Annotated in this window: 58 protein-coding genes (2 of these 58 cut by a window edge); 22 read left to right on the forward strand and 36 right to left on the reverse strand. The window is 64.2% G+C overall.

Annotated features, from left to right (window positions below; genetic code table 11):
* The 4 genes in view from C7435_RS11065 to C7435_RS11080 are tightly spaced (each overlapping or abutting the next) and all read left to right on the forward strand, a layout consistent with a single transcriptional unit that may run on beyond the window.
* Positions 1-692, forward strand: the 3' portion of a protein-coding gene (locus tag C7435_RS11065) for an NAD(P)H-dependent glycerol-3-phosphate dehydrogenase (protein WP_121211535.1). Its footprint begins 310 nt before the window's first position; the window shows 692 of its 1,002 coding nt (coding positions 311-1,002); its start codon lies beyond the left edge, outside the window; its stop codon occupies positions 690-692.
* Positions 692-985, forward strand: coding sequence for a YciI family protein (locus C7435_RS11070; RefSeq protein WP_121211537.1), 294 nt, complete (start codon positions 692-694; stop codon positions 983-985). Before C7435_RS11065 ends, C7435_RS11070 begins: the two co-directional genes overlap by 1 nt.
* Complete coding sequence (locus tag C7435_RS11075) at positions 985-1,320, forward strand: Rieske (2Fe-2S) protein (RefSeq protein WP_121211539.1); 336 nt, start codon at positions 985-987, stop codon at positions 1,318-1,320. The genes C7435_RS11070 and C7435_RS11075 overlap by 1 nt, the downstream gene beginning before the upstream one ends.
* Positions 1,317-1,643 (forward strand): cupin domain-containing protein, encoded by a 327-nt coding sequence (locus C7435_RS11080; RefSeq protein ID WP_121211540.1) that lies wholly within the window; start codon positions 1,317-1,319, stop codon positions 1,641-1,643. The genes C7435_RS11075 and C7435_RS11080 overlap by 4 nt, the downstream gene beginning before the upstream one ends.
* On the opposite strand, the gene C7435_RS11085 is transcribed toward C7435_RS11080, so the two are convergent.
* The 3 genes from C7435_RS11085 to C7435_RS11095 form a co-directional block, all read right to left on the reverse strand.
* On the reverse strand, positions 1,628-2,083 hold the full coding sequence (locus C7435_RS11085; RefSeq protein WP_121211542.1) for a hypothetical protein: 456 nt from the start codon (positions 2,081-2,083) through the stop codon (positions 1,628-1,630). The genes C7435_RS11080 and C7435_RS11085 overlap by 16 nt on opposite strands.
* A 136-nt stretch (positions 2,084-2,219) precedes the next feature.
* Positions 2,220-2,780, reverse strand: a complete 561-nt coding sequence (locus C7435_RS11090) for a hypothetical protein (protein ID WP_121211544.1) — start codon at positions 2,778-2,780, stop codon at positions 2,220-2,222.
* A 6-nt stretch (positions 2,781-2,786) separates the two neighbouring features.
* Positions 2,787-3,545 carry a creatininase family protein gene (locus C7435_RS11095; RefSeq protein ID WP_121211546.1) on the reverse strand — a complete coding sequence of 253 codons (759 nt, stop codon included), beginning with the start codon at positions 3,543-3,545 and terminating at the stop codon, positions 2,787-2,789.
* Between the two features lie 348 nt (positions 3,546-3,893).
* Between C7435_RS11095 and C7435_RS11100 the strand changes: the two genes are divergently transcribed.
* Positions 3,894-4,646 carry a class I SAM-dependent methyltransferase gene (locus C7435_RS11100; protein ID WP_121211548.1) on the forward strand — a complete coding sequence of 251 codons (753 nt, stop codon included), beginning with the start codon at positions 3,894-3,896 and terminating at the stop codon, positions 4,644-4,646.
* Here C7435_RS11100 and C7435_RS11105 read toward each other — a convergent pair whose 3' ends face one another.
* The 8 genes from C7435_RS11105 to C7435_RS11140 form a co-directional block, all read right to left on the reverse strand.
* Entirely contained in the window at positions 4,647-6,104 is a 1,458-nt protein-coding gene (locus C7435_RS11105; RefSeq protein WP_075189129.1) for a methyl-accepting chemotaxis protein, read from the reverse strand.
* The gene (locus C7435_RS11110) at positions 6,101-6,403 is read right to left on the reverse strand and encodes a hypothetical protein (protein WP_143742903.1); all 303 of its coding nucleotides are present in this window, start codon (positions 6,401-6,403) and stop codon (positions 6,101-6,103) included. Before C7435_RS11110 ends, C7435_RS11105 begins: the two co-directional genes overlap by 4 nt.
* Before the next feature lie 130 nt (positions 6,404-6,533).
* On the reverse strand, positions 6,534-7,064 hold the full coding sequence (locus tag C7435_RS11115; RefSeq protein ID WP_233350755.1) for a GNAT family N-acetyltransferase: 531 nt from the start codon (positions 7,062-7,064) through the stop codon (positions 6,534-6,536).
* Positions 7,065-7,145: 81 nt separating this feature from the next.
* Positions 7,146-7,391, reverse strand: a complete 246-nt coding sequence (locus tag C7435_RS11120) for an antibiotic biosynthesis monooxygenase (protein ID WP_121211550.1) — start codon at positions 7,389-7,391, stop codon at positions 7,146-7,148.
* Positions 7,388-8,587: a dual-specificity RNA methyltransferase RlmN gene (gene rlmN / locus C7435_RS11125; protein WP_121211552.1), complete on the reverse strand. Its 1,200-nt coding sequence runs from the start codon at positions 8,585-8,587 to the stop codon at positions 7,388-7,390. Before rlmN ends, C7435_RS11120 begins: the two co-directional genes overlap by 4 nt.
* 84 nt (positions 8,588-8,671) lie before the next feature.
* On the reverse strand, positions 8,672-9,190 hold the full coding sequence (locus C7435_RS11130) for an invasion associated locus B family protein (RefSeq protein ID WP_407658358.1): 519 nt from the start codon (positions 9,188-9,190) through the stop codon (positions 8,672-8,674).
* Positions 9,191-9,287: 97 nt separating this feature from the next.
* Positions 9,288-9,824 carry an RNA methyltransferase gene (locus C7435_RS11135; RefSeq protein WP_121211554.1) on the reverse strand — a complete coding sequence of 179 codons (537 nt, stop codon included), beginning with the start codon at positions 9,822-9,824 and terminating at the stop codon, positions 9,288-9,290.
* Complete coding sequence (locus C7435_RS11140) at positions 9,824-10,687, reverse strand: isoaspartyl peptidase/L-asparaginase family protein (protein WP_121211556.1); 864 nt, start codon at positions 10,685-10,687, stop codon at positions 9,824-9,826. The genes C7435_RS11135 and C7435_RS11140 overlap by 1 nt, the downstream gene beginning before the upstream one ends.
* Before the next feature lie 158 nt (positions 10,688-10,845).
* On the opposite strand from C7435_RS11140, the gene C7435_RS11145 reads away from it, so the two are divergent.
* Positions 10,846-11,628: an SDR family NAD(P)-dependent oxidoreductase gene (locus C7435_RS11145; protein ID WP_075189124.1), complete on the forward strand. Its 783-nt coding sequence runs from the start codon at positions 10,846-10,848 to the stop codon at positions 11,626-11,628.
* Between the two features lie 76 nt (positions 11,629-11,704).
* Here the strand turns inward: C7435_RS11145 and C7435_RS11150 are convergent, their stop codons facing one another.
* Together C7435_RS11150 and C7435_RS11155 are read right to left on the reverse strand one after the other, a co-directional pair.
* The gene (locus C7435_RS11150) at positions 11,705-13,801 is read right to left on the reverse strand and encodes a TonB-dependent receptor (protein ID WP_170150446.1); all 2,097 of its coding nucleotides are present in this window, start codon (positions 13,799-13,801) and stop codon (positions 11,705-11,707) included.
* 217 nt (positions 13,802-14,018) lie between these two features.
* Positions 14,019-14,546 (reverse strand): CC0125/CC1285 family lipoprotein, encoded by a 528-nt coding sequence (locus C7435_RS11155; protein WP_121211560.1) that lies wholly within the window; start codon positions 14,544-14,546, stop codon positions 14,019-14,021.
* Positions 14,547-14,712: 166 nt separating this feature from the next.
* On the opposite strand from C7435_RS11155, the gene C7435_RS11160 reads away from it, so the two are divergent.
* Positions 14,713-15,096 (forward strand): hypothetical protein, encoded by a 384-nt coding sequence (locus C7435_RS11160; RefSeq protein ID WP_147422683.1) that lies wholly within the window; start codon positions 14,713-14,715, stop codon positions 15,094-15,096.
* On the opposite strand, the gene C7435_RS11165 is transcribed toward C7435_RS11160, so the two are convergent.
* The 3 genes from C7435_RS11165 to dapF form a co-directional block, all read right to left on the reverse strand.
* The gene (locus tag C7435_RS11165; protein ID WP_121211563.1) at positions 15,093-15,311 is read right to left on the reverse strand and encodes a hypothetical protein; all 219 of its coding nucleotides are present in this window, start codon (positions 15,309-15,311) and stop codon (positions 15,093-15,095) included. The genes C7435_RS11160 and C7435_RS11165 overlap by 4 nt on opposite strands.
* A gap of 84 nt (positions 15,312-15,395) precedes the next feature.
* Complete coding sequence (locus C7435_RS11170; protein ID WP_121211565.1) at positions 15,396-16,700, reverse strand: NHL repeat-containing protein; 1,305 nt, start codon at positions 16,698-16,700, stop codon at positions 15,396-15,398.
* A 121-nt stretch (positions 16,701-16,821) separates the two neighbouring features.
* Positions 16,822-17,637 (reverse strand): diaminopimelate epimerase, encoded by an 816-nt coding sequence (dapF, locus tag C7435_RS11175; protein WP_233350757.1) that lies wholly within the window; start codon positions 17,635-17,637, stop codon positions 16,822-16,824.
* 86 nt (positions 17,638-17,723) lie between these two features.
* Between dapF and C7435_RS11180 the strand changes: the two genes are divergently transcribed.
* The gene (locus tag C7435_RS11180) at positions 17,724-19,928 is read left to right on the forward strand and encodes a prolyl oligopeptidase family serine peptidase (RefSeq protein ID WP_121211567.1); all 2,205 of its coding nucleotides are present in this window, start codon (positions 17,724-17,726) and stop codon (positions 19,926-19,928) included.
* A gap of 732 nt (positions 19,929-20,660) precedes the next feature.
* On the opposite strand, the gene C7435_RS11185 is transcribed toward C7435_RS11180, so the two are convergent.
* The 4 genes from C7435_RS11185 to C7435_RS11200 are packed head-to-tail and all read right to left on the reverse strand — an operon-like array spanning position 20,661 to position 24,075.
* The gene (locus C7435_RS11185; protein ID WP_121211569.1) at positions 20,661-21,161 is read right to left on the reverse strand and encodes a hypothetical protein; all 501 of its coding nucleotides are present in this window, start codon (positions 21,159-21,161) and stop codon (positions 20,661-20,663) included.
* A gap of 57 nt (positions 21,162-21,218) precedes the next feature.
* The gene (locus tag C7435_RS11190; protein ID WP_121211571.1) at positions 21,219-21,758 is read right to left on the reverse strand and encodes a DUF1254 domain-containing protein; all 540 of its coding nucleotides are present in this window, start codon (positions 21,756-21,758) and stop codon (positions 21,219-21,221) included.
* Positions 21,755-22,327 carry a DUF1214 domain-containing protein gene (locus C7435_RS11195; protein WP_121211573.1) on the reverse strand — a complete coding sequence of 191 codons (573 nt, stop codon included), beginning with the start codon at positions 22,325-22,327 and terminating at the stop codon, positions 21,755-21,757. Before C7435_RS11195 ends, C7435_RS11190 begins: the two co-directional genes overlap by 4 nt.
* Before the next feature lie 47 nt (positions 22,328-22,374).
* Entirely contained in the window at positions 22,375-24,075 is a 1,701-nt protein-coding gene (locus C7435_RS11200) for a hypothetical protein (protein ID WP_075191470.1), read from the reverse strand.
* Between the two features lie 168 nt (positions 24,076-24,243).
* Here C7435_RS11200 and C7435_RS11205 point away from each other — a divergent pair, with 168 nt between their 5' ends.
* The 4 genes from C7435_RS11205 to C7435_RS11220 all read left to right on the forward strand — a co-directional run bounded on the left by C7435_RS11205 (position 24,244) and on the right by C7435_RS11220 (position 27,332).
* Positions 24,244-24,954, forward strand: coding sequence for a response regulator transcription factor (locus C7435_RS11205; protein ID WP_075191469.1), 711 nt, complete (start codon positions 24,244-24,246; stop codon positions 24,952-24,954).
* Between the two features lie 10 nt (positions 24,955-24,964).
* Positions 24,965-26,587, forward strand: coding sequence for a sensor histidine kinase (locus C7435_RS11210; protein ID WP_121211575.1), 1,623 nt, complete (start codon positions 24,965-24,967; stop codon positions 26,585-26,587).
* A gap of 65 nt (positions 26,588-26,652) precedes the next feature.
* Positions 26,653-27,060, forward strand: coding sequence for a PTS sugar transporter subunit IIA (locus C7435_RS11215; RefSeq protein WP_075191467.1), 408 nt, complete (start codon positions 26,653-26,655; stop codon positions 27,058-27,060).
* Positions 27,057-27,332: an HPr family phosphocarrier protein gene (locus C7435_RS11220; RefSeq protein WP_075191466.1), complete on the forward strand. Its 276-nt coding sequence runs from the start codon at positions 27,057-27,059 to the stop codon at positions 27,330-27,332. The genes C7435_RS11215 and C7435_RS11220 overlap by 4 nt, the downstream gene beginning before the upstream one ends.
* A gap of 69 nt (positions 27,333-27,401) precedes the next feature.
* Here C7435_RS11220 and C7435_RS11225 read toward each other — a convergent pair whose 3' ends face one another.
* A complete protein-coding gene (locus C7435_RS11225) occupies positions 27,402-29,444 on the reverse strand; it encodes a hypothetical protein (RefSeq protein ID WP_121211577.1) in 2,043 nt (680 codons plus the stop codon).
* 205 nt (positions 29,445-29,649) lie between these two features.
* Here C7435_RS11225 and C7435_RS11230 point away from each other — a divergent pair, with 205 nt between their 5' ends.
* Together C7435_RS11230 and C7435_RS11235 are read left to right on the forward strand one after the other, a co-directional pair.
* Positions 29,650-30,096 carry an energy transducer TonB gene (locus tag C7435_RS11230; RefSeq protein WP_121211578.1) on the forward strand — a complete coding sequence of 149 codons (447 nt, stop codon included), beginning with the start codon at positions 29,650-29,652 and terminating at the stop codon, positions 30,094-30,096.
* A 269-nt stretch (positions 30,097-30,365) separates the two neighbouring features.
* Positions 30,366-32,855 (forward strand): sensor histidine kinase, encoded by a 2,490-nt coding sequence (locus C7435_RS11235; RefSeq protein ID WP_121211580.1) that lies wholly within the window; start codon positions 30,366-30,368, stop codon positions 32,853-32,855.
* 49 nt (positions 32,856-32,904) lie between these two features.
* Here the strand turns inward: C7435_RS11235 and C7435_RS11240 are convergent, their stop codons facing one another.
* Positions 32,905-33,225 carry a 2Fe-2S iron-sulfur cluster-binding protein gene (locus C7435_RS11240; RefSeq protein ID WP_075191460.1) on the reverse strand — a complete coding sequence of 107 codons (321 nt, stop codon included), beginning with the start codon at positions 33,223-33,225 and terminating at the stop codon, positions 32,905-32,907.
* 103 nt (positions 33,226-33,328) lie between these two features.
* Here C7435_RS11240 and tsaE point away from each other — a divergent pair, with 103 nt between their 5' ends.
* The 6 genes from tsaE (at position 33,329) to trxA (ending at position 42,607) form a co-directional block, all read left to right on the forward strand.
* The gene (tsaE, locus tag C7435_RS11245; RefSeq protein ID WP_075191459.1) at positions 33,329-33,805 is read left to right on the forward strand and encodes a tRNA (adenosine(37)-N6)-threonylcarbamoyltransferase complex ATPase subunit type 1 TsaE; all 477 of its coding nucleotides are present in this window, start codon (positions 33,329-33,331) and stop codon (positions 33,803-33,805) included.
* Positions 33,792-34,892, forward strand: coding sequence for an aminoglycoside phosphotransferase family protein (locus tag C7435_RS11250; protein ID WP_233350758.1), 1,101 nt, complete (start codon positions 33,792-33,794; stop codon positions 34,890-34,892). Before tsaE ends, C7435_RS11250 begins: the two co-directional genes overlap by 14 nt.
* Complete coding sequence (locus C7435_RS11255) at positions 34,889-35,611, forward strand: nucleotidyltransferase family protein (protein WP_121211582.1); 723 nt, start codon at positions 34,889-34,891, stop codon at positions 35,609-35,611. Before C7435_RS11250 ends, C7435_RS11255 begins: the two co-directional genes overlap by 4 nt.
* 2 nt (positions 35,612-35,613) lie before the next feature.
* Positions 35,614-38,658 carry a double-strand break repair protein AddB gene (addB, locus tag C7435_RS11260; protein WP_121211584.1) on the forward strand — a complete coding sequence of 1,015 codons (3,045 nt, stop codon included), beginning with the start codon at positions 35,614-35,616 and terminating at the stop codon, positions 38,656-38,658.
* The gene (gene addA / locus C7435_RS11265; protein WP_121211586.1) at positions 38,655-42,206 is read left to right on the forward strand and encodes a double-strand break repair helicase AddA; all 3,552 of its coding nucleotides are present in this window, start codon (positions 38,655-38,657) and stop codon (positions 42,204-42,206) included. The genes addB and addA overlap by 4 nt, the downstream gene beginning before the upstream one ends.
* 80 nt (positions 42,207-42,286) lie before the next feature.
* A complete protein-coding gene (gene trxA, locus C7435_RS11270) occupies positions 42,287-42,607 on the forward strand; it encodes a thioredoxin TrxA (RefSeq protein ID WP_075191454.1) in 321 nt (106 codons plus the stop codon).
* Positions 42,608-42,695: 88 nt separating this feature from the next.
* Here trxA and C7435_RS11275 read toward each other — a convergent pair whose 3' ends face one another.
* The 9 genes from C7435_RS11275 to C7435_RS11315 form a co-directional block, all read right to left on the reverse strand.
* The gene (locus tag C7435_RS11275; protein WP_170150465.1) at positions 42,696-44,018 is read right to left on the reverse strand and encodes a bifunctional folylpolyglutamate synthase/dihydrofolate synthase; all 1,323 of its coding nucleotides are present in this window, start codon (positions 44,016-44,018) and stop codon (positions 42,696-42,698) included.
* Positions 44,014-44,928, reverse strand: coding sequence for an acetyl-CoA carboxylase, carboxyltransferase subunit beta (gene accD / locus C7435_RS11280; protein WP_170150466.1), 915 nt, complete (start codon positions 44,926-44,928; stop codon positions 44,014-44,016). Before accD ends, C7435_RS11275 begins: the two co-directional genes overlap by 5 nt.
* Before the next feature lie 60 nt (positions 44,929-44,988).
* Positions 44,989-45,783 (reverse strand): tryptophan synthase subunit alpha, encoded by a 795-nt coding sequence (trpA, locus tag C7435_RS11285; protein WP_121211589.1) that lies wholly within the window; start codon positions 45,781-45,783, stop codon positions 44,989-44,991.
* Positions 45,784-45,790: 7 nt separating this feature from the next.
* A complete protein-coding gene (locus tag C7435_RS16975) occupies positions 45,791-46,210 on the reverse strand; it encodes a hypothetical protein (protein ID WP_147422684.1) in 420 nt (139 codons plus the stop codon).
* Positions 46,211-46,313: 103 nt separating this feature from the next.
* Positions 46,314-46,598, reverse strand: a complete 285-nt coding sequence (locus tag C7435_RS11295; protein WP_075191449.1) for a BrnA antitoxin family protein — start codon at positions 46,596-46,598, stop codon at positions 46,314-46,316.
* Positions 46,570-46,854, reverse strand: a complete 285-nt coding sequence (locus C7435_RS17395) for a BrnT family toxin (RefSeq protein WP_075191448.1) — start codon at positions 46,852-46,854, stop codon at positions 46,570-46,572. The genes C7435_RS11295 and C7435_RS17395 overlap by 29 nt, the downstream gene beginning before the upstream one ends.
* Positions 46,855-46,912: 58 nt before the next feature.
* Complete coding sequence (trpB, locus tag C7435_RS11305) at positions 46,913-48,145, reverse strand: tryptophan synthase subunit beta (protein WP_121211593.1); 1,233 nt, start codon at positions 48,143-48,145, stop codon at positions 46,913-46,915.
* 28 nt (positions 48,146-48,173) lie between these two features.
* Complete coding sequence (locus tag C7435_RS11310) at positions 48,174-48,809, reverse strand: phosphoribosylanthranilate isomerase (RefSeq protein WP_121211595.1); 636 nt, start codon at positions 48,807-48,809, stop codon at positions 48,174-48,176.
* Positions 48,810-49,099: 290 nt separating this feature from the next.
* Complete coding sequence (locus C7435_RS11315) at positions 49,100-50,056, reverse strand: LysR substrate-binding domain-containing protein (RefSeq protein WP_121211597.1); 957 nt, start codon at positions 50,054-50,056, stop codon at positions 49,100-49,102.
* 91 nt (positions 50,057-50,147) lie between these two features.
* Between C7435_RS11315 and C7435_RS17165 the strand changes: the two genes are divergently transcribed.
* The gene (locus C7435_RS17165) at positions 50,148-50,300 is read left to right on the forward strand and encodes a hypothetical protein (protein WP_170150447.1); all 153 of its coding nucleotides are present in this window, start codon (positions 50,148-50,150) and stop codon (positions 50,298-50,300) included.
* Positions 50,301-50,303: 3 nt separating this feature from the next.
* On the opposite strand, the gene C7435_RS11320 is transcribed toward C7435_RS17165, so the two are convergent.
* The 5 genes from C7435_RS11320 to aroA all read right to left on the reverse strand — a co-directional run bounded on the left by C7435_RS11320 (position 50,304) and on the right by aroA (position 55,391).
* Positions 50,304-51,008, reverse strand: a complete 705-nt coding sequence (locus C7435_RS11320) for a putative metalloprotease CJM1_0395 family protein (protein ID WP_233350761.1) — start codon at positions 51,006-51,008, stop codon at positions 50,304-50,306.
* 88 nt (positions 51,009-51,096) lie between these two features.
* Entirely contained in the window at positions 51,097-51,402 is a 306-nt protein-coding gene (locus C7435_RS11325; RefSeq protein WP_075191443.1) for an integration host factor subunit beta, read from the reverse strand.
* A 139-nt stretch (positions 51,403-51,541) separates the two neighbouring features.
* The gene (gene rpsA, locus C7435_RS11330) at positions 51,542-53,293 is read right to left on the reverse strand and encodes a 30S ribosomal protein S1 (protein ID WP_304441960.1); all 1,752 of its coding nucleotides are present in this window, start codon (positions 53,291-53,293) and stop codon (positions 51,542-51,544) included.
* A 131-nt stretch (positions 53,294-53,424) separates the two neighbouring features.
* Positions 53,425-54,051: a (d)CMP kinase gene (cmk, locus tag C7435_RS11335; RefSeq protein ID WP_075191441.1), complete on the reverse strand. Its 627-nt coding sequence runs from the start codon at positions 54,049-54,051 to the stop codon at positions 53,425-53,427.
* Complete coding sequence (gene aroA / locus C7435_RS11340; protein WP_121211600.1) at positions 54,048-55,391, reverse strand: 3-phosphoshikimate 1-carboxyvinyltransferase; 1,344 nt, start codon at positions 55,389-55,391, stop codon at positions 54,048-54,050. Before aroA ends, cmk begins: the two co-directional genes overlap by 4 nt.
* A 111-nt stretch (positions 55,392-55,502) precedes the next feature.
* Here aroA and C7435_RS11345 point away from each other — a divergent pair, with 111 nt between their 5' ends.
* On the forward strand, positions 55,503-55,902 hold the 5' portion of the coding sequence (locus C7435_RS11345) for a TIGR02300 family protein (RefSeq protein WP_075191439.1). The gene runs 53 nt beyond the window's last position; the window shows 400 of its 453 coding nt (coding positions 1-400); it begins with the start codon at positions 55,503-55,505; the stop codon falls past the right edge of the window.

A 55,902-nucleotide genomic window follows, 5' to 3' on the forward strand; every position in this document is an offset into this window, starting at 1 on the left:
TGCTGTGCGCCAAAGGGATCGAGCAGTCTTCGCTGTCGATGATGACCCAGGTCCTGAAGGAAACCATTCCGGCGGCGCTGCCGGCGGTCCTGTCGGGCCCGAGCTTTGCCATTGATACGGCTCAGGGCTTGCCGACCGCGGTGACCCTGGCCTGCGCCGATGAGGCGATCGGCAATCGGCTGATCGAAGCCCTCGGCACCAATCGTTTCCGGCCCTATCTCGCCACCGATCTGATCGGGGCCGAGATTGGCGGCGCGGTGAAGAATGTGCTCGCCATTGGCTGCGGGATATCCGAGGGCAAGGGGCTGGGAAAATCGGCCCATGCGGCCCTGATCTCACGCGGCTTCGCCGAAATGACCCGGCTCGCCCTGGCGCTGGGTGCCCAGCGCGAGACCCTGGCCGGGCTGTGCGGTCTGGGTGATCTCGTCCTGACCTGTTCCTCGCCGCAATCGCGCAACATGTCCTGCGGCCTCGCGCTGGGGCGCGGGGTGTCGCTGGACGACATCATGGCCGGCCGCCGGGCGGTGACCGAGGGCGTCGCCAGCGCCCCGGCCGTGGTCGAACTGGCGCGCCGTCATGGCGTTGAAATGCCGATCTGTGAAGCGGTCAATGAGATCCTGGCCGGCCGGGCCAGTGTTGATGACGCCATCGAGACCCTGCTTGCGCGTCCTTTCACGCTGGAGACCGCCTGATGCTCTTTCTGGTTCACACTTGGGACCGGCCCGGCGCGCTGGACGTCCGCATGGCCAATCGCGACGCCCATATCGCCTGGCTGAAAGCGGCGGGCACCAGCGTGAAGGCGGCGGGCCCCTGGCTCGACGATGCCGAGCAGATGGCCGGATCGCTGCTGATCATCGAGGCGAGCGACCGCACCGCGCTGGATGCCTGGCTGGCGACCGATCCCTACCAGTCCGCCGGCCTGTTCGAGCGGGTTGAGGTGGCGCCCTATCGCTGGGTCTTCAATCCGCCGGTCGAGGCCGGCTGATGCGGCCCAAGCCGCCGCCCGGTACCATTCTTGGCCGTCTGGATGATCTACCGGATCCCGGCGCCCGTGCATCGGCCTGGGAAGGCCGGGCCGTCGTCTTGATCCGCCGCGGCGAGACTGTGACCGCCTTCATCAATCTCTGCCCGCATGCCGGCTTGCCACTTTGCCTTCCCGACGGGCGCGGCCTCCTGCACAAGGGCGAAACGCTGGTTTGCCCGGTTCATGGCGCCAGCTTTGATGCTGCGAGCGGCGAGTGCACGGGCGGTCCTGCTGCCGGCGACCGCCTCACAGCGATCCCGGTCGAGATCGTCGGCGCCGAGGTGCGCGCCCTGTGACCGGCAATCTTTTCAACAAGCTGCCCGATGCGAGCCGTAACGAGATCGCCGAAATTCTGGCGCGCGGCAATGAGGTCCGCATTGAGCGGATTGTCTCGCGCGGCCAGTCATCGCCGGACGGGTTCTGGTATGACCAGAGCGAACATGAATGGGTCGCCCTGCTCGCCGGGTCGGCGAGGCTGGAGTTGCAGGATCCGGAGCAATGCCTGGAGTTGACGCCGGGCGATCACGTGCTGATCCCGGCCCATCGCCGTCACCGGGTGGCTGCGACCGCTGCGGATGTCGAGACGGTCTGGTTGGCGGTTTTCTATTCCGACGGCTGAGTGGCTGCCGGCAGATTGGTGATGGCATCAACCAGTGCCTGACCAGTCGGCTGATCCTTGACCACGGTACAGAAACTGCCATCCATCGAGCGGTGATAAATCACCGCATCTGTTGTGTGGGAGTGTTGCTGGCCGGCGGCGCGGTAAAAGTCCGCATTGGCCGCATCCATCGCGGTCTTGGTGGTCTGGTCCAAATCTGACACAGCGAGGATGACGTCGCCGGTCTCGCCGTTCAGAGACCAGGACACGCGGGTCAGACCGGCCGGTCCGGTTTCCAGCAGGGTCTGGCCCGGCTCGAGCAGGGTCGACGGCGTTTCCGCAAAACAGGCGTCCGAGCTGGCGAGATTATCCTCGCTGAAACCGGTATTGATGGTCGAGCCTTGCTCAGACGAGCAGGCAGCCAGCAGGGCCAGGGCAGGCAGGGCGATCCAGATTTTCATTTCGGCGCACTCCGTAGCGACGCGATACGGCTGGCGTATACCGAGCGTGAAAGGCGCGGTGAAATGAATGTTTTGTGTCGGGGTAGAGGCGGTATGCAACACGCGCTTTGCCGACATGGCCTGTCAGCGCAAATACTCAGCTCTCAAGCCGAGCCTTCAAGCGCACCAACGCGCCCCGCCATTCCGTTTTCCAGTGTTCGCAATCCTCGGCCGTTTCGAGGTTCTCATGGCTGAGGCTGATCTGGGCTTTCGGGCCTGTCGCGCCCGCCTTGGTGGCGAGCCAGACCGAGAGGCGACCACCCTCGGACCAATGTCCGTTGATAGATTTGCCCGGGGTGCCGGATGTCCGGCTGAAAACGCCATCAGGACCCCATTCGGCGAAATCGGGTAGATCGAACGCCGCTTCGACGCTTGCCGGATCGGTCGCGATCGTCTTCGATCCGGAAGCCTGGTACTTGCCGTCGCCAGCGGCCCGCTCATGCGGATCGCGGCGACCGGTCAGCATTTCCCAGGTGCCGGACACCATTTGCGCCCACCAGAATGACAGGCCGTGCTTGTCGCGCAGAGTCCGGGCCAAGGCTCGGTGGTCCATCTCGCCCGCCCAGCCATCGAGCTCGGCGCGCCATTCCGGCCAGTTCCGACCGGTGGCTGCCTTGACGGCCGCATCCGAGATGGGCGGGGTCCAGACCTCAACCATGATTTTCTACGCCGGTTGCAGGGCCGGCTTAGCGTCGAAGAATTTGGCGCACTCGGCGATCAGCGCCTGCTTGGCAAAACTGACGATCTCGGCGCCTTTTTCCGGTGTGGCCTGCGACGGGTCGGAACCAATCCGGCCGTCCGGGAATTTCCGGCGATAGTCCGCCGCGTCACTGAACCCGCCCACCGGGGCGATCTTCGGGCTCATCTCAACATGTTTGATGGCGTGCGGATGGGCGTAATAGGTCACCGAGACCTCCGACGCCGTGGCATGCATGCCCTCGCCGACCGGGAAGAGCTTGCGGCAGGTGTCCATGACGCCGGGCAGTTCCCACCAATTGCGCTGCATCAACTGGACCGGGCAGGCGGCGCCATCGAGTGAGAAATTGGCGTAATACTCGGCGAAAGCCGCGTTGATCGTGGTGATATTGCCGCCATGGCCATTGAGGAAATAGATGCGGTCGAATCCGTGACGGGTCAGGCTCTCAATCCAGTCATTGATGACCGCAATCATGGTCGAGGGCCGCAGTGTCATCGAGCCGGCAAAGCCGAGGTGGTGCTGGGCGATGCCGACATTGAAAGTCGGCCCGACCAGGAGGCCGGCTTCGGCGCCGGCTTCGGCGGCGATCACTTCCGGGCAGATCGCATCGGTCCCGACCAGCCCGTTCGGGCCGTGTTGTTCGGTCGATCCGATGGGGATGATGATCCCCTTGCAGGTGTTGAGATAGGCCTCGACTTCAGGCCAGGACGCGTGGTGCAGCAGCATGACAGCCCTCTCCGGGATAGCGCTTGTCCGGGGAGCTAAGCCGCGACGGCGACCGGGCGCAAGGGCTGGATGCGGCGCGAGGTCGTCTAGAGGCGACGGCTCTCGCGGCGGTAGAGCCAGGCCGCCAGGGCGGATGCGACAGCGGCAAAAGCCAGAATGAAATGCATGGACCCCTCCATTGCGGCGTGTCGCCGCTTGTGCCCATGTCTATCGCCTAAGTCCTTATCAACCGTAAAAGAATCGCGATTCAACCGGCATCGTCACAGCTTCGTGAGCGATGTGTCAGGAGCCTGTCGCCTCGCGGCGTTGTATGAGAGCCTCAAACATCTTGTTGTGTGAGGGGAAATCATGCGTCGACTTTTCATTGCTTCTGTTGCCCTGGCCGCTCTGGTGGCCGGACCCGTCCTGGCCCAGGACGATCCGATGCCCGTGAGCATCGAAAATGCTGTCGCCGATGCGAGCCGCCCGGAGGCGGATCGCCAGCTGGACGCCAATCGCCATCCCGCTGAAGTTCTTTTGTTTGCCGGTGTCGAGCCGGGTTGGCGCATTGCTGATCTCGCCGCCGGCAGCGGATATTATTCCCGCGTGCTCTCGACCGCAGTTGGTGCCGAGGGTCATGTCTACACCATGAACCCGACCTGGGTTGCCGAACGGTTTGCCGAGACCGATGCCGGCCTTGCGGCCTTTGCGGGTGAGCGGGCCAACATGACCCATTCCAGCTCCGCCATCGAGGCCTTCGGCGACAATGTTGACGGTGAGTTGGACGCTGTATTCATGGTGCTTTTCTACCATGACACGGCATGGGACGGCACCGACCGGACCGCCATGAATGCCGCGGTTTTTGACGCCTTGCGTCCCGGCGGCGTCTACGTGGTCGTCGATCACCGGGCCGTGGAGGGCGCAGGTTTGACGGTGGTTGAAAGCCTGCACCGGATCGAGGAGGCAGCGGTGGTCGAGGAAATCACCGCCGCCGGTTTCGAACTGGACGGGTCGAGCGACATGTTGGCCAATCCGGAAGACAGTCGTGAGATCAGCCCGTTCGACCCATCCATCCGCCGTCAGACCGACCGCTTCGTCCTGCGCTTTCGCAAGCCGGAGTAATCAGGCGGCATCCAACTCGGACCGGAAGCGGTTGAGCTCCTCGTCGAGGCGGCTCGCCGCTTCTCCCAGTTCGCCGGATGCGCGTGTGAAGGCCTCGGCGGCGGCATTGGTCCGCTCGGCGGCTTCGGTGACCGAGTGCATGGAATTATTCACCTCGATCGTCTCGACCGCCGCGCGTTCGGCGAGTGAGGCGATTTCCTGGGTCGCCTGGTTTTGCTCCGAGAAGGCGCCCTGCACGCTTTCGGTGGATTGGCGCAGTTCGGAGATGATTTCCGCAATGCGCCCGAGAGCCTCGGCAGCGCCACCTGACGCGCCGCGCATCGCTTCGATCTTCTGACCGATATCGCTGGACGCTCGCGTGGTCTGCTCGGCCAGTGCCTTCACCTCGGACGCCACCACCGCGAAACCCTTGCCGGCCTCACCGGCGCGCGCTGCCTCGATCGTGGCGTTCAGTGCCAGCAGGTTGGTCTGCTCGGCAACGCCGGCGACCAGGCGCATGATGTCTTCGATTTCCTTGGCCGCGGTTTCCAGCGCGTCGATCGACCGACCCGCGCCTTCGGCTTCGGCGGCCGCCCGGTCGGACACATCATCACTGTTCTGGAGGATGCGCGCGACCTCGCCGATCGAGGCGGACAATTCTTGCGCAGCGGCGGCCACAGACTGGACATTGCTGTTGGTCGTCGAGGCTCTGGAGGACGCCTCAGACGCCCCCTCGCGCGTTGCTTCGGCATCGCCGCTGAGATCGCCGGCCAAGCTGCTGACCTGACCGGCCGCGCCGGAAATCCCTCCGGATACGACCCGCAAGGCTTCCTCGAATTCCCGGGCCAGGGCTGCGATGGCGAGGCGCTGGCGATCCGCATTGTCCTTGGTTGCGACCTGGGCGTCGGCGCTTTGGGCAGCGGCTGATTGCGCTGCGGCGGCTTCGTCGGCCTTGTGATCAGCGCCATTGAGGGCTTGTGACGCATGGTAGGTCATCCATACCAGCGCGCCGGATTGTCCGATGACGATTACGGCGTGGAAGACGACACGGAAGAAGTCGGCGCCATCCGGAAACACCGCCCAGGGCAGAAAGAAGTTCAGCGAAAGGTGGTGGACGGCCGTCGCTGCCGACGCGGCGACGATCACGCGCCAATCAAGCATCACCGCCGAGATCGAAAGGGCGGCGAAAAACATCATGTGCATGTCGATCTGCCACGGTGAACCACTTAACAAATAGACAAACAGCGCCGGATAACCGATGAGCGCCGTGCCGACTGTGGCCCGCGAGACCGCACTGTTCGGGTCCAGCCGCCAGCTGGCGACCGCTATGGCGAGCAGGACAAAGCCGACCAGTCCTGCCGGGACAAGACGGTTGCTGGCAAAAATGCCTGCGGTCACGATCAAGCTGATACACAGGCCGACCATGATCAGCAGGGTCACGGTTTGGGCGCGCTGGCGGATGTGGTTGAGGCTGGTCATGTCGATGGGGTCTCTGCTGAGGATCGGATGGACTGGGCTGTCGGGGTCTGGTTGATCAGGCAGCCGTGCAACGTGTTGGCCGGGATGATGAGCCAGGCGCCGGCGTCACGCAGGGCTTGGCGATCATCTGCGGCCGGCAAGACGAATACGCCGATATTGGCGGTGCGCCCGATCATCAGTGCTGACTGACCGGCGGCGGCACCAGCAATGATAACATCCCGGGCCTGCCATCCCGGCGGGAAGACAGCGGCGTAGCGATCATCAGTCGCCGGTTCTGCGACCGCCAAAAGGGGCGTCACGCCAACGATTGCAATCACAAGTATAGTCGGAATGAATTTTATCATTGTCTATATACAGGCCTGCAAATGGCTGCCTGTTCTAAACGTATGACAGTTAATCAGTGTTTACCGTTTCCACACGCTACCGGATTCAATGTGCGCGGGTCGTTGCCCATTCTGAATTCAGAAGCCCGAAAATCAGGCTGTCCCGAACGCCCAAATGGGTCTCCCACTGGTCGCGCAACCGGCCCTCGAGCGTGAAGCCCAGCTTGGTGAGCACGGCGATCGAGCCGGCATTGTCCGGATCGGTATCGGCGTAGATCCGGCGCAGGCCGAGCGCGTCGAAGCCATGATCCAGCACCCGGGCGACCGCTTCGCTGACATGGCCGCGGCGTTGTGCGTCCGGACGGATGATATAGCCGATCTCCGCGACCCCGGGCTTGCGATCGATCAGGACGACCCAGCCGAGGGCGTCATCCGGTGCCGCCGGCCGCGTCATGGCCCAGCATCGAACGGTGGCCGATCGTGTCGAGCCAGCGAGATAGTCTCGCGCTTCGGCGAGGTTTTCGACGGGTGCGCGAGACCAGTATTTCATTGTGCCGGGGTCTTGCAGCGCAGGGAGGAGCGCGAGCGCATCATCCTGATGAATCCGGCGCAGCAGGAGGCGGTTGGTCGTCAGCACCGGGACGTCGCAAGACGGCGTGCGGGCTTTCAGCTCATCGTGGGTGACTGTCAGCGTGATTTCGTCGAAACGTTCGGCGGTTCAGGCCTGCATGGTCTTGAAGCAGTCCTGGGAAAACCAGTCATGCTCGGCGAAACAGGCCTTGCGAACCGCTTCGTCCGGCCAAGCGGCATAGGACCAGTACAGCCCGTTCTCGTCGCGATGCAGAACGGCGCCATAGGAGCCGCACGCCTGGTGGATGCGTCGCGTCCCCTCGGCCCAAGCGGTTTCGAATTCCGCAGCGCGGCCGGGCTTCAGTTTCCAGCGATAGAGAACGGCAGCGGTCACGACGCGGCGTTGGCTGCGCCTTCACCGTCGGCCAGGCGCTGTTTGCGCAGCACGCTCGCCTTTACCTTCTGGCTTTCCGAGCGCAGCTGGCCGCAGGCGGCGAAGATGTCGCGGCCGCGCGGCGTGCGGATGGGGGAGGCGTAGCCGGCCTTGTTGACCACATCGGCAAAGGCTTCGATCTGGTCCCAGTCCGAGCATTCATAAGGGCTGTTCGGCCACGGATTGAACGGGATCAGATTGATCTTGGCCGGGATGCCCTTGAGAAGTTTCACCAGCGCCTTGGCCTCGGCCAGGCTGTCATTGACGCCCTTCAGCATCACATATTCGAAGGTCACGCGCTTGGAATTGCCCAGGCCGGGATAGGCGCGGATGGCATTCATCAGCTCGACCAGCGGGTATTTCTTGTTCAGAGGCACCAGCTCGTCGCGCAGCGCGTCATTGGTGGCGTGCAACGAGATCGCCAGCATGGTGCCGGTGAGCTCGCCCAGCTCTTTGATCTTCGGCACCACGCCGGAGGTCGAGACCGTGGTGCGGCGGCGCGAGATGGCAATGCCCTCACCGTCCGAGATGATGTCGATCGACGTCGCGACATGATCGAGATTATAAAGCGGCTCACCCATGCCCATGAAGACGATATTGGTGATCTTGCGGTTCTCGTTCGAGGTCGGCCATTCCTCCAGATCGTCGCGCGCAATCATCACCTGGGCGACGATTTCGGCGGCGGTGAGATTGCGCACCAGCGCCTGGGTGCCGGTATGGCAGAAGGTGCAGTTCAGCGTGCAACCGACCTGGCTGGAGACGCACAGGGCGCCGGAGCGGGCAACGTCCGGGATGAACACCGTCTCGCACTCGACGCCGGGCGCCAGCTCGATCAGGTATTTGCGGGTGCCGTCGACCGAGACCTGGCGGTCGATCAGCTTGGGGCGGTGCAGGGCATATTTGTCGGCAATGACGGCGCGCAGGTCTTTCGAGATATTGGTCATCTCGTCGAAGGATGTGACGCCGTAGTGATAGATCCAGCGCCACAATTGCTCGGCGCGCATCTTCGCCTTCTTCTCGTCGACGCCGCAATCGATCGCCACCTCACGCAATTCCTCGCGCGTCATCCCGGCCAGCGAGCGCAGGGCGCGCGGCGTGGTTTCGTCAATGCGGCTGGCATTGGCGTTGCGGGCATCAATGTTCAGGGCGTGGTTCATGGCCGCCAGACTATCTCAAACAAAACGAAGCCGCGCGCTCTATCACAAAAGCGCGGCAATGCCGAATCGGACCGGTGCGCGGGATCAGTTGCAGAGCGCCTCGACACGCTGCAGGGCCGCGGTCACGCCGGACAGCGAGAATTCGTAGGAGGTTGCCGCTCCGTCCAGCGTCGTGGCGGTGACCCGCATGACCGATCCGCGGCGCATCGAACGGATCAGATCGGCTTCCTCGTCGAGATCGTCGAGAAAGCCCTCCTGGTTGTCGGCGAACATGTCAAACCGGTCCGAGCCGACCCGGACTTGCGGCGGGCTGGTCGGGCGCAGGTCATAGCCGACCAGCAGCGAGGGTTGTTCCTCGACCGCACCGGACTGCCAGCTGGCTACCAGGAAATAGACATTGCCGTGTTCATGGGCGCGCGGCGCGCTGTCGGTCGGGCGGCTCAACGCGTAACAGGAAAAGCCCGCATCGGTATTGCGGGTGAAGACCCGCCAATCGCTGTACTCGCCGCGAAACTGCGGATCGTCCTGGGCGAAAGCGGGGGCGTTCAGTCCGGTCAGCAGACCAAACGCCAGGCAGGCATGTCGGATACGCACGGTGATCATCCTCGTCGCGAAGCACATTCGACGCCGTCTAGGGCATCCCTATGGCGGTATGATGGCGGAGTTAATCCCGCCCTAACAGCGCCAATTGATCACCGGATCAGCGGTGGATACCGGCCTTCTTTGTCGCCTCGGCCAGGGATTCAAGATCCGGCCCGCCGGGCATCAGTGGCCGTTCCGGAAAGCCGCCGAAATTGATCTGGCGATCATACAGGGTGATGGCGCAGGCCACCGAGACATTGACGCAGAATTTGGTCGGGATTTTCACGATATGGCTGCACCTTGCCTGCATATCTTCCGACAGTGATCCACGCTCGCGGCCAAAGACATAGGCGGCGCACAGCGGGTGGCGAAAGCTGGGCAGGTCGACGGCGTCGTCCGTGAGCTCGATGCCGACCAGCTGGCAGTTCGACGGCAGGGCAATTTCGTCGGTGGCATCCCATTCATAGTAGGGGACATGGTCGACGGATTTGGCAGTATCGGCGCGGTAGACGTCGCGGACCTGGTGATTGGCATCGACCGTGAAGGCAAAGCTGGCGCCAAAGGCGTGCGCCGTGCGCAGGATCGCGCCCATATTCATCGGCTTGGAAATGCCTTCGGCGCCGACGCCGAAATAGCCCCGCTTCACCGTGATCATCAGCGTACCCCGGCAGTCACACGTCCATCGGGGTGGACCATGGCCTGTTTCATGCCCGGCGAGTTGAACGGCGCGGCCAGATTGCCGTCGCGGTCGACGGCAATGATGCCGCCCTCACCGCCCAGGGCGCCGACATCGGCCAGCGCTCCGGCAACGGCATCGGCGAGAGACTGGCCGCCATAGGCCATGCGGGCCGAGACGTCCTTGGCGGTCGCGGTGCGCAGGAAATACTCGCCCTGGCCGGTACAGGAGATCGCCACATGGCCGTCGGCCCAGCAGCCGGATCCGATGATCGGACTGTCGCCAACCCGGCCTTCCATCTTGTTCAGCGTGCCGCCGGTTGAAGTGGCGGCCGCCAGCCGGCCTTCCATATCGAGGGCGACACAGCCGACCGTGCCGGTGGCTATGGCGCGATCATCCGGCGCGGCGGCGGGCGTGTAGTAGTCGTTGACGCTCTCGACCCGTTCCAGCTCCGCTTCGCTGCAAAAGCGTTCAGCGCCGCGGCCGGCGAGCATGACATGGGGCGTGGTGTCCATCACCGCGCGGGCCGCCGAGATCGGGCTGGTGAAGCCGGTCAGTGCTGCGACCGACCCGGCCCGCCGGGTCGGCCCGTCCATGATCGCGGCGTCCAGTTCATAGCGGCCGGCCTTGTTCGGCGAGGCGCCCTTGCCGGCGACATAGAGCCCGGAGGCTTCCAGCTCGCGCACAATGTCCTGCACGATGTCGAGCGCGTTGGCGCCGATGGCGAGGCGCGCCTTGGCGGCTTCGGCAAGACCGCGCATATGATCGATTTCCTTGGCATAATCGCGATCAGCCAGGGTGCCGGCGCCACCGTGCAGCAAAAGGGCGTAACGTCCGCTCATACTGTCCATCCCGTCTCGTTTGAGTGTGTGCCGATTGCTCTAGCACCGCTCGCGCATCCCGCCCAAGCCGGTTTTCCACCGGCGGCGAGCCGTTGCTCCGGATTTTCTTTTGGCAGGCATCACGCTATGTCGCTGGCATCGATAAAGGGGAGTGCCTCATGAAACTCGACTCATCCATTGCCGCTATTGTCACCGGCGGCGCATCCGGTCTCGGCGAAGGCACAGCCCGCCGTCTCGCCGCAGACGGCGCCAAGGTCGCCATTTTCGACATGAATGCCGAGCGCGGCGAGATGGTCGCCAAGGAGATCGGCGGCGTGTTCTGTCAGGTCAATGTCTCCGATGAAGCCAGCGTCGACGCCGGCCTGGCCAAGGCCCGGGAAGCGCATGGCCAGGAACGCGTTTTCGTCAATTGCGCCGGGATCGGCTGGGCCGAGAAGACGGCACGCCGTTCCTCCTCGACCGGTGAAGTTTCGGCCCACTCGGCCAAGGGCTTCCAGACCGTGATCGGGGTCAACCTGATCGGCTCCTTCCTGTGTGCGTCCAAATCGGCCGCCGGCATGATGTCGCTTGATCCGCTGGGCGGTTCCGGCCGTGGCGTCATCGTCAACACGGCGTCGGTTGCGGCCCAGGACGGTCAGATCGGCCAGGTTGCCTATGCCGCTTCAAAGGGTGGCATCTACGGCATGACCCTGCCGATGGCGCGTGATCTCGCCAAGGAAGGCATCCGCGTCAACACCATCCTGCCGGGCTTCTTCGAGACCCCGATTTACCAGCAGATGCCGCCGGAGGTGAAAGTCTCGCTCGCCTCGCACCTGCAATTCCCGCAGCGTTTCGGCACGCCGGAAGAGTATGCGGACCTCGTCGCCTTTATGGTCAATTCCGACTATATCAACGCTGAATGTGTCCGCCTCGATGCCGGTGCCCGCATGCCGCCGAAATAGGCGCCTTGCCCAACGCCAGACAGACAAAAGGCCGGAGGCGAACCTCCGGCCTTTTTCATGGCAGCTATCGGCCGGATCAGAAGTCGCGGCGCACCGTCAGGCGGGCGTTCAGCGGCTCGCCGGTCGAGATATTGGTATTGCTGTGCGCGTCCGGGAAATAGTTTTCGTCGAACAGGTTTTCGACATTCAGCTGGATCCGGGTGGCGTCGTCGAGATCGTAATAAACGGCCGCATCGAACCGGGTATAGGCTGGGATCTCGACCGAATTGTCCTCATGCACGAAATTGGCGTCCTGATAGGTTGCGCCGATGGCCAAGCCGAGCTGGTTGCTGACCTGGTAGCGGTTCCACACCGACAGCATGTGCGCCGGTGTCTGGCGGGTCGCATTGCCGTCAAAACCGCCACCGTCGACGGTTCCGTCCAGATGGCTGTAGCCGGCATTGACGGTCCACCGGTCAGTGACCTCGCCCACCAGCTGAAGCTCAAAACCTTCCGTCGTGCTGCCGGTCACCGTGGTGACAATGGACGGATCATCCGGGTCGACCGTGGTGAACTGGCCGCGCTCGAGGCGGAACAGGGCGGCGGTGAAGCTGAGTGTGTCGGTGATGTCCCATTTGGCGCCGATCTCACGGTTCTCGAAGACTTGCGGCTGAATGTCCTCGGTCGTCGAACTGAGTGTCAGGAACTGGTCGCCGGCGCTCGGCAGGAAGGTCTCGGTATAGCTGGCATAAAAGGACATGTTGTCAGCCGGCTTGTAGATCAGGCCAAAGCGCGGCGACACTTCCTCGTCGACGCGGCCGCGGCGGCCATTGTCCGTCGCCGTGACGGCAAACAGGTCGAGGACCTCGACGTCAAAGCGGTCGAAACGGGCCCCGACAACGAGTTTCAGCGTATCGGTAAGGTCGATCTGGTCCTGCAGGTAGAGCGAGGTGAATCGAACCTCGGAGCTGCGGTCACGCACAGGTGTTGAAAAGGCGAAGTCGGGGATCACGAGCAGGTCGCTGAAATCGATCGTGATCTGGTCGTCATTGCTGGCCGCGAACAGATTGTCGAAGCGGGCATTGTCGGTCGCCTGGTCACCATATTCGCCGCCGGCCAGCACGGTGTGGCTGATCGCGCCGGTGTTGAACTCGCCGACCAGATTGGCCTGTATGACGGTGTTGGTGCGGGCGGTGATGTCGCGATAGCCGTCCAGCGTGACCCGGTTCGGCGTCGCGACGGCGTCGAAGCTGGCGGCGTAGAGGTTCTGATAGGCCTTGTCATAATCGGCGTGCTGGACCGTGACATTGCCGCGCAGCCGGTCACCGAATTCATGATCGAGGCGGACCCGGAATGTATGAGCTTCCAGCGTTGTATTGTTGGCGTCAGGCGAACCAAAGAATGTCTCGTCATGCCCTTCCAGCGGTCGGTTCGGCGCCCCGGCGATATTGACCGAGGGGACGCCGCGATCCACGACCCGGTCGTCATTGAGATGCTCATAGAAGAAGGTCGCCGTCGTGTCGGTTCCCAACTCCGTCCGGAAGGTCGGGTTGATGCCGTAACGTGTACCGTCAAAGGCGTCGCGGTGATTGGCCATGTCCTCGACAAAGGCATTCAGGCGCAGGGCCGAGCGGTCGCCAGTGGCAAGATTCGTGTCGCCGGTAAGCTGCCAGGCGCCGAATGTGTCGATGCCGGCGCTGACGCCGGAGAAAGTGTCGCCCACAATTGGTGACTTGGTCACGCGATTGATGACACCGCCGCCACCGCCGCGTCCGAACAACAGCGCGTTCGAGCCACGCAGGATCTCGACCTGTTCGAGATTGTAGAGCGGGCGGTAATACTGGACGTCATCGCGGACGCCATTGAGGAAGAAGTCGGCGGTCGACTGGTTGCCGCGGATATTGATCGCGTCACGATGGCCTTCGCCCTGGCTGATCGACAGGCCAGGCGTGTAGCGCAGGATGTCCCCGAGATTGGCAAAGCCCTGATCGGCGATCTGGACGTCAGTGACGATGGACAGGCTCTGCGGCACGTCGATGACCGGCGTCGGTGTTTTCACCGAGTTGAGCTGGTCCAGCGACAGATAGCGTCCATTGACCTCGACGACATCCTCGTTTTGCTGGGCGTGGGCCGTGCCGAAGCCGAGGCCGGCCGTGAGAAGGGTTGTGGCCAGCAGGGCGCTTTTTTTGATCATGATGAGACTCGAACTTGCAAATGAAAATCAAAGTCCGAGTATTCAGTGTGAGAATGCGTGTCAAGCGTAGGGGGTGAACGCGGGCGATCGTGCTGCACACGGTTTGTCCAGCGTGTTGAATTTGCATCAGGTGGCGTGAGGCAGACGCTGCAAAAATGGGCCGGCGCCACGCGCCAACCCTTTTGCAGTCCCGGATATGGCTCCGATGGAAGGCGGTTCAGCCGCCTTCCGGACGCACGATCTGGTCGCCGAGATTGGACATCACGTCGCGCGCATCGAAAGCACTGGGGTCGTCGGGCTTGGTACCGCGGCCGAGATAGATTTCGGCGCTGGCCTCATAGCGCGTGCTTTCGCGATAATTGACATCATCCCAGAACGGGTCGTGCCAGCCGCGCCAACCCCAGCGCGGGTGGAAATAGGCGTAGTGAACGTTGAAACCGGAATAGGGAGATCGTCCGATTCCGGACGCCATGACCCGTGTCTCCTCATCGGTCGCGCGATCAACGACGGTGAAATGGTCAAACCCGTTCTCGACCGTGAGCTCGGAAGCCCGGTAGAGCAGGTAGGTTTCGACCGTCTCGCGGTCGGTGAGCGAGTTGCCCTCGAAGGATATCCGGTAACGATTGGTCTCGATGCGGGTTTCGGTGAAACCACGACGAGACCCGTCCGCCGCCTGATAGGGCGTCGGGGTTGCGCAGCCGCCCAGCACAGCCAGGCTGGCCAAAGTGATCAGAACGCACCTCATTTGGGGCTCCTTGTAACGCTTGGCGGTCCCTCGCCTCATTAAATATGACTCGTCCTTGGCCGTTCAAAGGCGCGGACTCGACATAGCGACAAGCATAGGGCTGTCTGTTCCGGCGTCAAACGTCTGATCGAGGCGCAAAGAGGCTGGCTGGGGGCCGGATAGCGTGATGAAGCGCATGAAAGCGGAGGCGGCCCTGCTGGCCGCATTGGTAAGTCTGGTCCTGTGGCCTGCGGCCGACGCCGTAGCGGATCATACCAGCGAAACCGCGATTCAGAATGCGTGCCTCGCTTCAGGTCAGGCCGAGGCGGTCTGTGCCTGCATCGTTCGGGAAGCCAATTCGCGCTTCTCTCATGGTCAGCTTGAATTGGTGGGCGCTGCAATGCCGCGGCTCGAGCGGATCACGGACGATCCGCAAGCCGGAGGGCTGCTCTCGTCCGAACCCCCGCTGACCTCGGAACAGCTGCAAGCACTGCGTCAGCGTGCCGAAGTCGCTGATGTCGTCATCCGGCAGGCGTGCGGCGTCGGCCTCCGGCTGGGTGAAGGGACTTAGCCAGGTCGCGTCGGTGGTCTATTGCGGCCACCCGGCCGGTGGACCAAGCCGCGATGGGCGATCCGGACGGAATCGATCAACGCGTCAAATTCACGGGTCTGGCAGAGAAAACTCGGCCGCAGGGTCGGATGGTCAGGCATGTCGTAGAGCTGTTCGGCTGTTGTCAGCCGTGATCCGCCCAACCGGGCGAGGAAACCCGGATCGACCGTTCGCATGGCCTCCTCCGTCCGGCAGATGGGCCCGAAACCCTCGCTGGAGACGGGTTTTGACGGTGCAAGGGAATTAAAGCCGTCCACTGGTCAGCGCAGGTCGATTTCCACAATCGCGGTCGACGGCCGTGTCTCAGCGGGTTCGGAGCCGTCGGCAGGAAAGAGCGGCCAGGCGGCGTTGGCGACCAACCACGCACGACCATCGGCGAGATCGACCAGGGTCGGTTCGGTCTCCCCGCTCATTGCCGGATGGCCGCGCAGCAGGACCTCGATATTTGCGACTTCCACGCCCGTCGGATCGAGGTCGATCGCCATGACCTGGTGCGGCCGGGCGCCATTGCGAACCGCCACCAAGCGCCCGTCACGGGTTTGCCGCAGACCGTCAATACCGATCAGGCTGATCTCCGATGCGCGCACCAGGCTGGCGCTGCCATCCGTCAGGTCAATCCGCCAGATCCCCATCGAATAGTCCGCCACATAAAGGGCGCCGCGGGCCAGCGCCACGCCCTGCAGGCTGACAAAGCGCGGGTCTTCGGAGAGGACTTCGAGGTCACCGGATACGCTGTCGAGCCGATAGACCCGCGGTGCCTGGCTGTCGGAGACATAGGCAGTGCCGTCGCGAACCACGAAATCGGCCATTTGCACAGCGCCGTCGATCGTGTAGCGGCGATACAGCTCGCCGGTCATCAGGTCGAAGGCAAACAGCGCTGTTCCCCCCTCCTCTCCTTCGTCCAGCGGCGTCTGGTCGACTGTTCCCGAGGCGGCCCACAACATGCGGGTCCGGTCATCGACGAACAGGCCAAACACTGACCACAATCCGTCCTCGCGGTCGGCAAACACGATCGGCTCGTCCCGGGCAAACGGCTCCAGCATCAGGATTTCACGTTGGGCTACCGAGGAGGCGAATATCCGGTCGGTCTCGATATCGACCGCGACGCCCTCGATCAGCGCATCCGGGCGGTCAATGCGGGCAATGATTTCACCACTGCCCGTCGGTGCCGCATTGGCAGTCAGGGCCGCCCGGACCGCGGTCAGACGGTCATTGTCGGCGGCTTCCAGCAAGGTGATGGTCTCGGCGGCAGGTTCAAATGTGAGGCCGGCGGCGACAATGTTGTCGAGCGCCTCAAACCCGTCGTCGGCACGCCCGGCACGGGTCGCGATCGTCACCAGCGCGCGCAATACGGCCGGATGCGCCGGTTTGAGGTCGAGGGCTGCCTGCATCAGCCGGCGCGCGCTCTCCGTGTCGCCGGCACGCAGCGCCCGACCGGCCTCACTGAACATTTCCAGGGCGATGCTCTGGGGCGTCGGGGCTGCCGGCGATTCATCCTGGGCGAATGTCGGCAGGGTCAAGAGACAGGCGAGTGATGCTGCGAGTGCGCTGGCTTTGAATGTCATGTGATGCGTATCCCCCAGAAACGCGGCCCCAATGGGACCCGTTCGTGGATATTATGGGGTTTTACCGATAGCGAAAGTCACAGCCGCGTGCGCGGCATGGCGGTCATGCAGCAGCTTTTGCTCAGAAATTCACCGTTATCGGGCCTTCATCCTCGACGGGGCCGGTCAGAATGACATGGTTATCCTCCCGCCAGTCCACGAAGAGCTCGCCGCCATCGGTCATGATCGAGGCGCGTCGTTCTGCGAGACCACGCCGGTGTGCGGCTACCAGGGCGGCACAGGCGCCGGTGCCGCAGGCGGCCGTGATGCCGGCGCCACGTTCCCAAACCCGCAGCCTGATATGGTTGGCATCATGGATCTGGGCGAAGCCGACATTGACGCGCTCCGGAAAGAGCGGATCGAGTTCGACTTCCCGGCCCAACCTGGCAGCCGGGAAGGCCTCGACGTCACGAATGAAGAAGACGGCGTGCGGATTGCCCATTGACACGGCGCCGGGAGCCTCGATGCGGATGCCGTCGATTTCGGCGGCATAATCCAGCTTCACGGTGTCCATCGGCCGGGCCAGCGGGATGTCCTGCCAGTCCAGGCGCGGCGGACCCATGTCAACACTCACCGTCAACGGTCCGGCATCGCTGGCGTGGAGCAGGCCGCCGACGGTGCCCAGGCTGACAACCCGGGCGCCGGTCTCCTGCATCATCGCCCAAGCGGCAGCTCGGGTCCCGTTGCCACAGGCACCGACCTCGTCGCCATCGGCATTCCAGATGCGCATGAAGGCGTCGGCGCTGTCGCTGTCGTCGAGCACCAGAAGTTGATCGAAATGATGCGTGTGCGCGAGCTCGCGAACCGTGGTGCGCGACAGGTTGAACACGCCGGCGCGCCCCCGCACATCGGCGAGGATGAACTTGTTGCCGGCTCCATTCATCAAACGTGCGTCCATATCCGCTCCGATAGCGCTCCGCTCTCTTTACGTCCACACCCGCTCCGGTGTTTATTGCCGCGCAAGCATCAGAGGGGAAGAGACTGATGAGAGCAATTCGCAGTATATGGGCGGTCAGCGCCAGCGCCGCCATCCTCGCGGCCTGCAGCCAGCCCGCCAGCCAGGAAGGTGACGCCGTGGCCACCGAAACACCCGACGCCTCGACACAGCGCCAGATTGTCGAGATCGACCCGAACAATGATCCGCGGGTCTGGCTTGAAGAGGTTGAGGGCGAACAGGCGCTGGAATGGGTCGAAGGCCAGAATGACCGCACCTTTGCCCGATTGCAGGGCGATGAGCGCTATCAGGGGCTTTATGATCAGGCGCTGGCGATTGCCCAATCCAATGACCGCATCCCCTATGGTTCCTATTCCGGCGGCTATGTCTGGAATTTCTGGCAGGATTCCGAGCACACGCACGGCCTGTGGCGCCGCACGACGCTCGACAGCTATCTGACCGACGCACCGGAATGGGATGTCGTGCTTGATCTTGATGCCCTGTCCGAAGCCGAGGACATGAACTGGGTCTGGCGCGGCTCGAACTGCCTGGCGCCGGCCTATGAGCGCTGCATGATCACGCTGTCGGATGGCGGTTCCGATGCTGCCGTACGCCGCGAATTCTCGATCCCGGATCGTGCCTTTGTCGAAGACGGGTTTGAAACGCCGGAAGCCAAGGGCGGTGTCAGCTGGATCGACGCGGACACGTTGATGGTCGGGTTGGCCACCTCCCCGGAAGACACGACCAGTTCGGGCTATCCTTCTGTTGCCTATCGCTGGGAGCGCGGCACCGATCTCGCCGATGCCACCGAAGTGGTTCGCGGTGACCAGGATGATGTCGGCCTGTTTGCCTTCCGCGCCGAGGACCATGACGGCACCGTCTACATGATGGCCTCGGAAGCCGACACTTTCTACGATACGACCTGGTGGTACCTGCCGGCCGACGCGGCGCCGATGCAGCTACCGCTGCCGACCAAATCCTCGATCCAGGACCTGTTCCAGGGCGAGCTGGTCTTCACGATCGAGGAAGAATGGACACCGGTCGAGGGCGGCGAGACCTTCCCGCAAGGTGCGCTCCTGTCTTTCACCATGGCTGACTTTGCGGCCAGCGGTGAGTTGCCGGCGGTGAAGACGGTCTTCGTGCCCGGTCCGCGCCAATCGCTGGGCGGCATGGGGTCAACGGCTTCGGCCTTCCTGGTTGCGATTGACGAAAACGTCGTCGGCGGCCTCGAAGCCTTCCACTATGCTGACGGCAATTGGACCTCCGAAACGGTGCCTGTGCCAGCCAACATGACGATCAGCCTGGGCGGCACCAATTCGCATCACGACGTTGCCTTCATGAATGCCGAAGGCTTCCTGACGCCGGACAGCTATTTCATGGTTGATGCGGCCGAGCTGACGGTTGAGGAGATCAAGTCGATCCCGGCCCAATTCGATGCCGAGGGCCTGGTCGTCGAACAGCTGGAAGTCGCCTCGACCGACGGCACGATGGTCCCCTATTTCGTGGTTCGTCACGAAGACACGGTGATGGACGGCACGACGCCGACCCTGCTTTACGCCTATGGTGGCTTCCAGGTCTCCATCCGGCCCAGCTATTCCGGCTCGCGCGGCCAGCTGTGGCTGGAAAATGGCGGCGCCTATGTGGTCGCCAATATCCGTGGTGGTGGCGAGTTCGGCCCGGCCTGGCACCAGGCCGGTCTGAAGATGGATCGCCAGCGCATCTATGACGACCTGATCGCGGTGGCCGAGGACTTGTCAGCCCGTGGCATCACCAGCCCGCGCCATCTGGGCGTTTATGGCGGCTCGAATGGCGGCCTGCTGACCGGTGTCATGTATACCCAGCGTCCGGATCTGTGGAACGCTGTCGTCTCTGCCGTGCCGCTCCTCGACATGCTGCGCTATCACACCCTGCTCGCCGGTGCGTCCTGGATGGGCGAATACGGCAATCCGGAAGACCCGGACGAGGGTGGTTTCCTGCGCTCGATTTCGCCCTATCACAATGTTGATGCGAACGGCGATTATCCGGAAATCTATCTCTACACCTCGACCAAGGATGATCGCGTCCATCCGGGCCATGCCCGCAAGATGGCGCACCTGCTGGAAGAGTTGGGCCATGACTATCTCTACTATGAGAATACCGCTGGCGGTCACGCCGCTGCGGCCAATCTGGAAGAGACAGCCCGCCGTGATGCGCTGCTCTACACCTTCCTGATGCAAAAGCTGATGGATGATGATGACCCGCTCGACGCGGAGTAGGCTTTCCGCCGAGACCATGAAAACCCCGGGGCGAAGGCTCCGGGGTTTTTCTTGGCGTACCTTTGGCTCCGCACGCTTTCGCGCCGGAGCGATGGGAGGGGAACGGGATGTCGGCGAATGCCGATAACCGGTTTGATTTGAAAACGTGACATCGCCGACATCCCGTTCGCGGAGATTTCCCGGACGCTCTCGCCCCCGATTCCAATGCGCCAGGTAGATGGGGTCGGTCGTTTAGTGCCCCGCGACCTGGTCGCACGCCCTGCCAGCGCCAATGGGTGTCACGCCACCGCCCGGACAGGCTCCGCTCGCTTCCGGGCACAAGTGACTGAGCTCGCGCCTCCCGTCCCGAAAACCGAGGGGAGTATCCCATGGGGTGAAGGGGGGCGGATAAGTTTGTCGCCTATCCCCGCCCCACACACCGTCATCCCGGCGCACGCCGGGACCCGGAATGCGACGCAAGCTGTTGCCAGGCCAGGCGAAATCGTGTGCGCGCGACTGGATCCTGACTTTCGTCAGGATGACGGTTCTAAAGGCGCTGGGCGGGGATAAGCGGCGCGTTTCTCCACCTTGCCTCTAAAGCCCCGCAAACCAACACACATTTCTCCCGGCCGCAGCCCCGCAAAAGCGGGGCGGAGAGCCGGGACCAACGAAACCCTCCGGCAAGCGATGAGTCTCCCGTCGGTCCCGGATGGCGCGGCGCGCCTCCGGGAAAAATGAAACGGGGAGTCCTGTTCACTCGAACGCGGCGTCGACCGGCCAGTCTTCGCTTTCTGTCCGCCACAGGATCGAAGCGATTTTCCAGTCGCCGTCGATCTTGAACAGGGTGATGTAATTGACCCCGATCAGGAAGACCTCTCCGGTGACGCCATTGACGCCCTCATAGGCCGAACGGGCATACGCAATCTCGCCCCATTGGTCGATCTCGGTGCGGGTGGCGCGTTCGGTGAAACCGTTCTCGACCAGCCACGGGCCCGAGCGTTCGATATAGTCATCCAGGGTGATCACGCTGCCGGCGCCATTGCCGCCCTCACCGGCGCCCACAGCGCCCATGGCAGCGCCCTCCATGAACATGGCGCGCATGGCGTTGAAATCGCGTTCCTGCCCGACCGGGCCGGAAATCACCGCATAGAGCGCGTCGATGGTGGACTCGATGTCGGCGGTATCGTCCTGCGCTGTGGCAGGTGTGGACATGGCGACGGATGCGGCCAGCGCGGCAATCAGAGTGGTGTTCATGGCTCTCCCCGGCATGATGGCGGGGAAAGTCTCGCCAGTACGGTCGGCAAAGGCAACTTACTGATCGACCATCTGCGTGCAGGTGAAGCCCTGACGCTCAGTCTCGGCGGCGGCGAGGTCGGTGCTGGCGTCGATCACCCGGCGGTAGAGGATGAGGCCCGTTGTGGTCGGTGACCAGGCGCTCTCGTCCGTTCGTTCCGGAATATCGGAGTCAAATGGTCGCGCCAGGCTGATTGAGGTCGACAGGGCGTCGACATCCCGGTCGTTGATGGCCCGGAAATTATTGGTGTTGGCGTCGTAAAAGCTCACCGAAGCGTAATTGCCGTCGGCGGGCCATGTCGCCTCGACACGAATGGGTCCGTCGGCAAGGTCGAAGAGGCAGACCGAGTAGAGAATGTCGGGGCTGGCGCGGACGATGGTCTGGTTTTCGGCGGTGACACGGGGGGCGTGGCGTGCACCGTCATTGTCGCCGCCAAGGCTTTCGATCCGGTCCATTGCGCGTGCCATGATGCGGCCGGGCAGGACATGCAGCGTCACGGCGGCGCCGATCAGCAAGCCAAGCATGTAGGGCAGAAAGGGCAGGCCGCTCCGCTTCATGTGTCGCCCTCGCAGCCGATCCGCTCGATGCGCGGGAAGTCCAGACTGTCGAGACCTTCCAGCACGATCGGGTCAGGGTGATAGAGGCGCAGCGTCAGCGAGAACAGGCCGGCCTGGTCGGTGGCGATGGCGCCCGGACTTGCTTGTCCGACCGGAATGACCACGCGCCCGTCGCCATTGATGTCGACAGAGCTGCTGTTGACTGCATGGCGATCCAGCCCGTTGCGCGGCAGGAAGCTGTCCTCGTCATAGATGGTGATCGACCACCAGCGGGCCGGCGGGATCTCACCGGTGATCTCGTAGGCGCAGCGTTCGCTCAGATTGAGATCGTTACTGTCGCGTGTGGCCGTGAAATAGACGGCTTCCTCGCGGGTCAGGGCCAACAGGCCGCGACGCGCGACCAGTGCACGGGTCAGCGGATTGGCGTCACTTGACCCGATATGCGGATTGGTGATCCACGGACCATTGCTGACGCCGCCGATCTCGATCGGACTGAAGACCAGGGTCGCCGCCAATACGGCACCGCAAGCCGAACCAACCAGAAATGTCAGAACATGCCGCAGGGTCATGCCCGGACCCTAGACGCATTGCCACAGGACGGGAAAGCCAAAATCCGTCAGCTCGCCTTGGCTTGTCGCTGGCTGAGTTCCTGCAGCATGCCCTGGATCTGGCGCAGCTTGGGGCGTCCATCTTCGGCCTGCGCTTCGCTGAGGCCGACCGCCGACTTGAGATGACGCAGGGCGCGCGCCTGGGCGTCGGCCGAGCAATTTCCGATCGGCAGGGCGCCGCCCGTGGCCAGGCGCAACAGGCCGGTCGCCTTGTCCAGCGCTGGCCGGTCGCCGGCCTCGACCATGTTCAGGATCTTGCTGTCATCGACGATCTTCATGCCGAGCGCGTCGAAATTGGCCGCCAGCTCCAGCTTGTCGCGCTCCGGATATTTGCCCTTGAGGATTTTCGCCTGCTGGGCGGTCAGCTTGGCCAGTCGTTCCAGCGGCTTCGCATCGCCGCGGACATACCAGGCATCCGCGTTCGGCGATCCCAGGGTCGAGCGGATATAACCGGCCAGTTTTTGCTTGTTGGCTTCGCCGACCAGATTTTCCTCCAGCGCAATGAGCCGGTCCAGATCCTCGTCGGCACCGCGTGAGTGACGCAGCAGCTCGTCGATGATTTCCGGCTGCAACAGGCGGGCCGAACGGGAGGCGAACGCCTTGATCAGGGCGTCGGCCGGCAGCGTGCTGTCGGCGCAGATGACCAGGCGGCTGGCCAGATCCCGCGCCAGGCGCACCTCGTCGCGCACGCTGGTCGGGCGCAGGCGTTTGGGGCGTTCCAGGTCCTTGAGGATATTGGCTGCAATGGCCGCCCGGCAGGCGGGGAGTGCCCTGCCCTTGATCTTTTTCGCGAGGCGTTTGGCGGCGCTGGGAGCGAGATTGAGTGCGTCTGCGGAATGGTCGCCATCAAACAGGCAGGCCAGGCGTTCCAGCGTTTCGCCGAGATCCTTGCATTTGCCCAGCAGGGCTTCGCGACCGGCATCAAAGGCGATCACTTCGGCGATATAGTGATCGACCTCGTCGAGCGCGAAATTCCGCGCGTCTTCGGCCTCGGGCAGGCTGTCGCCCATGTCGAGCAGGGCTTCCAGCTTGTCGCCGTATTTTTTCTCATGGCGCAGCCGGTCGGCCATGGCGGCGCGCAGCGAATAGGCGCGGCGGTCCCGCTTGTGAATCTCACCCGCGATATCGGCAAAGTTCGCCTTCTTGGGATATTCCGGCAACCGGTTGTCGCGACCGTCCTTGTAGATGCGGGCCAGTGATTTCTGGACCAGCTCATTGAGCTGTTTGACATAGCCATGCACGCCGGCATCGCTGTCGCTGGCCGAGGCGATGGCGACTTTCTGGACGGCGTGTTGCAGTTCGGTGCCCGACGCTTCGAGATTCTCCACCAGGTCCGGCCGGTGCAGGAGTTCCATCGGGATGGCCTGGACCCGTTCCAGCCAGTTGGTGAGCACCCGGCGGATCGTGTCGCGGGCATGCGGTTTGGACAGGTCATCCGGTGTCAGGCACGGCAAGCGTGCCTCGCCGGTCTTTTCCTTCTCCACGCCCATGGTCTCGGCGCCGCCCTCGAAAATCGGCACCGAGCGGAATTTGCGGTGTTCCTTGTCGAAGGTTTCCTTGGTCACGCGGACCGAGGCGTCCTTTTGCTTGGCGATCAGCGAATGGGCCAGCCGAATGGCCTGGTCGCGATCATCGCGCGCCTCGCTGAGCGTCCAGCCCGACTTGCGGTTTTTCTTGAAGAAAACTTCGTAATGGATATCGCCGGGCATGCACCAACTCCCCTGGAGCCTTATTGATGGCACAAAGAGGCTTAAAACCGAGTGAACCATGCTCCTGATTCATCAAGGGAGCTTGGCGTGTCGACCCGGCCGCGGCTATGGTTCCGGCACGCGGATCAATTCCGACCGGATTTGTCCGGGTCAACGCGCGGAGATGGCATGGCGACGATTGCACTCGTGGATGATGATGAAAACATCATCACATCGGTTTCGATCTTTCTCGAAGGGGAAGGATATCATGTGCGGACCTATAATGACGGGGCCTCTGCGCTGACCGCCCTGACCGAGGATCCGCCGGACCTTGGCATCTTCGATATCAAGATGCCGCGCATGGACGGTCTGGAACTGCTGCGTCGCTTGCGCCAGTCCTCCAACCTGCCGGTCATTTTCCTGACCTCGAAAGATGACGAGTTCGACGAGGCACTCGGTCTCAATCTCGGCGCCGACGATTATATCGCCAAACCCTTCTCCCAGCGCCTGCTGGGTGAACGGGTCAAGGCCGTTCTGCGCCGTGCCCGCCTGTCCGGCGATCCGGTCGGCACGATCGGCCTGGAGCCGGGCGACAGCAAACCGCTCGAGCGCGGCAGCCTGCTGCTAGATCCGAACCGTCACGCCTGTTCCTGGAAGGGCGAGCCGGTGCGTCTGACGGTGACCGAATTCCTGATCCTGCAGGCCCTGGCGACCCGGCCCGGCTATGTGAAGAGCCGGGACAATTTGATGGATGCCGCCTACGATGATCAGGTCTATGTCGATGACCGGACGATCGACAGCCACATAAAGCGTATCCGCAAGAAGTTCCGCGAAGGCGACAAGAGTTTCGACGCGATCGAGACGCTGTACGGCGTGGGTTACCGCTATAAAGAAGACTGAGACGAGCTCTGTGACGTCGGGATTGCGGCGGGCCGGCGCGCTGCTCCGCAGCCTCGCGCCGCGCCCGTCTTCGCGTCTGGCCCAGCTGATCCTGATGGCGAATTTCGTCGCCCTCGGCGTGCTTGTTGTCGGCATGCTGGCGCTGACCGAGACCCGTCGCGGCCTGGTCAATGCCAAGCTGGATTCGCTGCGGGCGCAGGGCGAGTTGATTGCCAATGTTCTGGCCGAGGGCGCTTCCGACGGAGCGCCGGCACCGGCGCTGCGAAACGAGGATGCCCGCGCCATCCTGCGCCAGCTCTATGTGCCCGAGGAATCGCGGGTCATCGTGTTCGACAAGGGCGCCTCCATCGTTGCCGACAGCCATTTGCTGGCCGATGTGTTCGAGACCACCCTGCTGCCGCCGCCGGGCGCCCAGCGGGCGCCGATCACCGACAGCGCCCGCTCCCTGCCGGTGCAGTTGCTCGATGCCCTCGCCAATCTCCTGCGCTCGTCGGAAGAGCGCGAAGCGATGGGCCGGAACCTGCGTGATGAAGTCCGCCAGGTCATCAATGGCGAGACCGTGAGCGGGGTCCGGCGTGAGGCGGACGGACGGCGCGTTGTTTCGGTCTCGTTGCCGATCCAGCCGGTCCGGGCGGTGGTCGGCGTGGTGACGATCGAGAGTTATGATCTCGATACGCTGATCGAGGCCGAACGGCGCGCGCTGCTGCCTTTCATGATCATTGCGGCACTGGTGACGGCGATGTCCTCATTGGCCCTGACCGTCTTCATTGCGCGGCCGATCCGGCGCCTGGCGCGAGCCGCGCGCGAAGCGCGCCGGGCCGGCGGACGGCGCGTGACAATGCCTGACCTGCGCAGCCGCAATGATGAGATCGGCGAGCTGGGCGTCGCCCTCTCGGACATGACCGAGGCGCTCTATGACCGGCTTGATGCGATCGAGAGCTTTGCCGCCGATGTCGCCCACGAGCTGAAAAACCCGCTGACCTCGATCCGGTCCGCCGTCGAGGTTCTGCCCAAGGCGAAAGATGCGGAGCGGCGCGACCGGTTGCTGGCTGTGATCAGTGCCGATGTCGGGCGTCTGGACCGTTTGATCACCGATATCTCCCGCGCCTCCCGGGTCGATGCCGAACTGGCGCGCGAGGATGTCAGCCGCTTTGACCTTGCCGATCTGCTGGCCGATCTCGCGACCTCCTACAATGAAGCGGGTGACAAGCCGGCGATGATCCGGCTCGACCGTCAGCTCCGCTCGGCCTTCGTCATCGGACGTGGCGATCCGCTGGGGCAAGTCTTCCGCAATCTGCTCGACAATGCTTTGACCTTCTCGCCGGAAGGCGGCGAGATCGTGATTTCCCTGCGGCGCGGCCAATTGGATGGCCGTTCCAGCCTGAAAATCCATGTTGATGACCAGGGCGCGGGCATTCCCGACGACAATCTGGAAGCCGTGTTCGAACGTTTTTACACCGAGCGGCCGAAGGGTGCCGCCTTTGGCACCCATTCCGGTCTCGGGCTGGCGATCTCGCGTCAGATCGTCAAGGCGCACGGTGGCACCATCTTGGCACGTAATCGTCGCAACCAGGCCGGCGATGTGGTCGGCGCCCGCTTCACCGTCGAGCTTCCGGCCGCCGATGCGGACTGACAAATTGACCGCCGCATTGCAAAAAGACGCTTCCCCCTCAACTCAAGCCGCGTTTAGATGATCACATGATCGGAGTCGTCGTCGTCAGTCATGGCCGTTTGGCCGATGAATTTGTCGCTGCCACGGAACATGTGGTGGGTCCGATGGATGCGTTGCTGGCTGTCTGCATTGGCCCGGACGACGACATGGAAAAGCGCCGTGATGATATCAAACAGGCGATCGAGGACGCGGATCGCGGCGAAGGCGTTTTGATCCTGACCGACATGTTCGGGGGCACGCCGTCCAATCTCGCCATCTCCCTGCTTGAGCCCGGCAAGGTCGAGGTGATCGCAGGTGTGAACCTGCCGATGTTGATCAAGCTGGCCGAAGCGCGCTCGCGGGCCGACCTGGACAGCTTGTCGCGCATGGGCGAAGACGCCGGCAAGCGCTATATCGCGATTGCCTCCAATGTCCTTGAAGGCGCCGGCAAGTGACGAAAGTCGCGCGCAAGGTCACCATTTGCAATGCGCGTGGCCTGCATGCCCGGGCGGCGGCAAAATTTGTCGAGTTGGCCCAGGGCTTTGACGCGACGATCCACGTCTCGCGCGATGGCGAGACGGTGAATGCCGACTCGATCATGGAATTGCTGATGCTGGCTGCCGCCAAGGGTTCCGTTATCGGGATTGAATCCGAAGGGCCCGACGCGGAACGCGCTGCTGACAGTCTGACCGAGCTGGTTGAAGCCCGTTTCCACGAAGACGAATAGGCCGATACTCGCGGACACAGCGCACAGAAAAAAGCCCGCCGGCCTGGCGGGCTTTTCTCGTCGTGGCGGCTATTCGGCCGGCGTGCGGTCCAGGTCGATTTCCGGCGCCCCGGGCGCATAGTCATTGCGTCCTTCCGATGTCATCATCGGGTCCTCGGCCAAATCCATCAGTGGATCATCGACGATTGTGGCGCTGTCGTCGCTGGCGGCAGCAGACGGCGGCGGCGTGACAGTGTCGGCCTCTTCGGACCCACTCGGGGAAAGCCCGGCGGCCTCATCATCGCTGATGGACTCGTCGGCCGCGTCGGTTCTGGCAGCCTCGGCCTCGTCATTGCCCGGCATGGGCGGCGGCGGTGCGACCGGCATGGTGCGTTCATCATCGAGATCGGCCGCTGCCAGCGGCGCGGATTCGTCGGCCTCGCTGGCGGCTTCCGACGGCGTCGTTTCAGCAGCCGTCAGGGCTGCGGCCGCGGCAACATCATCGAGGCTCGGCAGGTCATCATCCAGCTCGACTTCGGTGCTAACGTCAGCGTCGTCTTCCGGATCACCGCCGACTTCGTTGTCGACCGCCGCGACGATTGCTGTCTCTTCGGGCGTGTCCGGTGTGTCGGCAGGCGAGCCGGTTATGGCGTTGTTCTCACTTGTCTCGACGGTCTCGCTTGTCTCACCCGCCTCACTTGCCGCAACGGTCCCACTTGCCGCAACGGTCTCGCTTGCCTCAACCGCCTCGCTTGTCTCAACGGCCTCAACTGTTCCGCTTGTCTCAACGGCCTCACTTGTCGCAACCGTCTCGCTCGTCTCGACGGCCTCGCTTGCTGCGACGGTGTCGGACACGTCGGTTTCAACAATCGCCGGGGTTGGTTCGTCTGCGGCTTCCGGCGATTCGATCTCTGCACTTGCGGCGTCGGCAGCCGCTTCGGTTTCGCCGGCGTCTTCCGGGATGGCAGCTTCGGCGCTGTCGCTGTCCATGGCGTCATCATTGGCGGCGACCGGGGCGGCCGGCAGGAGGTCGTCCTGGGCCGGGGCTTCGGCTTCGCCGGACGCATTGGCCGCGGCGTCATCCTCCGCCGGTGCGGCGGTGCTGTCGTTCGCGGAACGGGTGTCTGGCGCGTCGGTGTCGGTCTCCCCGGTCTCCCCGATCTCCGTGATTTCCGCCGTCTCGGAATCGGCTTCTGCGACGTCCGCCTCGTCGCCATGAGCAGCGGTTGTCGCTGCAGCAATGGCCGCCGATGCGGTGACGCCGGCGGCATCGTTTCCGCCAGAGGGACGCACGCCCTCATGCGGCGGATTGCGCAAGGCGTGTTCTGCCAAACGTGCGACGCGGGCGTTGAAGCGACCGCCATCGCGGATACGATTGACCAACCCGCCCAGCATGAAGAGGCCGAGGCTGCCCCCGATTACGGCCAGCGTGGCCAAGGCAGATCCCAGTATCGTCCCGGTGGCGAGCGCAAGCAGGGCCAGGGCCGGAATATAGATCAACCGCCAGGAACGACCGGCGAAGGCGAGCAGCGCGACCAGCCCGCCGGCAAGGGCGAGGCCCCATTCGGTGAGCTGGGCCATCGGCACAAAGCCGAGCGAGGCGATGGTATCGAGCAGGCCGGTCGGCAGCGCCGCTTCCAGACGCCAGCCGGACAGGCCCGGCAGCAGGGCCTGCATCTCGGCGAAGACGTCAAAGGCCGGGACGGAGGCCATCAGCCCGCCATTGACCTCGGTCAGGAAGCCATGGATGGCCGGCCAGACGGCAGCAATGCCGACCAGGGCCAAGGCGAGGACGGACAGCCACCAATTGAAGCCACGGGTCACGCCGGAGCGGGCCAGCAAGCCGGTCGCGTCGGGGGCGGCCCGCATCCATGTGCCGCGGGTGTGATTAACGATGGCGGTCGGTCGCGAGCGGCGGTTCGGTCCGGCCTGGACCCGTAGCACGCTGGCCGTATCGCCCGGCGCCAAGGCATTCGAGCGCTCCAGCAAGCGAACGTCATGGCTCATGCCATCGGTGTCCGTGACGCGTCCGGTACCGTCATCGGAGGCGGAAACTTCACCTGATACCGTATAGAAATCGATCCGGCGGGCCCCGAAGGACTGGCCTGCATGCGCGGTCGGTAACAAAGACATGGCTTGACGCACCTCTAACAACAAAATGCCTGTCCGATTGTCCCAAATCGGCAGGCCCCTCACCCATTTCCCGTCAACTCTACAAGTTTGATGCCGGAAATAGAACGGGCTTCCGACATTCTTTAAGAAATGTTCAACATCCGTTCCGCCAGGGCGCGCTGAATGGATGCTTCCGCCGGGGCAGGCGAGCCGCTAGCTTGCCGCCATGCGAAGCCTTGTCATTTGCCTCTGCCTTGTCCTGACCGCCTGCGGCGGAATTCCCACGCTGGACCTGCCGGGCGTGCCGCGTCCCGGACGCGGGCCGTTCATTCCGCGCGATGAATTGCCGGTACCGCCCAATGTCGAGCGGATGATGGGGCCGGAGGATTGTCGCGGTTCGACGCTGGCGGCGGTTTCGGCAAGTGTCCCCGATTATCCGGCACGGGCTTGGGACCGCGGTCGTCAGGGCTGGGTCGTGGTCCGGTTTCACGTCTATTCCGACGGCAGTGTGCACCGCGCACGCGTGCACCGCGCCGTGCCCGACGGGCCGTTCAACCGGGCGACCGAGCGGGCCGTCTCGAACTGGCAGTTTGCGCCGCTTGACGGTGTCGACATCCTCGAGAACTGCGTCGTGATGTTCGAATTCCGGGCCGGCGAAGTCCATATCCGCTGAGCGCGGCGCAACTATCCACATCCCGTTACAGTGAGGCCTTGCTGCGGCTCCGGCCCGACCGGCGCGGGCGGCCTGGCGCATCAACAAGGCGATCCCGTCGGTCTGCGGTCTCCCAGCTTCCGAATTTTCCCCGGTTCGGTGCGGCAGGGTATATAACTTATTAGGAATTTTACCGGGCCGGGCATCGCCCGCGAGTCCGTGCCCCGGTATCATGGTGATTCGTGAGGGCCGCAAGTGATGGGGGCGGGTCCGCACCCAGGGCGACATTGATGACCGGACAGACATTTCAGATCGTGACTCTCATCGTCACCGTCGGCGCCGTGGCCTTCGCGCTCGCCGTGGGTATCTGGGCCTTCCGCCTGACCTCCGGTGCGCGCGGCGCCCAGCTCATCTGGCGCCGCCGGCTGGCGGAACTCGAAGACAAGATTGCCCGCGCCGACAGCGTGTTCGGGGCCCATCCCGGCCTGGTCCTGGTCTGGGATCAGCCGCCGTTTGACGAGAGCGATGCCAGCTGGGGCGCACCGCGCATTTTCGGATCCTCGGTCGCGCTGGCCTCATTGCTGCGTTTTGCCGAGGCCAGTGACGGCCCCAACCCTGCCGGTATCCTGATGGAAGGCCTGGCGGATTATGAAGCGCGCTCGGCGGGGGGCGAGGAAACCACCCTGCGTCGCCGTTTTCTCGATCTCAGCCAGAAGGGACAGCCCTTCTCGCTGACCATTCTCGGTCCGAGCGGCCGCTTCCTGGAAGTTGATGGCCGTGCGGCCGGAACCCAGCTGGTGGTCTGGCTGTCCGATGCGACGATCCGCGGACTCGAGGAATCCGGTGCACGGGGCCGGATCGAGGAGGCGCGTCGCCTGGTCTCCAAGGACCCGCTTGCCTTCCTCGACATGCTCGGCCGCGCTCCGGTTCCGGCCTGGCGGATGAATGCCAGCGGTCGGATCGAATGGGCCAACCAAGCCTATGTGAAGGCCGTCGAAGGCGACAGTGTCGACGTCATGCTCGACAAGCAGACCCTGCTCGACCCCGGAATGACAGAACTGGCCTCGCGCGCGACCGCGGCTGGCGAGCCGGTGGAGGAGATGCGGGTCGTCGTGATCGACGGTGCCCGACGCGGTCTCAAATTCCTCGTCTTCCCGGTCTCGGGCGGCGCTGCCGGCTTTGCGCTGGATGTCACCGATGGCGAGGAAGCCAAGGCGGCACTGGCGCGCTTTCGCCGCGCCCATGATGACACGCTCAACCATATGGCCGAGGCCGTCGTTGTCTTTGACCGTTCCAAGCGTCTGAACTTCCACAACAAGGCCTTCTCCAACCTGTTCAAGCTGGATGATGCCTGGCTCAATGATCGCCCCGGCCACGCGCAATTCCTCGACCGGATGCGGGAAAAGCGTTTGCTGCCCGAACAGGCCGATTTCGGTGCCTGGAAAGCCGAGGAACTGGCGCGCTATGACGCGCCGCCGAACGAGGAAACGCCGGACGAGCTGTGGCCGCTGCCCGATGGCCGCACGCTGCGCATCGCCCGCCAGCGTCACCCGCTGGGCGGGCTCATGCTTATCTTCGAGGACAAGACCGACGAGCTGGCCCTGCGCGCCCGCTACAACACGCTGATCAATGTCCAACGGGCCACGCTCGACAAGCTGCACGAAGCGGTCGCCGTGTTTGGCGCCAATGGCCGTCTCCAGCTCAACAATTCCGCTTTCGAGGACTTGTGGGGATTTGAAGCCGACGAGCTCGACGGGCAGCCGGACTTCGACGCGGTCTCCGAGACCTGCGCCGCGTTGTTCACGGATGATCGTGTGTGGACCGATATCAAGGCCCGCGTCACCGATCCGAGCCCGCAGGCGCGCAAACAGGTCACTGGCGAGATGCGGCGCTCGGACGGCCGCGTCCTGACCTATCTCACACGCCCGCTGCCCGATGGTGCGACCTTGATCTGCTGGGATGATGTCACCGACAGTCGCCGTATCGAGGAAGCGCTGCGCGAGCGGGCCGAGGCGCTGGAGACCTCCGAGCGCATCAAGACCGAATTCGTCGAGCATGTGAGCTATCAACTGCGTACGCCGCTGACCACGATTGGCGGTTATGCCGACATGCTGGCCCAGGGTTTTGCCGGTGAACTGTCCGACCGTCAGAAGGAGCCTATGTCGGCGATCCAGTCGGCTGCGGCGCATCTCGCCAAGCTGATCGACGATATTCTCGATGTCGCCGCGATTGATGCCGGCCAGCTCGAACTCGAGCTTGGTGATGTTGATCTCGGCGATGTTGCCCGCGAGGCGGCGGAACTTGTCGCAGCCCGTGCCGACCATCATGCGATCAAGCTGGATGTCGATGTCGAAGACGGACTCGGCCTGCTGCGGGCCGACCGCAATCGTCTCAAGCAGGTGTCGATGAATCTGCTCTCCAACGCCATCCGCCATGTCGCCACCGGCGGCGCGGTGACGATCGGCGCCCGCCGCAATGGCGAGGATGTGACGCTGTGGGTCAAGGATGATGGCGAGGGCATCGCGCCGGAGAAACAGGCCAGCGTGTTCGACCGCTTCTCGCGTGGCGAGCGCGGCGGTGCCGGGCTTGGTCTGTCATTGGTCAAGGAGATCGCCGAGCTGCATGGCGGCTGGGTCGAGCTTCAGTCCGAACCCAAGCAGGGCACGCTGGTGTCCTGCCACCTGCCGATCGAGCCGCGCAGCGCCGCCGTGCCACCGGAACTGGATTTCGCCAGCCGCCCGGCAACGCGCCTGGCCGGTGACCGGGCCCGCGTCGAATAGGCGTTTCAACCTGTCGTGAAATCGTGCGTCCTGCCGGACACGTCCAGGTTCAGCCCTGGTTTTGCGGCATCCGGACGATCAGGCCGTCGAGTTCGTCGGTGACCTTGATCTGGCAGGACAGGCGCGAGGTCTCCTGGACCTCCTCGGCAAAGTCGAGCATCGAGTCTTCCATCGCCTCGCGCGCGCCGGTCTTCTCGGCCCAGGCCGGGTCGACATAGACATGGCAGGTGGCGCAGGCACAGGCGCCACCGCAATCGGCGTCGATGCCGGGGACCAGATTGCGCACGGCGCCTTCCATCACGGTCAGCCCGGTGGCGACCTCAAGGCTGTGTTCGGTTCCATTGTGCTCAATATAAGTGATCTTCGGCATGCCAGTCTCCGTTGGGTCCCTTGCACATGAACAGCGTTCACGGGGGAGTCAAGATTCAGCCTCACCGCTTGCCGATGCCGACGGGCTTCGCTAAGCGCAGTCCATGGGGAATTCGAACTCTGTTTCCTTGCCTGATCTGGCAGCGACACAAGCCTTGGCGCTCCGCCTTGCGCGCGTGCTCCGGGCTGGTGATACCGTCTTCCTGACCGGTGATCTCGGTGCCGGCAAGACCACTTTCGCACGCACCATCATCCAGACCCTGTGCGGCGTCGATGACGCGCCCAGCCCGACCTATACCCTGATCCAGACCTATGACTGGTCCGGCGGCGAGCTGTGGCATGCGGATCTTTACCGGATCGAGGACGCCAGCGAGCTCGACGAGCTGGGCCTTGATGACGCGTTCGGCGATGCGATCATGCTGGTCGAGTGGCCGGACCGGTTATTCGGCCAAGCGCCGGATGACCGGCTGGAGCTGGATCTGGAAATGCTCGGGGATAGCGCCGGCGATTCCATGGACAGGCCGCGCCGGGCGGGCTTAACAGGGTTCGGGGAGTGGGAGACACGCCTTGACGATATCTGATCGGGACGCGGCCATCGCCGCCTTTCTCAACCAAGCCGGATGGGGGGATGCGAAACACCGTCCTTTGCCCGGCGATGCCTCGACGCGGCGCTATATCCGTCTTGAACGCGGCGAGGCGCGGGCCATGCTGATGGATGCGCCGGCCGCTGCGGAAGCGCCGGCCTGCCCGCCTGATGCCGATCCGGAAGAACGCCGCGCGCTCGGCTATAACGCCGTGGCCCGCCTCGCCGGCGCCAATCTGGTGGCCTTTGCCGGGCTGGCCGATGCCTTGTGCGAGCGTGGTTTCTCGGCGCCGCGCATTCTCGCCAGCGATATCGAGGCCGGCTTCCTGCTGCTGGAAGACCTCGGCGATGACCTGTTCGCGCGCTTGCTGCCAGGTGATCTGCACGAGGGCACACTCTACGCCAAGGCGGTTGATGTTCTGGCGGCGATCTATCGCTCCAGCCTGCCAGCGGCGGTCGAGCGTGACGGCCAGTCCTGGCCGCTGCTGGCCTATGACGACACCGCCCTGATGGCCGAGGCAGACCTGTTCCTGGACTGGTTCCTGGACAAGCATGCAGGCGCGACGCCTGGCGCGTCCGCGCGCGCCGACTGGCAGGCCATCTGGAGCCGGGCTTTCGAGCGTTTGCACCATTGCGCGCCAGGCTTGGTCCTGCGCGATTTTCACGCTGAAAACCTGATCTACCTGCCGGACCGCGAGGCTGAGGGCGAGATTGGCCTGCTTGATTTCCAGGACGCGGTGATCGGCCATCCGGCCTATGACCTTGTCTCGCTGATCGAGGATGCGCGGCGCAATGTTGAACGCAAGCTGGCGGTGCCGCTGAAAGCGCGCTTTGTCGCCCAGGCCGGGATTGATGATGTGGCGGGATTTGACGCGGCCTATGCCGTGCTCGGGGCCCAGCGCAATGCCAAGATCCTGGGCATTTTCGTGCGCTTGGCGGTGCGTGACGGCAAGCAGCGCTATCTTGATCTTTTGCCGCGCGTGGCCCGCCATTTCGTCGCCGACCTGCAGCACCCGGCCCTGATGCCGCTGCACATGTGGATCAAGTCGAACGCGCCCCAGGTCTTCGCGGAAGCTCACAAATGATCGCGATCCGAAAAGCCATGGCGCTGGCCGCCGGACTGGGCACGCGCATGCGGCCGATCACCAATGAACGCCCCAAGGCTTTGGTCGAGGTGGGAGGCAAGACCCTGCTCGACTGGGCGCTCGATCGGTTTGCCGCCGGCGGTGTCGAGCACTGCGTCGTCAATGTCCACCATTTCGCCGACATGATGGAGGCGCATCTCGACGCCCGCACCGGCGCGCCCCGGATCACGGTTTCCGACGAGCGTGGTGAGGTGCTGGAAACCGGTGGCGGCGTGGTCAAGGCCCTGCCCGAACTGGGCAGCGACCCGGTTTTCATCGCCAATATCGATGCGATCTGGGAAGAAGAGGGTGCCGCCTCACTGGACGGTTTGCGGGCCGCCTGGGATGGCGCGCGCATGGACGCCTTGCTGCTCCTGGCGCCCATGGACGCGACGCTGGGTTTTGACGGGCCGGGCGATGCCTTTCTCGACCCTGGCGGACAGGTCCGGTTTCGCGGCGAGGCTGACCGGGCGCCCTATGCCTATGCCGGTGTCCAGATCCTGCATCCGCGGGCGCTCGCCGGGCGCAGCGTCAGCCGTTTCTCGATGATGGAGGTGTGGCGTGAGCTGGCTGCTAAGGGTCGGCTGCACGGCGCCACACTGCCGGCCTTCTGGATGCATGTTGGTGATCCTGGCGCCCTGGCCGAGGCTGAAGCGCGACTGGCCCGGCCGACACGGTGAGCATGCGCCTGTTCGATACGTCCGGGCCCAGCCTCTTCACCATCCCGCCACAGGCGGATTTCCTGCGCGCCATCGCGTCAACGCTACGCGAGGAATTCGATGTCGCCGCCAATCCGGACGCCCTGACGCGCCTGCTCATCCTGACCCCGACGCGGCGGGCCGCGAAGGCGCTGGGGGATGTCTTTGCCGATCTGGCTGGCAATGGTGTCGCGCTGCTGCCCCTGATCCGTCCGATCGGGGATGTTGATGTCGATGATCCGCCGTTTGAGCCGGGCGAGCTGGCCGGTCTGGCGGCTCCGGCCATCTCGCCGGAGCGTCGACGCTATGAGCTGGCCCGTCTCATCCTCGCCAAGGAGGCGGCGCTGGGGCGTCCGATCGGTGTCGGCGGGGCGTTGTCGCTGGCCGATGCGCTCGCGGCCCTGCTCGATGATCTGGCGACGGAGGATGTCAGCGACTTGTCGGCCCTGCAGGAGGCGGTGACCAGCTATTTGCCGGCCGACCGGCGCGAAGCGGTTGAGTTTCTCGACATCGTGCAACGAATCTGGCCGGCCCGCCTGGACGAACTCGGCCTGACCGATGCCGCCCGGCGCCGCTCGCTGGTCCTGCATGAGCTGGTGGCGCGCTGGAGCCGGCAGGCCCCGGACCATCCGGTTCTGGCAGTCGGTTCGACCGGCTCGATCCCGGCGGCCCGTGATTTGATGTCGGTGATCGCCAGCCTGCCGCAGGGTGCGGTCGTGCTGCCCGGTTTCGACTGGGATGCCGATGAGACCGGCTGGGCCTCGATCGCTGATGATCATCCGCAATGGGCGATGAAAACCTTCCTGCGCGATGTCGGTGTCGAGCGCAGTGCTGTGCGGGCCTGGCCTGGCGCGGCCGAGACCGCACCGGCGGCCCGGCGTCGCCGTATCATCGCGGAAGCGCTGCGGCCGGCTGACACGACGGACGAATGGCTCAGCCGGATCACCACGCTGGAAGCGCAATATGGCGCCGACTTCTTTACCGCCGGCCTGGACGGGTTGAGCCTGATCGAAACGCCGGACGAAATCAGCGAGGCACGGGTCTGTGCCCTCTTGTTGCGCGAAGTCTTGGAGCATCCCGACGAGACCGCCATCCTGGTCACGCCGGACCGGATGCTGGCGCGGCGGGTGTCGGCGGAAATGGTGCGGTTCGGCGTGCGTCTGGATGATAGTGGTGGCGCCGCCCTGGCCGAGACGCCGGCGGGCGCCTTCCTCACCCGCCTGCTCGACGCGGCGACCGATTGCGGCAGCGTCATCGCCCTGACCGCATTGTGGGGTTCACCCCTGTTCCGGGCAGGCCACAGGCGCGGCCAGGCCCATACCGTGCTGGCCAAGTTCGAGGCGGAAGCCCTGCGCGGCGCGCGGCCCGGTCAGGACCTCGCCGCGATACGGGCCCGGCTCGACGGCAAGCATGTCAAATTGTTCGATGACGACCGGGCCATGATCAACGCCATTCTCGACCGTCTGGATACGGCCTTTGCCGGCTTGCTGGGTGAGGAACGGCGCCCGGCCGCCGTCTGGGCGAGAGCGCATGCCGAGGCCGCCGAGGCCTTGGCCGAAGACGGGACAGGAAGGGGTGCCGACGCGTTGTGGGGCGGTGAAGGCGGCGAAGCGGCGGCCGGCCTGGTGCGCTCGCTGCTGGAGGAAAGCGAAAGCCTGCCGGAGATGCGACTCGTCGATTATGCGGCGGCGTTCGGCGAAATGTGCCGCTCCCGCCGGGTGGCGCCGCGCCTGGGTGTGCATCCCCGCCTGCAAGTGCTTGGTCCCTTGGAAGCGCGCCTGATCACCGCCGACCGGGTTGTCCTGGCAGGCCTCAATGAAGGGGTCTGGCCACCCGGTCCCGGTGCCGACCCCTGGCTGTCGGCGGGAATGCGGCGCTCGGTCGGCCTTGGCGCCCCGGAACGGCGCTACGGCCTGGCGGCGCATGATTTTGCACAATTGGCGGCGGCGCCGCGCGTGGTCATGACGCGGTCAGAAAAGTCGGAAGGCGCGCCCACGGTCGCCTCGCGCTGGCTGTGGCGTCTCAAGACGCTGGCGCGCGGCGCTCTGGGGGATGCGGCAGAGACCGCGCTGCAGCCAGCCCGCGACTATGCCGCCTTGGCGCGGGCGCTGGATGATCCGGGCCGACCGCCGCAATCGGCTCCGCGCCCGGCACCGCGTCCGCCGGTCGCGGTGCGGCCCCGCAAGATGTCGATCACCGAGATCAGCACCTGGGTCCGTGACCCCTATGCCATCTATGCCCGCCATGTCCTTGGTCTGCGCCGCCTCGATCCGGCCGACATGCCGCCGGGTCCGCGGGAGCGGGGTTCGGCTTTGCACGACGCGCTCGAGGCCGTGGTGCCCGGCTGGGGTGAGACAGTGCCGGATGATGCCGTGGCACAACTCCTCGCCCATGCCGAAACACAGCTCGCCGCCACCGGGTTCGGGCCGGAAGAGATGGTGCTGGAACGGGCCCGTTTCGAGCGCGCGGCGCGGTGGCTGATCGCGTGGGAGACGGGGCGCCGGGGGCGCGGCATATGCCTCGACAAGGTCGAGATTTCCGGCGCCATGTCGTTTGACGGGCCGGCGGGTAGCTGGACGCTGACCGGCCGTTCCGACCGGTTCGACCGCCACCCGGATGGACGCCTGGACATTATCGACTACAAGACCGGGCGCAGCGCTTCGCCCAAATCGATCGTCGCCGGCTTTGACCCGCAATTGCCGCTGACCGCCGCCATGGCCCAGGCCGGTGTCTTCCCCGAACTGGCGGCGGGTGATCCGGCGGGCCTCTTCTATGTCTCGCTGTCGGGCAATGCCGGTGGCGGCAAGGAGGAAAGAATTGATGGCGGCCGCCAGCCCGATGCGGCGGAATTCGTCCGCAATGCGGTCGCCGACCTGACCCGCTGGATCGCCCGTTTCGATGACGAAACGATGGCCTATGAGAGCCAGATCCGGGTTCAGTACATGAATGATTACGGGGATTTCGACCATCTCGCCCGGCGCGGCGAATGGGCCTCCGCCGCCGGCGAGACGTCGGGGGAAGAGACATGAGCGAAGCCCGGTTCGATCCCGAGATCAAACAGGCCGCCACGGCCGCGCAGCAGCGCGCGGCACGACCGGAGGCGAGCGTTTTCGTTGAGGCCAATGCCGGTTCCGGCAAGACGCGGGTCTTGGTCGATCGGGTGATCAATCTCCTGCTCGCCGGCCACAAGCCGGAAACGATTCTCTGCGTCACTTATACCAAGGCCGCCGCCGCGGAGATGAAGGAGCGTCTGTTCAAGCGGCTCGGCGATTGGTCGGTCACCGCCGACGCGGCGCTTGCCGAAGAACTGGAAAAACTGCTCGGCCGCGAGCTCAAGCCGGGTGAGGCCAATACGGCCCGCAAACTCTTTGCCCAGGCGCTGGAAACGCCGGGCGGGCTGAAGATCCAGACCATCCATGCCTTCTGCGAAAACCTGCTGCGCCGCTTCCCGCTGGAAGCCGGTGCCCCGCCCGGCTTTGAAACGCTGGACGATGCCGCCGCCCGCCGCGCCCTGCAGGCGGCCCGCCGCCGCGTGCTCGCCTCGCTGACGCCGGACGAGGTCAACACGCTGATCGAAACCGGCGGGCCCGAGGCGATTGACACCATCCTGCGCTGGGCCCGTGCCAACCGGCATGACATCGCCACCGAGATCCAGCGGGCGGGCGGCGTCGATGCGCTCAGCGACCAGCTCTGGCCGGTACTCGACCTGCCAGCCGGTGCTGATCCGGATGCCTTGAAAGCGGACGCAGTCGCTGACCTGCCCCGCGCCGGGCTTGAGGCGGCCGCCCATGCCATGTGCCATGAGGGCAAACCGACCGACGCCAAACGCGGCGAAATCCTGCGCCAGGCCCTGGCCGCGGCCGACCCCGACCTGGCTTTCGATACGGTTCTGGCCTTCTTCTTCACCGAGAAGGGGCGCGGCAAGCGGGTTGCCAAGCTGGCCACCAAGGATATCGCCGACGCCCTGCCGCACGTGATCGCCTTGCTGGAGTCCGAGGCTGAGCGGTTCGAGGCGGTGCGCGGCATGATCGGGCGGGCCGCGCTGGCCCGGGCCAGCGCGGTCGCGCTGCGGGTCACGGACAGTTTTGTCCGGGCCTATGACGCCGAGCTTGAACAGGCGCGGGCGCTTGATTTTGACGATCTTGTCCGACTTGCCGGCCTGTTGCTGGCGCCGGAGAATCCGTTCTCGGGTTGGGTCGGCTACAAGCTCGACGGCATGCTCGCCCACGCGCTGATCGACGAGGCCCAAGACACGGCGCCGCGGCAATGGGACATGATCCGCGGCCTGACGACAGAATTCTTTGCCGGTGAAGGGGCGAGCGAACTGGACCGGACCCTGTTCGTGGTCGGCGACGAGAAACAGTCGATCTATTCCTTCCAGGGCGCCGAACCGGCTCGTTTCCTGGCCGAAGGCGATCACCTCGCGGCGTCGGCAGCTGCGGTGGAGCTGCCCTTCGAGCGACCGGGCCTGGACGTGTCCTTTCGGTCGGCGCCGGAAATTCTCGCTGCCGTTGATCAAGCCTTTGCCGCGAAAATTCCGGCCCCGGAGGTGAAATTCCTGGCGGGGGCTAGCGCCCTGCCTTTCGCGCGCTATCAGGGCCACCGAGCGGCCCGTTCCGGCACGCCGGGCTGTGTCGAGATATGGCCTGCAGTGCCAAAGCCGGAAAAGCTCGAGGAAAGCTCGATTTTCGATCCGGTCGATCAGCGCGCCCGTGGCAGCTCCCGCGACGTGCTGGCGCAAGCCGTGGCGGGCGAGATCGCCGACATGATCGCGCGCGGCGATGCGGTGTGGGAGGAAAGGGGCGGAAAATTCCGCCAGCGTCCGGTGCGACCGGCCGACATCGCGATCCTGGTTTGGCGCCGCACCGGCGGCTTCTTCGAGGAAGTCATCCGTCAGCTCAAGGTCAAGGGCGTGCCGGTGGCCGGCGCTGACCGCATGGTGCTGCGCGATCAGACGGCGGTGAAGGATTTGCTGGCGCTTGGCCGGTTTGCAATGACATCGGGCGATGATCTGGCCCTGGCGGAAGTGCTGCGCTCGCCCCTGTTCGATCCGGTGGATCCGGATTTGCCGGGCATTGACGAGCAGGCGCTTTACGACCTCGCGCGCACGCGGACCGACATCAAGCGTCGCGGGACATTGTGGAACGCGCTTTATACCAGCGAGGACCCGCGCTTCGCCGATGCCCGTATCGCGCTGACCGCCGTGCGCGACCAGGCCGACAAGACCCGGCTCTATGATCTTTTCACCGGATTTCTCAATGATCGCACGCCAACCGGTGAGACCCGCTGGGCACGGATCTATGCCCGCCTCGGCGAAGAGGCACGCGACCCGCTGCAGGAATTCCTCGAACGGGCCTTGCAGCATGAGCGCGATGAAGGCGGGGCATTGGCCAGTTTCATCGCCCGGGTCGAGGGTGAGGACACCCAGATCAAACGCGAGATGAGCGCCGACCGTGACGAAGTCCAGGTGATGACGGTGCATGCGTCCAAGGGGCTGGAACGGCCGGTGATCATCCTGCCGGACACCACGCGCAGCCCGGTCACAGGCAAGACCGATCCGGTCTTTGCCCATCCCGAATGCGGCTTGCTGTGGTCACCACGCAAGGCCGAGGATCCCGATGTCGTGGCGCGTCTGCGAGAGACGGCCACCAACAAGCAGCTCGCAGAGCATGGGCGCCTGCTCTATGTCGCCCTGACGCGGGCGCGGGACCGCCTGATCGTGTGCGGTTGGCGCCAGGGTCATGGTGATCTCGGCCAGATTTCCGAAGACAGCTGGTATCAACAATTGTCCGATGCCTGGACGGGCGAAGCCTGGGCCGAGATCGACACGCCGGTGAATCTGGTTGTCGATGGCTGCGCGCCGGGCCTGCGCTTCGGGCCCGCCCCGACCGCGCTTGGCACTGCCGATCTTGCGCGCACTGGTGTGTCGGACATCCCGACTTGGGCGATTGCCCCAGCGGCGGCAGAAGGGGGCATGATCCGCAGCGCTGCGCCGTCGAGCCTGCTGGCCGATGACGAGCACGAGCCTGCCGTCCGGTCGCCCCTGGCTGACCCGGGCGGACACCGGTTCCGGCGCGGCGATGTGATCCACAAACTGCTGCAGACCCTGCCCGATCTGCCGCCGGATCGGCGCCAGGCGGCGGCGCAGCGTTTCTTGTCGGTCCGGGCGGATATTGCCGAGGCGGATCGGGCGCAGATCATCACCGAAACCCTGGGCATTCTTGACCATCCCGATTTCGCACCGCTGTTCGGACCGGGCAGCCGGGCCGAGGTCGCCCTCGTCGGTCACGCGCCGGGCCTGCCGGATCGCACCATCATCCGGGGCCAGGTCGATCGGCTGGTGGTCACCGATAACGAGGTCCTGATCATCGACTACAAGACCAACCGTCCGCCACCCAGCGAGGTTGCTGCAGTGGCGAAAGTATATCTCGGCCAAATGGCGACCTACCGCGCCCTGCTGCGGGCGGTTCATCCCGGAAAATCCGTGCGTTGCGCCCTTCTGTGGACCGATGCGGCGCGATTGATGCCGCTTCCGGACGCGGTTCTTGACGACATCTTCGACGCGGGAGCGGCTTGACGGGAGGGCCGGCCCTCCTTACCTCACGCGCCATCAGTTGAGTCCGCCCCCGCGGATTCGCCCCAACAAAGGAGTGTCCCATGGCGACCAAAGCGGTCAGCGATGAATCCTTCGAGAGTGACGTGATCAATGCCAGCGGCCCGGTCCTTGTGGACTTCTGGGCTGAGTGGTGCGGTCCGTGCAAACAAATCTCCCCGGCGCTCGAGGAGATTGCCGAAGAAATGTCTGGCGCGCTGACAGTCGCCAAGGTCAATATCGACGATCACCCGATGACGCCGGGCAAGTACGGCGTGCGTGGTATCCCGACCCTGATGATCTTCAAGGACGGTCAGGTCGTCTCGACCAAGATCGGTGCCATGGCCAAGGGCAAGATTTCCGAGTGGGTTCAGGAAACGCTGTAAGCGTCCTGACGATCACGCGACATTGAAAGGCGGGCGTCCCGGTGGGAGGCCCGCTTTTTCTTTGCGGCCAAACGTTTGTGTGGTGGTGTCAGCCCGGCGTGATGTGCGGCGGTTCATCACCGAGCGCCAGCGCTTCGCCGACCAGGTAGAGCGAACCGCTGATCAGGATGCGCGGCGAGGGGCGTTCCTTGATCGCATTCTTCATCGCCGGCAGCAGGCCTGTCGCAGTCGTTGCTTCAAGACCGGCCCGATTGCTGGCTGCGGCGACCTCGGCAGCGGATTGTGATCCGCCGCGTCCGGATTTGAACTCGACCGCGATCAGGCGGCGGGCAAGGCCGGCGAACTGGCTGCACCAGGCCTCAACATCTTTTCCGGGTGTGAAGCCGGCTATGATGACAAGCGGCCGGTCCTCGCGTTCGTCCATGTCGGCGAGCGCGTGGGAGAGGGCCTTCGCGGCGGCTTCATTGTGGCCACTGTCGAGCCAGAGTTCGGAGTCCGCCTTGCGGGCAATATCGCCGATCGGACCGGTTGAGACCCGTTGCAGGCGACCCGGCCAGCGGGCATCGCCAATGCCTTTGGCGACGGCCTCTTCGGGCCATTGCAGCATCGCCGCGCAAGCAGCGGCGGCGCCGGCATTGAGGATCTGGTGCGGTCCGAGCAGGCCGGGCGCTGGCAGGTCCCAGACCTGGCTGTCGTTTTCGAACACCAGCCGACCGTGCTGCATATAGGCGTTGTAATCGCGACCCCAGACATAGGTCGGGGCGCCGATTTTCTGGGCTTCATCGAGAATGGCCGCTTCGGCGATATCGCACTGGTTGGCGACCACGGCAGGGACGCCGAATTTGCAGATACCGGCCTTTGTGCGGGCGATGCCGGCCAGTTCCTCGCCGAGAAATTCCTGGTGGTCGAGGCTGACCGGCGTGATCACGGTCAGGGCCGGTTTGGCGATCACATTGGTCGCGTCCAGCCGGCCACCCATGCCGACTTCGAGGATCAAGCGGTCAGCCGGATGCTCGGAGAAGAGCAGGAAGGCGGCGGCGGTGGTGATCTCGAAAAAGGTGATCGGCTCACCGAAATTGGCCGCTTCGCAGCGGGCGAAAGCCTCGATCAGGGTGCGATCATCGACCGGTTTTGAATCGAGCAGGATGCGTTCGTTGAAATTGACCAGATGCGGCGAGGTGTAGATATGCACCCGTTCGCCCTTGGCCCGCGCCATTTCGGCGAGGAAGGCGCAGGTCGAGCCTTTGCCGTTGGTACCGGCGACATGGATGGTTGGTGGCAATTGCTCCTGCGGCGAGCCAAGCGCCGCCAGGAGCCGTTGCAGACGGCCCAGGGAGAGGTCAATTTTCCGGGGATGCAGGCGCGCGAGGCGCGCCAGCGCGTCGTCGAGGGCTTGTCGACGCGTGCTAATGGCTCCCCCCGTCGGTCACCACGTGATCGGGCGGCGGGGGCGTCAATGCGGCAGGAATGGAGGTGCCCGGCTTTTTCATCATGACCCTCAGCATGCGGGCCAGTGTAGCGGGAATGTCGGCGCGATGCACGACTTTGTCGACCATGCCCTTTTCCAGCAGGTATTCGGCCCGCTGAAAGCCTTCCGGCAGCTTTTCCCGGATGGTCTGCTCGATCACGCGCGGACCGGCAAAACCGATCAGGGCGCCCGGCTCGGCAATATGGACATCACCCAGCATGGCGTAGGAGGCAGTGACGCCGCCGGTCGTCGGGTCGGTCAAGACGACGATATAGGGCAGGCCGGCTTCGCGCAGCATTTCCACGGCCAGCGTGGTGCGCGGCATCTGCATCAGCGACAGGGCGCCTTCCTGCATGCGGGCGCCGCCTGCAGCGGTGAACACGATCAGCGGTGCCTTTTGGGCCAGAGCCGTCTCGGCCGCCTTGATGAAGCTCTCGCCGGCCGCCATGCCGAGCGAGCCACCCATGAAGGCGAAATTCTGGACCAGGACGACAGCGTCCAGGCCGCCGATCGAACCGGTGGCGATCGCCATCGCGTCGTCGCGGCCGGTCTTCTTGCGGGCAGCGGCGAGTTTCGTCGTATAGGGTTTGTCGTCGCGGAATTTGAGCGGGTCCTTGACCACTTCCGGCGTGTCGATTTCGGTGTAATCGCCGTCGAAGGTGAACTGGAAACGGTAGGCCGGTGCGATGCGCATGTGATGACCCGCCGGGGTCACGAACAGGCCGGCTTCCAGGTCCTTGTGGAAGACCATTTCCTCGGAAATCGGGCATTTGACCCAGAGATTGTCCGGCGTGTCGCGTTTGGAAAAAATCTTCGACATGCCCGGCGGCGTGATCTTCGACAGCCAGCTCATTCCGTTCGACTTCTCGGTCATTGCGTCTTCCGTACCCTTTGCGGCCCGACGGCCTATCCGTCAGCCCTGGCGCCGTGCGGCATGCACCGCTGCGGCCAGTCGTTTCACCAGGCCGGTCGCCCCGTCGACACCGCCCGCATGCATGGCGTCGACAATGGCCGATCCGACCACGACAGCATCGGCCCGCTTGGCGATCGCTTCGGCCTGTTCCGGCTCGCGAACGCCAAATCCCACCGCAACCGGCAGGCCGGACGCGGCCTTGACCCGGTCGACAGCGGCACCCACTTCGGTGACAACGCCGGTTCCGGCCCCGGTCACCCCTGTCGTCGAAACGTAATAGACGAAGCCCGCCGTATTGGCGACCACGGTCGCCAGACGGTCATCATCGGTGGTCGGGGTGGCCAGGCGGATCAAGGCAATGCCTTGTTTCGTCAGCGCCGTGCGCAGTTCGTCGTCTTCCTCCGGTGGCACGTCGACACAGATCAGCCCGTCAACGCCAGCCTTGGCAGCGGCCTTGGCAAAGGCTTCCCAGCCCATCGAGAAGATCGGATTGGCATAGCCCATCAGGACCAGCGGCGTGGTCTTGTCCTGTTTGCGGAACTCGGTCGCCTGGGCGAGCGTGCCGTTCAGCGTCATCCCCGCCTCCAGCGCCCGCAGCGCCGAGGCCTGGATGGCCGGGCCGTCGGCCGCCGGATCGGTAAAGGGCATGCCCAGCTCGATCACATCGGCGCCAGCCGCGGGCAGCGCATTCAACAAGCCCTGACTGTCACCATCGCCGGCCATCATATAGGCGACAAATCCGGCACGATTATAGGCGGAGAGCTCCGCGAAACGGGTGGTGAGGCGGTTGGTCATTCTTGTCTCAATTCTCGGGGTCGCAGTCGCCGGCCACACAGCCCAGCAATATCAGTCCATACAGCGGGAAAAGCGCCAAAGCGCCGACATTGTTGGCGGCGCCTTCCAAGCTGACACGCGAGCCAAAGACGCGAATTTGTTGAACCTCAGCCAAGCCCACACACTCGTTTCGCGGGCCGTCATCTCCGGTGTTCGAGGACCGCTCATAGACTGTGCCGCAGATGGTATCGGCTTCGCGATACGGCTGGTTCATCATCATTCGTTCGCCCGTGCTCAGGGAGAGTGCCAAACTCCCCCTGTGGTCCTGCGCCATCGCAATGGCTTCATCCGCGTTGTCGCGAGACGGCGCGAGTTCGTAAAAGCCATTGGACGCGCATGCGGGCAAGGCTGCGGCGAGTGCCAAGCAGGTCAGGATCCGTCGAATCATCACTGTTCCGCGCCCAGCCGCCGCGTCTTGTTCGGCATGCCCTTTTCATCGCGGCCGATTTTAGGCCCGGGTGTCTTGGCTGATAGCGTCTTCACGATAGCACTCAAGCCTGCTTCTTCTTCGCATCCACAAAGGCTCGCAGCACGGCATTCATGCGCGTCTGATAGCCTTTTCCGCTCTCCTTGAAGAAGGCAATGATGTCGTCGTCAAGGCGCAAGGTGACCTGTTTTTTCGTTACAGGCATGCGAAACTCGGCTCTAGCGAACCATGCCTCGTCCAACTCGGGGATGTCGGAATAGTCGATGTCCTCGTCGGGCATGTTCTCAATCTCGGCGATCCGTGCTTCGGAGACATGGATGTCACTGAGCTTCTTGCGGATAGTGGCCATGATAGAGCGCCCTTTCTTTCTTGTTGGCCCGCCTTGCCGAGATGAGGCGTGTGCGGCCCTGCCTGTCAGTATGAACGATGGCGACGATGGCGCGGCTTTTGATGAGTCCGATCGATATTTCGCGAAGTTCGCCATAGTCCATCCGGTCATCGACGATTGTGAAAACCGGTCCGTCAAAAGCCTGGATGGCTTCCTGGAAGCTCAGCTTGTGTTTGGCGATATTCGCCGCGTTCTTCGCCTCGTCCCATTCGAACAGGGTTGATTGTAACTACAAATGTCACTACAATCAACCGCGCTGTAGAATGTGGCCCTGGCTACAGCTCCACCCCCAGCATGCGCGCCACTTGCGGCACGTCCTTGTCGCCGCGGCCGCACATATTCATCAGGATGACGCCGTCGGGGCCCAGCTCATTTGCGAGATCGCGGACGCGGGCGAGGGCGTGGCTGGGCTCCAGCGCCGGGATGATGCCTTCCAGCTTGGTGCAGAGCTGGAACATCTCCATCGCTTCCTCATCAGTGGCGGAGACGTATTCGGCGCGTTTCATGTCGTGCAGGAAGGCGTGCTCCGGGCCGATGCCGGGATAGTCGAGGCCGGCAGAAATCGAGTGGGCGTCGATGATCTGGCCGTCATCATCCTGCAGGAGATAGGTCTTATTGCCGTGCAGGATGCCCGGGCGGCCGCCTTTCAGCGAGGCGGCATGCTTGCCGGTCTCGACGCCATGGCCGGCGGCCTCGACGCCGATCAGGCGAACCTCCTCATCCTCGATGAAGGGATGGAATAGCCCCATCGCGTTCGAGCCACCCCCAATGCAAGCCACACAGGCGTCCGGGAGGCGGCCCAGTCGGTCCATCATCTGGGCCCGGGCCTCGCGGCCGATGATCGACTGGAAGTCGCGGACCATGGCCGGATAGGGGTGCGGGCCGGCGACCGTGCCGATGACGTAGAAAGTGTCTGATACATTGGTCACCCAGTCCCGCAGCGCCTCATTCATGGCGTCCTTCAGCGTGCCGGTGCCGGCGGTCACCGGGATCACTTCGGCGCCGAGCAGTTTCATGCGGAAGACGTTCGGCGCCTGCCGCTCGACATCGGTGGCGCCCATGAAGACAGTGCAGGGAATGCCGAAGCGTGCCGCCACGGTCGCCGTCGCCACACCATGCTGGCCGGCGCCGGTCTCGGCGATGATACGGGTCTTGCCCATGCGACGGGCCAGCAAGACCTGACCGAGGCAATTATTGATCTTGTGGCTGCCGGTATGGTTCAGCTCGTCGCGCTTGAACCAGATCTTGGCGCCGCCGAAATCTTCGGTCAGCCGTTCGGCGAAATAGATCGGGCTGGGCTTGCCGACATAATCCTTCAGGAACAAGTCCATCTCGGCCCTGAAGGCCGGGTCGAGCTTGGCCGCCTCATAGGCTTTTTCCAATTCGAGAATGTTCGGCATCAGCGTTTCGGCAACGAAACGACCGCCATAATTGCCAAAGCGGCCGTCCAGGTCGGGCCAGGCCGACAGCGCATTCGGTCGTGTGTCGGCAGAGACGGTTTCGCTCATGGCACGCTCCTGTGCGCTGGAAGGGGACTCAGCAGGCTGCCAGGGCAGCCGCGAAGTCGGCAATGCGCGCCGCGTCCTTGATGCCGGGCGCGCTTTCGATACCGGAGGAGACATCCACCGCCCCGGCTCCGGCAGCCGCGACAGCGGCGCAGACATTGGTGACATCAAGCCCGCCGGACAAGAGCCATGGCACGGAAATCTGCAGCGATTTCAGCAAAGCATAATCATAGCCATGACCCAGCCCGCCCGGCCGATCGGCACCGGCCGGCGGTTTGGCATCAAAAAGCAACATGTCGGCGACACGGTCATAGGCTTTGGCCGCCGCCAGATCGCTGGCTTCGGCCACCGGCAAGGCCTTGATAATGCCTCGCTTTGCATAAGCCCGGGCCTGGATGACGCGTTGCGGACTTTCCGAGCCGTGCAGTTGGACCCAGTCCGGCCGCATGGCGTCGCGAATCTGGGCCAGCAGGTCGTCATCCGGATTGACGGTCACGGCCACGGTCTCGCTCGATTGGGTCAGGTGACACAGCTCTCCGGCCAGAGCGGGCGAGACATGCCGCGGGCTTTTCGGGAAAATCACATACCCTGTCCAGCGCGCTCCGGCCCGTTCGGCCGCCGCGACATCCCGTCCGGTTTTCAATCCGCAGAACTTGATATCGGTCATGGGCGGAGCGTTAGCGGTTTCAAGGGCGCGGGGGAAGTCTTCTGTGAAGCGAGGCCAGGGCACCCGTCCCAAGGGGGGGCATGACCAGAATTCTGCGCGACGCGCAGGTTGACCCATAAATCCCATGGCAGCCAGCGGGCCGCATCGGGCTCTTGAGGTCAAGGGCGCCGTCGGCGCCGCTTCGCGGGCATGCCCTTGAGCTCAAGAGCCCGATACGGCTGTCTCCCGGCAAGGGCTTTAAGGCGACGTACGTGCTTCGCGCGATGATCGGGCCTCAGCCGGCATATCTCTCAGGGCTGACCATTCACCACCGCCTTCCCCGCCTCGGGGAAAGCCGGTTCGGAGCGGTTGAGGCAGAACGCCATGGGCTGGAACAGCATCCAGGCGATGAAGGCCTTGATCTTGGGTTCTCGCGCGCGGGTCGGATCGAAGACCATGTAATGGGCATCGTCCTGGTCGAGCTCGGCGTGGAAGGGCGCGACCAGGGCGCCTGACGCGATCTGCTCGGCGAAATAGATTGGCGAGACCATGGTCGCGGCATCGCCCGAAGCGATCGCGGCGGAGACTTCCATGGTCTGGGTTTCCAGTTCGAGCGCGGGGCGTTCGGGCAGGCGTGACGCGTCGCCACCGGCCAGGGTGAACCAGGCCCGCCACCAGCCCATCGGGCCAAACAGGCGCAGTTTCAAAAGGTCTTCTGGCTGATTGAAGGGACCAAAACGCTCGGCGGCCGCCCGCGAGACCAGTGGCGCCGTGGTGTCACCGAACAGGCGGCGGGCCTCGAGGCCCGGCCATTCGCCCTTGCCGATGCGGATGCCGATATCGGCCTCGCCGGCCTTGATGTCGACCAGGTCGGAGCGGCTGTCGATACGCACGGCCAATTGCGGGTTCTCAAGCTGGAAAGCGCCGATGCGCGGGACCAGCCAGTTCGAGCAGAAAGTGGGCAGGGCGGTGACCGAGAGCACGCTGTCGCGATCCTCGCGGACATCACGGAAGGTGCGCTCCAGCAAGCGGAAAGCATCCGAAGTGCCGCGCGCCAGCCGGGCGCCGCGCGGGGTCAGTTCGACATGGCGGGCCTTGCGTTCGAACAGGGCAAAGCCGAGCCGGTCTTCCAGCTGCTTGACCTGATAGCTGACGGCGGCCTGGGTCATGCCGAGGGTCTCGCCGGTGCGCGTAAAATTGCCCAGCCGGGCCGCCGTCTCGAAGACGCGGATGGCATTGATCGGTGGGAGATTTGCCGGGTTACTCATCAGTACTACTTATGTCAGACCCCTGAGAACGCGTTGGTCACTGCCACGATATGGTCCCTATATCAAGTCATCGCTTGAGACGGAGGCGGCCATGACATTGACCGAATTGATGATTGAAACAACTGAGCCACGGCTCGTGAGCGCGGTCATTCCGCGGCATTCAGGGCGCCGCGACTGGTTGGGCTGGATGGTTCGACGCTTTGCCTGGCTGGACGGCCATGCCGATTGGAACCGCAAGGTCTGACGCTCAGACCTGCCCCCTGAATACGGCCGATGCCTGATGCCGATAGGCATTGGCCGCATAGGCGGTGAGGTCGGTCGGCGCCGTTGATGCCGATGACGTTGCCGATTGCGTATCAGCCTGTCGCATTTCCGCGATCTGCTGGTTCAGCGAGGGTTGCAGCTTCTCCCCAGGCGCTGCGGTCTCGCCCTCACCGCCTGCTTCGCCGCGTTGGCGACTGAGCTCGGCGCGCGCTTGGGCGATCTTGGAGTCGGCCAGCGCGGCGACTTTGCGATCCTGGCCCGAGGGTTCGACCGGCGCCAGCGCGGCGGCCTTGACCTGCTGCATCTTGTCGATCGTGGCCTGCGGGTCGCCCCGGATCTCGCTGGCATCGATGGGGACTTCGCCGCCGACGGCGTAAGAGCGGCCGTCCGGGCCTTTCTGGAAGGTGTAGCTGGCGGCGCCGGCATATTGCCCGCCGACGGCCTGGTGTGCCCGTTCATGAGCCCGGACTTCGCGATCACGCGCCTTCAGCGCGTCGACCTGTTTGCGCTCATTGTCGGACAGCGCGTCTGGGGCCTTTGCCTTGGCGCCGCCGCTACAGCCACCGCAAGCCGCACTGCCGCACGACCCGCAGGCCGTCAGCCGGTTGGTTTGCTCGGTGGCAATCGTCCTTGCGGCCCGGGCAATGGCCGGGGTCGAGACGACAGAGGACACAGAAGACGCGATCATCCCCGCGATCATCGCGGAGGCGCATTAAACGCTCGTAAAGGGAATCGGTAAAACGCCCGCGGATGCCAGTCCTGCCAGGCGATTTCCGTCAGGCGATTTCGGGATTGCTCTCGCGCGAGGCATCGACGCGTTCGCGCAATTCCTTGCCGGTCTTGAAGAAGGGAACGTGCTTTTCCTTTACCGCGACACTTTCGCCGGTGCGCGGGTTGCGACCGACCCGGGAGGGACGGTGGCGAACCGAAAAGGCACCAAACCCGCGAAGCTCGACACGGTCTCCCTCAGCCAAGGCGTCAGTGACACCATCGAGGATGGTATTGACGACGCGCTCCACATCGCGGTGATAAAGATGGGGATTGGCCTCGGCCAATTTGTCGATCAATTCCGACTTGATCATGCTAACCCTCCGCGAGTGAATATCGAATTCTTACGTCTGGCGTCCGCGCCGTCAATCCACACCGATAATATTGGTCAATAAAAAACGGCCGGAGCGTGGGCTCCGGCCGTTCTTCATGACCCGTAGGGCAAGACAAATCCTAGCTGTCGGACTTGTCTTCGTTCTCGCGCAGGGCGGCGCCGAGGATGTCACCCAGCGACGCGCCGGCATCCGAGGAACCATACTGCTCGACAGCTTCACGCTCTTCGGAGATCTCGAGTGCCTTGATGGAAAGCGAGATGCGGCGCGTGCCCTTGTCGATATTGGTGATGCGGGCATCGACCTTTTCGCCGACCGCAAAACGTTCCGGACGCTGCTCGCCGCGATCGCGGGACAGGTCGGACTTGCGGATGAAGGCTTTGACCGGGCTGTCATCGCCGAAGGACACTTCGATGCCGCCCGACGTCACTTCCGTGACGGTGCAGGTCACGGTGTCGCCGCGGCCAACGCCGGATGAATCCATCGGATCACCGGCCAGCTGCTTGATGCCCAGGGAGACGCGTTCCTTCTCGACGTCGACATCGAGAACCTTGGCGTCAACCATGTCGCCCTTCTTGAAGCCTTCAATGGCTTGCTCGCCCGACTGATCCCAGGAGATGTCGGAGAGGTGGACCATGCCGTCGATATCGCCTTCAAGGCCAACGAACAGACCGAATTCGGTGATGTTCTTGATCTCGCCCTGGATGGCGGTACCGGACGGGAAGTTCTCGGCGAAGACTTCCCACGGATTGCGCTGGGTCTGCTTGACGCCCAGCGAGATGCGGCGCTTGTCGGCGTCGACATCGAGGACCATGACCTGGACTTCCTGGGAGGTCGACAGGATCTTGCCCGGGTGGACGTTCTTCTTGGTCCAGGACATTTCGGAGACGTGGACGAGGCCTTCAACGCCCTCTTCCAGTTCCACAAAGGCACCGTATTCCGCGATATTGGTGACGCGGCCTTCGAAGGTCGCACCCACCGGGTATTTCGCAGCGACGCCTTCCCACGGATCGGACATGAGTTGCTTCATGCCGAGCGAGATGCGCTGGGTTTCCTTGTTGATCTTGATGATCTGGACTTTGACCGTCTGGCCGACTTCCACCACTTCAGACGGGTGGCCGACGCGGCTCCACGACATGTCGGTGACGTGCAGCAGGCCGTCAATGCCGCCAAGGTCAACGAAGGCACCGTAATCGGTGATGTTCTTGACGACGCCGTCGCGGGCTTCGCCCTCGGCCAGCTGGCCGACGAGTTCAGCGCGCTGCTCGGCACGGCTTTCTTCCAGAACGGCGCGGCGCGAGACCACGATATTGCCGCGCGGACGGTCCATTTTCAGGATCGCGAACGGCTGTTCCTGGTTCATCAGCGGGCCGACATCGCGGACCGGACGGATATCAACCTGGGAACCCGGCAGGAAGGCGGAAGCGCCACCCAGATCCACAGTGAAACCACCCTTGACGCGACCGACGATGGCACCATTGACCGGGTCCTTCTTGTCGAAGGACTTCTCAAGACGATCCCAGCTCTCTTCGCGGCGTGCTTTGTCGCGCGAAAGGATGGCGTCGCCGAGGGCGTTTTCGATGCGCTCGAGGTAAACCTCGACATGGTCACCCACTTTGGGGGTTTCAGAACCCGGGCCGGTGAATTCGCGCAGCGGGATACGGCCTTCGGTCTTGAGGCCGACATCGACAACCACATCGCCATTTTCGACTGCGGTTACGGTGCCCTTGATGACCTGGCCTTCAGCCAGATCGCGCCCAGCCAGGCTGGCTTCCAGCATGGCGGCGAAATCATCGGTCGACGGGGTAAGAGATTCTGTAGACATGTTAAAGGGTTGCTCCGATGCGACGAGGTTCGATCTGGTCGTGTGTATCTCGTCGCTTGGCCGGGTTCGGCCGGTTGGAATTTGAACATTGTGGGCGCCCGCAACGGGTCCGTGGCCTGCAGGGTCACGGTATCCGTCGTCAGAACACCCGGCTATCTGCTGCCTTGCTATCGACAGGATCACGCCTTTTGGCGCTTTTCCACAATTGAGACGGCTTGGGCAACGGCCGCGTCTATACTCAAGGATGACGTGTCTAGCAAGGTCGCGTCGTCGGCGGGGCGCATCGGGGCGTCGGCCCGTTCGGCATCGCGCCGGTCCCGTTCGCGGGTCTGGGCGAGCATTTCGCCGAGACTGATCGTCTCGCCACAGGCTGTCAGTTCCTCCCAGCGCCGCCTGGCGCGGGTGCTGCTATCGGCGGTCACATAAAGTTTCACGTCGGCGTCCGGGCAGATCACGGTGCCGATATCGCGGCCGTCGAGGACAGCGCCGCCCGGCTGGGTGGCGAAATCACGTTGCAGCTCGAAAAGCGCATTGCGAACACCGGTGAGGACCGCGATGCGCGACGCCATGGCACCGGCTTCGGCGGTCCGGATGCGGACCTCGTCGATTTCCGCGATCTTCAACGAACGCGCCGCCCTGGCGCAGGCTTGTTCGTCCGACGGATCGATGCCGGCATCCAGCACCGCCACCCCGGTCGCCCGGTAGAGTGAGCCGGTGTCGAGATGGGGCAGGCCGAACCGCGCCGCCAGGGCACGGGCAATTGTGCCCTTTCCGGACGCCATGGGACCATCGACCGCGATGATCATGCGATCGGTTCCAAGGTGCCGCCGAGGGTTTCGACATGGGTGAAAAAGTCGGGATAGCTGGTCGCGATCATGGCCACATCGTCGACCGATGACGGTGTCTGGGCGCCAAGGCCGATCACCAGCCCGCTCATTGCCAGGCGGTGATCATGGTGGGTCAGCGTTGTGCCGCCGCCGGGCACGCCGCCGATACCCAGGCCGGTGACGGCCAGGCTGTCCTCGCCCTCTTCGACCGGAACACCATTGGCGCGCAGCAGTGCGGCGCTGCCGGCAAGACGATCGCTCTCCTTGGCGCGCAATTCTTCCAGTCCCGGCATGTGGGTGACGCCATCAGCAAAGGCGGCAGCAACGCACAATACGGGATATTCATCGATCATCGAAGGCGCCCGTTCGGCCGGCACGGTGATGCCGGAGAGCCGGCTGTGGCGGACACGGATATGCATCGTTTTCTCGCCGGCCATGTCGGGGCCGGAGGTCAGCGTGATGTCGGCGCCCATCTCGCGCAGCGTGTCGATCAGCCCGGTGCGGGCGGGATTGTCCATCACGCCTTCCAGCGTGATGTCCGAGCCGGGCACGATCAGTGCCGCGACGATGGCAAATGCTGAGGAGGAGGGGTCGCCGGGCACGTCGACCGGGCAGGCGGTCAGGGTTTGCGGGCCGGTCAGTGAGACCGTGGTAGCGGCACCGTCGCGAACAACATCCAGCGCGACGCCAAACGCCCTGAGCATGGTTTCGGTGTGATCGCGGGTGATCTGCGGCTCGTGCACAATGGTGGTGCCGCTCGCGCCCAGGGCCGCCAGCAGGACGGCCGACTTCACCTGGGCCGAGGCGATCGGTGGGGTGTAGCGGATTGCCTTGAGCGGGCCGCCATCCAGCTGTGCCGGAAGTCGCCCGTCAGTCGTCGAGAAGCGGGCCCCCATCTCGCCGAGCGGATCGGTGACCCGTCGCATCGGACGCGACGACAGGCTTTCATCGCCGATGAATTCGGCGCTGGCACCGGTTCCGGCCACTGCGCCCATCATCAGGCGGACGCCGGTCCCGGCATTGCCGAAATCGAGGGCCTCGGCCGGGGTCTGGAATCGCCCGCCCGTGCCGATCACTTGCCAGCGTCCCGGGCCGAGATGCATGACCGTCGCGCCGAGTGCAGCTGCTGCCCGTCCGGAATTTATGACATCATCACTTTCGAGCAATCCGGTGATTTCGGTGACGCCGTTTGCCAGCCCGCCCAGAATGAAGGCGCGATGCGAAATCGACTTGTCTCCCGGGGCTTTGATGGTTCCGGACAGCGTCGTTGCAGGCTTTGCCCGCATGGCGCCCGCGGGGCGCGAAGAAATAGGGGTCATCAACGGATTGGCAAGGTTTGAGGTGACATGACGGCGATGAGGTTTTGACAGAGCGCGGTGATCGTGGCAACGGGTCCCGCCGAAATTGAAAACTGGTTATGTAGGGATGTCATGGCCAAGCCTGAATTGGGAAGCAAGCGCGCCTGCCCCAGCTGCAGCGCCAAATTCTACGATCTCGGACGCCGGCCGGCCCGCTGTCCGAAGTGTGGGAATGAGTTTGACCCGGAGCGCGAAGACCCGCGTCTGAAGGCCAAACTTGAAACCGTCGACGAGGATGACGCGCCGAAAAAGGTCGTCAAGAACGATGATGATGACGGGTATGGCGATGAGGCGGACGATACGCCGGAAGTCGATGCCGGCTCGGATGTACTCGTCAGCGACAATGATGATGATGACGATGATGACGCGTCCGGCCTGAGCGATGACCTGCCTGACGGGTTCGGTGAGGACGGCGTTGACGACGATGATGACGACGATGATGACGACGACACCGGCGTCCTCCTTGATGACG

It is taken from the genome of Maricaulis maris (assembly GCF_003634045.1).
Lineage (GTDB): Bacteria > Pseudomonadota > Alphaproteobacteria > Caulobacterales > Maricaulaceae > Maricaulis > Maricaulis maris.

Coding starts and splice junctions, on each gene's coding strand:
- C7435_RS11150 (WP_170150446.1), bottom strand. CDS start 13,801: ATGATCAAAAAAAGCGCCCTGCTGGCCACAACCCTTCTCACGGCCGGC.
- C7435_RS11225 (WP_121211577.1), bottom strand. CDS start 29,444: ATGTCTTTGTTACCGACCGCGCATGCAGGCCAGTCCTTCGGGGCCCGC.
- trxA (WP_075191454.1), top strand. CDS start 42,287: ATGGCGACCAAAGCGGTCAGCGATGAATCCTTCGAGAGTGACGTGATC.
- C7435_RS11255 (WP_121211582.1), top strand. CDS start 34,889: ATGATCGCGATCCGAAAAGCCATGGCGCTGGCCGCCGGACTGGGCACG.
- C7435_RS11230 (WP_121211578.1), top strand. CDS start 29,650: ATGCGAAGCCTTGTCATTTGCCTCTGCCTTGTCCTGACCGCCTGCGGC.
- C7435_RS11105 (WP_075189129.1), bottom strand. CDS start 6,104: ATGACCAGCCTCAACCACATCCGCCAGCGCGCCCAAACCGTGACCCTG.
- C7435_RS11195 (WP_121211573.1), bottom strand. CDS start 22,327: ATGACCCTGCGGCATGTTCTGACATTTCTGGTTGGTTCGGCTTGCGGT.
- C7435_RS11315 (WP_121211597.1), bottom strand. CDS start 50,056: ATGAGTAACCCGGCAAATCTCCCACCGATCAATGCCATCCGCGTCTTC.
- accD (WP_170150466.1), bottom strand. CDS start 44,928: ATGAGCTGGCTGTCGAAGATCACGCCGCCGGGCATGTCGAAGATTTTT.
- C7435_RS11185 (WP_121211569.1), bottom strand. CDS start 21,161: ATGAACACCACTCTGATTGCCGCGCTGGCCGCATCCGTCGCCATGTCC.
- C7435_RS11075 (WP_121211539.1), top strand. CDS start 985: ATGCGGCCCAAGCCGCCGCCCGGTACCATTCTTGGCCGTCTGGATGAT.
- C7435_RS11200 (WP_075191470.1), bottom strand. CDS start 24,075: ATGCCCGGCGATATCCATTACGAAGTTTTCTTCAAGAAAAACCGCAAG.
- addB (WP_121211584.1), top strand. CDS start 35,614: ATGCGCCTGTTCGATACGTCCGGGCCCAGCCTCTTCACCATCCCGCCA.
- C7435_RS11085 (WP_121211542.1), bottom strand. CDS start 2,083: ATGAAAATCTGGATCGCCCTGCCTGCCCTGGCCCTGCTGGCTGCCTGC.
- addA (WP_121211586.1), top strand. CDS start 38,655: ATGAGCGAAGCCCGGTTCGATCCCGAGATCAAACAGGCCGCCACGGCC.
- C7435_RS11145 (WP_075189124.1), top strand. CDS start 10,846: ATGAAACTCGACTCATCCATTGCCGCTATTGTCACCGGCGGCGCATCC.
- C7435_RS11160 (WP_147422683.1), top strand. CDS start 14,713: ATGAAGCGCATGAAAGCGGAGGCGGCCCTGCTGGCCGCATTGGTAAGT.
- tsaE (WP_075191459.1), top strand. CDS start 33,329: ATGGGGAATTCGAACTCTGTTTCCTTGCCTGATCTGGCAGCGACACAA.
- C7435_RS11135 (WP_121211554.1), bottom strand. CDS start 9,824: ATGATCACGGTGAAGCGGGGCTATTTCGGCGTCGGCGCCGAAGGCATT.
- trpB (WP_121211593.1), bottom strand. CDS start 48,145: ATGAGCGAAACCGTCTCTGCCGACACACGACCGAATGCGCTGTCGGCC.
- C7435_RS17165 (WP_170150447.1), top strand. CDS start 50,148: ATGACATTGACCGAATTGATGATTGAAACAACTGAGCCACGGCTCGTG.
- trpA (WP_121211589.1), bottom strand. CDS start 45,783: ATGACCAACCGCCTCACCACCCGTTTCGCGGAGCTCTCCGCCTATAAT.
- C7435_RS11130 (WP_407658358.1), bottom strand. CDS start 9,190: ATGATCACCGTGCGTATCCGACATGCCTGCCTGGCGTTTGGTCTGCTG.
- aroA (WP_121211600.1), bottom strand. CDS start 55,391: ATGACCCCTATTTCTTCGCGCCCCGCGGGCGCCATGCGGGCAAAGCCT.
- C7435_RS11100 (WP_121211548.1), top strand. CDS start 3,894: ATGCGTCGACTTTTCATTGCTTCTGTTGCCCTGGCCGCTCTGGTGGCC.
- C7435_RS11070 (WP_121211537.1), top strand. CDS start 692: ATGCTCTTTCTGGTTCACACTTGGGACCGGCCCGGCGCGCTGGACGTC.
- cmk (WP_075191441.1), bottom strand. CDS start 54,051: ATGATCATCGCGGTCGATGGTCCCATGGCGTCCGGAAAGGGCACAATT.
- C7435_RS11240 (WP_075191460.1), bottom strand. CDS start 33,225: ATGCCGAAGATCACTTATATTGAGCACAATGGAACCGAACACAGCCTT.
- C7435_RS11140 (WP_121211556.1), bottom strand. CDS start 10,687: ATGAGCGGACGTTACGCCCTTTTGCTGCACGGTGGCGCCGGCACCCTG.
- C7435_RS11165 (WP_121211563.1), bottom strand. CDS start 15,311: ATGCGAACGGTCGATCCGGGTTTCCTCGCCCGGTTGGGCGGATCACGG.
- C7435_RS11205 (WP_075191469.1), top strand. CDS start 24,244: ATGGCGACGATTGCACTCGTGGATGATGATGAAAACATCATCACATCG.
- rlmN (WP_121211552.1), bottom strand. CDS start 8,587: ATGAACCACGCCCTGAACATTGATGCCCGCAACGCCAATGCCAGCCGC.
- C7435_RS11215 (WP_075191467.1), top strand. CDS start 26,653: ATGATCGGAGTCGTCGTCGTCAGTCATGGCCGTTTGGCCGATGAATTT.
- C7435_RS11155 (WP_121211560.1), bottom strand. CDS start 14,546: ATGAGGTGCGTTCTGATCACTTTGGCCAGCCTGGCTGTGCTGGGCGGC.
- C7435_RS11325 (WP_075191443.1), bottom strand. CDS start 51,402: ATGATCAAGTCGGAATTGATCGACAAATTGGCCGAGGCCAATCCCCAT.
- C7435_RS11235 (WP_121211580.1), top strand. CDS start 30,366: ATGACCGGACAGACATTTCAGATCGTGACTCTCATCGTCACCGTCGGC.
- dapF (WP_233350757.1), bottom strand. CDS start 17,637: ATGGACGCACGTTTGATGAATGGAGCCGGCAACAAGTTCATCCTCGCC.
- C7435_RS11095 (WP_121211546.1), bottom strand. CDS start 3,545: ATGCTGCTGCACCACGCGTCCTGGCCTGAAGTCGAGGCCTATCTCAAC.
- C7435_RS11090 (WP_121211544.1), bottom strand. CDS start 2,780: ATGGTTGAGGTCTGGACCCCGCCCATCTCGGATGCGGCCGTCAAGGCA.
- C7435_RS11295 (WP_075191449.1), bottom strand. CDS start 46,598: ATGGCCACTATCCGCAAGAAGCTCAGTGACATCCATGTCTCCGAAGCA.
- C7435_RS11310 (WP_121211595.1), bottom strand. CDS start 48,809: ATGACCGATATCAAGTTCTGCGGATTGAAAACCGGACGGGATGTCGCG.
- C7435_RS11180 (WP_121211567.1), top strand. CDS start 17,724: ATGAGAGCAATTCGCAGTATATGGGCGGTCAGCGCCAGCGCCGCCATC.
- C7435_RS16975 (WP_147422684.1), bottom strand. CDS start 46,210: ATGATTCGACGGATCCTGACCTGCTTGGCACTCGCCGCAGCCTTGCCC.
- C7435_RS11320 (WP_233350761.1), bottom strand. CDS start 51,008: ATGATCGCGTCTTCTGTGTCCTCTGTCGTCTCGACCCCGGCCATTGCC.
- C7435_RS11170 (WP_121211565.1), bottom strand. CDS start 16,700: ATGACATTCAAAGCCAGCGCACTCGCAGCATCACTCGCCTGTCTCTTG.
- C7435_RS11190 (WP_121211571.1), bottom strand. CDS start 21,758: ATGAAGCGGAGCGGCCTGCCCTTTCTGCCCTACATGCTTGGCTTGCTG.